The sequence below is a fragment of the Bradyrhizobium sp. A11 genome (genome assembly GCF_042077125.1).
GTDB lineage: Bacteria > Pseudomonadota > Alphaproteobacteria > Rhizobiales > Xanthobacteraceae > Bradyrhizobium > Bradyrhizobium japonicum_B.
The window spans coordinates 3,528,627-3,584,448 of the sequence record NZ_CP149509.1 but is presented as its reverse complement, the minus strand read 5'-3'; the positions used below and the strand labels follow the sequence as shown (position 1 = coordinate 3,584,448).

At 64.9% G+C, this 55,822-nt stretch carries 53 protein-coding genes and 1 pseudogene (2 of these 54 only partly in view); 32 read left to right on the top strand and 22 right to left on the bottom strand.

The window, feature by feature from the left end; translation table 11 throughout:
• Positions 1–1,312, bottom strand: partial view of a hypothetical protein gene (locus WI560_RS16620; RefSeq protein ID WP_375304063.1) — the 5' portion only. Its footprint begins 290 nt before the window's first position; the window shows 1,312 of its 1,602 coding nt (coding positions 1–1,312); the start codon lies at positions 1,310–1,312; the stop codon falls past the left edge of the window.
• A 595-nt stretch (positions 1,313–1,907) separates the two neighbouring features.
• Between WI560_RS16620 and WI560_RS16615 the strand changes: the two genes are divergently transcribed.
• Entirely contained in the window at positions 1,908–2,720 is an 813-nt protein-coding gene (locus WI560_RS16615) for a nickel-binding protein (protein ID WP_126260615.1), read from the top strand.
• A 101-nt stretch (positions 2,721–2,821) separates the two neighbouring features.
• Here the strand turns inward: WI560_RS16615 and fabA are convergent, their stop codons facing one another.
• From fabA to WI560_RS16600, 3 genes and pseudogenes are all read right to left on the bottom strand, one after another.
• On the bottom strand, positions 2,822–3,352 hold the full coding sequence (gene fabA, locus WI560_RS16610) for a bifunctional 3-hydroxydecanoyl-ACP dehydratase/trans-2-decenoyl-ACP isomerase (protein ID WP_375304062.1): 531 nt from the start codon (positions 3,350–3,352) through the stop codon (positions 2,822–2,824).
• A 194-nt stretch (positions 3,353–3,546) separates the two neighbouring features.
• Positions 3,547–4,613: pseudogene (locus WI560_RS16605) on the bottom strand (GGDEF domain-containing protein).
• A 167-nt stretch (positions 4,614–4,780) separates the two neighbouring features.
• Positions 4,781–6,313: a DEAD/DEAH box helicase gene (locus tag WI560_RS16600; protein ID WP_375304061.1), complete on the bottom strand. Its 1,533-nt coding sequence runs from the start codon at positions 6,311–6,313 to the stop codon at positions 4,781–4,783.
• A gap of 461 nt (positions 6,314–6,774) precedes the next feature.
• Here WI560_RS16600 and WI560_RS16595 point away from each other — a divergent pair, with 461 nt between their 5' ends.
• From WI560_RS16595 to WI560_RS16580, 4 genes are all read left to right on the top strand, one after another.
• Positions 6,775–8,289 carry a caspase domain-containing protein gene (locus tag WI560_RS16595; RefSeq protein WP_375304060.1) on the top strand — a complete coding sequence of 505 codons (1,515 nt, stop codon included), beginning with the start codon at positions 6,775–6,777 and terminating at the stop codon, positions 8,287–8,289.
• A gap of 278 nt (positions 8,290–8,567) precedes the next feature.
• Complete coding sequence (locus WI560_RS16590) at positions 8,568–8,819, top strand: hypothetical protein (protein WP_257179546.1); 252 nt, start codon at positions 8,568–8,570, stop codon at positions 8,817–8,819.
• A 435-nt stretch (positions 8,820–9,254) separates the two neighbouring features.
• Positions 9,255–10,496: an FAD-dependent oxidoreductase gene (locus WI560_RS16585; protein WP_375304059.1), complete on the top strand. Its 1,242-nt coding sequence runs from the start codon at positions 9,255–9,257 to the stop codon at positions 10,494–10,496.
• A 179-nt stretch (positions 10,497–10,675) separates the two neighbouring features.
• Entirely contained in the window at positions 10,676–11,443 is a 768-nt protein-coding gene (locus tag WI560_RS16580) for an outer membrane protein (RefSeq protein ID WP_375304058.1), read from the top strand.
• A gap of 284 nt (positions 11,444–11,727) precedes the next feature.
• Here WI560_RS16580 and WI560_RS16575 read toward each other — a convergent pair whose 3' ends face one another.
• The 4 genes from WI560_RS16575 to parE form a co-directional block, all read right to left on the bottom strand.
• Complete coding sequence (locus tag WI560_RS16575; protein ID WP_257179550.1) at positions 11,728–12,498, bottom strand: SDR family NAD(P)-dependent oxidoreductase; 771 nt, start codon at positions 12,496–12,498, stop codon at positions 11,728–11,730.
• 21 nt (positions 12,499–12,519) lie between these two features.
• Positions 12,520–12,705, bottom strand: a complete 186-nt coding sequence (locus WI560_RS16570) for a hypothetical protein (protein WP_257179551.1) — start codon at positions 12,703–12,705, stop codon at positions 12,520–12,522.
• A 300-nt stretch (positions 12,706–13,005) separates the two neighbouring features.
• Positions 13,006–13,788, bottom strand: coding sequence for an outer membrane protein (locus WI560_RS16565; RefSeq protein ID WP_375304057.1), 783 nt, complete (start codon positions 13,786–13,788; stop codon positions 13,006–13,008).
• Between the two features lie 442 nt (positions 13,789–14,230).
• Entirely contained in the window at positions 14,231–16,273 is a 2,043-nt protein-coding gene (parE, locus tag WI560_RS16560) for a DNA topoisomerase IV subunit B (RefSeq protein WP_028136630.1), read from the bottom strand.
• A 273-nt stretch (positions 16,274–16,546) separates the two neighbouring features.
• Between parE and WI560_RS16555 the strand changes: the two genes are divergently transcribed.
• From WI560_RS16555 to WI560_RS16535, 5 genes are all read left to right on the top strand, one after another.
• Positions 16,547–17,077 carry a DedA family protein gene (locus WI560_RS16555; protein ID WP_257194521.1) on the top strand — a complete coding sequence of 177 codons (531 nt, stop codon included), beginning with the start codon at positions 16,547–16,549 and terminating at the stop codon, positions 17,075–17,077.
• 311 nt (positions 17,078–17,388) lie between these two features.
• Positions 17,389–18,054 carry an FMN-binding negative transcriptional regulator gene (locus WI560_RS16550; protein WP_375304056.1) on the top strand — a complete coding sequence of 222 codons (666 nt, stop codon included), beginning with the start codon at positions 17,389–17,391 and terminating at the stop codon, positions 18,052–18,054.
• Positions 18,051–19,034, top strand: a complete 984-nt coding sequence (gene argC, locus WI560_RS16545) for an N-acetyl-gamma-glutamyl-phosphate reductase (RefSeq protein ID WP_375304055.1) — start codon at positions 18,051–18,053, stop codon at positions 19,032–19,034. Before WI560_RS16550 ends, argC (WI560_RS16545) begins: the two co-directional genes overlap by 4 nt.
• A gap of 26 nt (positions 19,035–19,060) precedes the next feature.
• Positions 19,061–20,107, top strand: a complete 1,047-nt coding sequence (argC, locus tag WI560_RS16540) for an N-acetyl-gamma-glutamyl-phosphate reductase (protein WP_375304054.1) — start codon at positions 19,061–19,063, stop codon at positions 20,105–20,107.
• A 13-nt stretch (positions 20,108–20,120) separates the two neighbouring features.
• Entirely contained in the window at positions 20,121–20,714 is a 594-nt protein-coding gene (locus WI560_RS16535; protein WP_375304053.1) for a class I SAM-dependent methyltransferase, read from the top strand.
• A 13-nt stretch (positions 20,715–20,727) separates the two neighbouring features.
• Here the strand turns inward: WI560_RS16535 and WI560_RS16530 are convergent, their stop codons facing one another.
• Both WI560_RS16530 and WI560_RS16525 read right to left on the bottom strand, forming a co-directional pair.
• Positions 20,728–21,126 (bottom strand): MAPEG family protein, encoded by a 399-nt coding sequence (locus WI560_RS16530; RefSeq protein ID WP_257179559.1) that lies wholly within the window; start codon positions 21,124–21,126, stop codon positions 20,728–20,730.
• Positions 21,127–21,269: 143 nt separating this feature from the next.
• Positions 21,270–23,078 carry a PHA/PHB synthase family protein gene (locus tag WI560_RS16525; RefSeq protein WP_375304052.1) on the bottom strand — a complete coding sequence of 603 codons (1,809 nt, stop codon included), beginning with the start codon at positions 23,076–23,078 and terminating at the stop codon, positions 21,270–21,272.
• Positions 23,079–23,331: 253 nt separating this feature from the next.
• On the opposite strand from WI560_RS16525, the gene WI560_RS16520 reads away from it, so the two are divergent.
• From WI560_RS16520 to WI560_RS16500, 5 genes are all read left to right on the top strand, one after another.
• On the top strand, positions 23,332–23,607 hold the full coding sequence (locus WI560_RS16520) for a hypothetical protein (protein ID WP_375304051.1): 276 nt from the start codon (positions 23,332–23,334) through the stop codon (positions 23,605–23,607).
• 215 nt (positions 23,608–23,822) lie between these two features.
• Entirely contained in the window at positions 23,823–25,043 is a 1,221-nt protein-coding gene (locus WI560_RS16515) for an LL-diaminopimelate aminotransferase (RefSeq protein WP_028136621.1), read from the top strand.
• A gap of 28 nt (positions 25,044–25,071) precedes the next feature.
• A complete protein-coding gene (locus WI560_RS16510) occupies positions 25,072–26,388 on the top strand; it encodes a homoserine dehydrogenase (RefSeq protein WP_375304050.1) in 1,317 nt (438 codons plus the stop codon).
• A gap of 85 nt (positions 26,389–26,473) precedes the next feature.
• The gene (gene glpX, locus WI560_RS16505; RefSeq protein ID WP_375304049.1) at positions 26,474–27,475 is read left to right on the top strand and encodes a class II fructose-bisphosphatase; all 1,002 of its coding nucleotides are present in this window, start codon (positions 26,474–26,476) and stop codon (positions 27,473–27,475) included.
• Positions 27,476–27,615: 140 nt separating this feature from the next.
• Positions 27,616–28,335: a haloacid dehalogenase type II gene (locus WI560_RS16500; RefSeq protein ID WP_375304048.1), complete on the top strand. Its 720-nt coding sequence runs from the start codon at positions 27,616–27,618 to the stop codon at positions 28,333–28,335.
• A 72-nt stretch (positions 28,336–28,407) separates the two neighbouring features.
• On the opposite strand, the gene WI560_RS16495 is transcribed toward WI560_RS16500, so the two are convergent.
• Positions 28,408–29,391 carry an MBL fold metallo-hydrolase gene (locus WI560_RS16495; RefSeq protein ID WP_375304047.1) on the bottom strand — a complete coding sequence of 328 codons (984 nt, stop codon included), beginning with the start codon at positions 29,389–29,391 and terminating at the stop codon, positions 28,408–28,410.
• Positions 29,392–29,554: 163 nt separating this feature from the next.
• Positions 29,555–30,220: a GntR family transcriptional regulator gene (locus tag WI560_RS16490; RefSeq protein WP_257179567.1), complete on the bottom strand. Its 666-nt coding sequence runs from the start codon at positions 30,218–30,220 to the stop codon at positions 29,555–29,557.
• 119 nt (positions 30,221–30,339) lie between these two features.
• On the opposite strand from WI560_RS16490, the gene WI560_RS16485 reads away from it, so the two are divergent.
• The 6 genes from WI560_RS16485 to WI560_RS16460 all read left to right on the top strand — a co-directional run bounded on the left by WI560_RS16485 (position 30,340) and on the right by WI560_RS16460 (position 36,601).
• The gene (locus WI560_RS16485; RefSeq protein WP_375304046.1) at positions 30,340–31,134 is read left to right on the top strand and encodes an enoyl-CoA hydratase/isomerase family protein; all 795 of its coding nucleotides are present in this window, start codon (positions 30,340–30,342) and stop codon (positions 31,132–31,134) included.
• Positions 31,135–31,143: 9 nt separating this feature from the next.
• Complete coding sequence (locus tag WI560_RS16480) at positions 31,144–32,397, top strand: CaiB/BaiF CoA transferase family protein (protein ID WP_375304045.1); 1,254 nt, start codon at positions 31,144–31,146, stop codon at positions 32,395–32,397.
• Between the two features lie 53 nt (positions 32,398–32,450).
• Positions 32,451–33,443, top strand: coding sequence for a Bug family tripartite tricarboxylate transporter substrate binding protein (locus tag WI560_RS16475; protein WP_375304044.1), 993 nt, complete (start codon positions 32,451–32,453; stop codon positions 33,441–33,443).
• A gap of 118 nt (positions 33,444–33,561) precedes the next feature.
• A complete protein-coding gene (locus WI560_RS16470; RefSeq protein ID WP_257179571.1) occupies positions 33,562–34,044 on the top strand; it encodes a tripartite tricarboxylate transporter TctB family protein in 483 nt (160 codons plus the stop codon).
• A gap of 11 nt (positions 34,045–34,055) precedes the next feature.
• A complete protein-coding gene (locus WI560_RS16465) occupies positions 34,056–35,594 on the top strand; it encodes a tripartite tricarboxylate transporter permease (RefSeq protein WP_375304043.1) in 1,539 nt (512 codons plus the stop codon).
• Positions 35,591–36,601 (top strand): 4-hydroxythreonine-4-phosphate dehydrogenase PdxA, encoded by a 1,011-nt coding sequence (locus WI560_RS16460; RefSeq protein ID WP_375304042.1) that lies wholly within the window; start codon positions 35,591–35,593, stop codon positions 36,599–36,601. The genes WI560_RS16465 and WI560_RS16460 overlap by 4 nt, the downstream gene beginning before the upstream one ends.
• Positions 36,602–36,863: 262 nt before the next feature.
• On the opposite strand, the gene WI560_RS16455 is transcribed toward WI560_RS16460, so the two are convergent.
• Positions 36,864–37,940, bottom strand: coding sequence for a methyl-accepting chemotaxis protein (locus tag WI560_RS16455; protein ID WP_375304041.1), 1,077 nt, complete (start codon positions 37,938–37,940; stop codon positions 36,864–36,866).
• 279 nt (positions 37,941–38,219) lie between these two features.
• Between WI560_RS16455 and recJ the strand changes: the two genes are divergently transcribed.
• From recJ to WI560_RS16440, 3 genes are all read left to right on the top strand, one after another.
• Positions 38,220–40,061, top strand: a complete 1,842-nt coding sequence (gene recJ, locus WI560_RS16450) for a single-stranded-DNA-specific exonuclease RecJ (protein WP_375304040.1) — start codon at positions 38,220–38,222, stop codon at positions 40,059–40,061.
• Between the two features lie 106 nt (positions 40,062–40,167).
• The gene (locus WI560_RS16445) at positions 40,168–40,977 is read left to right on the top strand and encodes an SDR family NAD(P)-dependent oxidoreductase (RefSeq protein WP_375304039.1); all 810 of its coding nucleotides are present in this window, start codon (positions 40,168–40,170) and stop codon (positions 40,975–40,977) included.
• A 97-nt stretch (positions 40,978–41,074) separates the two neighbouring features.
• Positions 41,075–41,872 carry an aldolase gene (locus tag WI560_RS16440; protein ID WP_375304038.1) on the top strand — a complete coding sequence of 266 codons (798 nt, stop codon included), beginning with the start codon at positions 41,075–41,077 and terminating at the stop codon, positions 41,870–41,872.
• Positions 41,873–41,914: 42 nt separating this feature from the next.
• On the opposite strand, the gene WI560_RS16435 is transcribed toward WI560_RS16440, so the two are convergent.
• Positions 41,915–42,799 carry a LysR substrate-binding domain-containing protein gene (locus tag WI560_RS16435; protein ID WP_375304037.1) on the bottom strand — a complete coding sequence of 295 codons (885 nt, stop codon included), beginning with the start codon at positions 42,797–42,799 and terminating at the stop codon, positions 41,915–41,917.
• A gap of 108 nt (positions 42,800–42,907) precedes the next feature.
• On the opposite strand from WI560_RS16435, the gene WI560_RS16430 reads away from it, so the two are divergent.
• Positions 42,908–43,597 carry an FMN-dependent NADH-azoreductase gene (locus tag WI560_RS16430; RefSeq protein ID WP_375304036.1) on the top strand — a complete coding sequence of 230 codons (690 nt, stop codon included), beginning with the start codon at positions 42,908–42,910 and terminating at the stop codon, positions 43,595–43,597.
• 51 nt (positions 43,598–43,648) lie between these two features.
• Here the strand turns inward: WI560_RS16430 and WI560_RS16425 are convergent, their stop codons facing one another.
• Positions 43,649–44,878: a lytic murein transglycosylase gene (locus tag WI560_RS16425; protein WP_375304035.1), complete on the bottom strand. Its 1,230-nt coding sequence runs from the start codon at positions 44,876–44,878 to the stop codon at positions 43,649–43,651.
• A gap of 148 nt (positions 44,879–45,026) precedes the next feature.
• Here WI560_RS16425 and WI560_RS16420 point away from each other — a divergent pair, with 148 nt between their 5' ends.
• Together WI560_RS16420 and WI560_RS16415 are read left to right on the top strand one after the other, a co-directional pair.
• Positions 45,027–45,287 (top strand): hypothetical protein, encoded by a 261-nt coding sequence (locus tag WI560_RS16420; RefSeq protein ID WP_028136602.1) that lies wholly within the window; start codon positions 45,027–45,029, stop codon positions 45,285–45,287.
• Between the two features lie 62 nt (positions 45,288–45,349).
• Positions 45,350–45,601, top strand: coding sequence for a hypothetical protein (locus WI560_RS16415; protein WP_375304034.1), 252 nt, complete (start codon positions 45,350–45,352; stop codon positions 45,599–45,601).
• A 50-nt stretch (positions 45,602–45,651) separates the two neighbouring features.
• On the opposite strand, the gene WI560_RS16410 is transcribed toward WI560_RS16415, so the two are convergent.
• A complete protein-coding gene (locus tag WI560_RS16410; protein ID WP_375304033.1) occupies positions 45,652–46,182 on the bottom strand; it encodes a MarR family winged helix-turn-helix transcriptional regulator in 531 nt (176 codons plus the stop codon).
• A 54-nt stretch (positions 46,183–46,236) separates the two neighbouring features.
• On the opposite strand from WI560_RS16410, the gene WI560_RS16405 reads away from it, so the two are divergent.
• Together WI560_RS16405 and WI560_RS16400 are read left to right on the top strand one after the other, a co-directional pair.
• Entirely contained in the window at positions 46,237–46,713 is a 477-nt protein-coding gene (locus WI560_RS16405) for a carboxymuconolactone decarboxylase family protein (RefSeq protein ID WP_375304032.1), read from the top strand.
• A gap of 21 nt (positions 46,714–46,734) precedes the next feature.
• Entirely contained in the window at positions 46,735–47,238 is a 504-nt protein-coding gene (locus WI560_RS16400) for a cupin domain-containing protein (RefSeq protein ID WP_028136598.1), read from the top strand.
• A gap of 24 nt (positions 47,239–47,262) precedes the next feature.
• Here the strand turns inward: WI560_RS16400 and WI560_RS16395 are convergent, their stop codons facing one another.
• From WI560_RS16395 to efp, 3 genes are read right to left on the bottom strand one after another with little or no spacing between them, the layout of a single operon-like run.
• Positions 47,263–48,255: a DUF808 domain-containing protein gene (locus WI560_RS16395; RefSeq protein ID WP_375304031.1), complete on the bottom strand. Its 993-nt coding sequence runs from the start codon at positions 48,253–48,255 to the stop codon at positions 47,263–47,265.
• Between the two features lie 57 nt (positions 48,256–48,312).
• The gene (locus WI560_RS16390; RefSeq protein WP_375304030.1) at positions 48,313–49,935 is read right to left on the bottom strand and encodes a M23 family peptidase; all 1,623 of its coding nucleotides are present in this window, start codon (positions 49,933–49,935) and stop codon (positions 48,313–48,315) included.
• Between the two features lie 24 nt (positions 49,936–49,959).
• Positions 49,960–50,526, bottom strand: a complete 567-nt coding sequence (gene efp, locus WI560_RS16385) for an elongation factor P (protein ID WP_028136595.1) — start codon at positions 50,524–50,526, stop codon at positions 49,960–49,962.
• Between the two features lie 162 nt (positions 50,527–50,688).
• Here efp and epmA point away from each other — a divergent pair, with 162 nt between their 5' ends.
• From epmA to WI560_RS16370, 3 genes are read left to right on the top strand one after another with little or no spacing between them, the layout of a single operon-like run.
• On the top strand, positions 50,689–51,753 hold the full coding sequence (epmA, locus tag WI560_RS16380) for an EF-P lysine aminoacylase EpmA (RefSeq protein ID WP_375308853.1): 1,065 nt from the start codon (positions 50,689–50,691) through the stop codon (positions 51,751–51,753).
• Complete coding sequence (locus tag WI560_RS16375) at positions 51,750–52,844, top strand: lysine-2,3-aminomutase-like protein (protein WP_375304029.1); 1,095 nt, start codon at positions 51,750–51,752, stop codon at positions 52,842–52,844. The genes epmA and WI560_RS16375 overlap by 4 nt, the downstream gene beginning before the upstream one ends.
• Positions 52,845–52,882: 38 nt before the next feature.
• A complete protein-coding gene (locus tag WI560_RS16370) occupies positions 52,883–53,131 on the top strand; it encodes a hypothetical protein (protein ID WP_375304028.1) in 249 nt (82 codons plus the stop codon).
• A 56-nt stretch (positions 53,132–53,187) separates the two neighbouring features.
• Here the strand turns inward: WI560_RS16370 and WI560_RS16365 are convergent, their stop codons facing one another.
• The 3 genes from WI560_RS16365 to WI560_RS16355 form a co-directional block, all read right to left on the bottom strand.
• Complete coding sequence (locus WI560_RS16365) at positions 53,188–54,273, bottom strand: 3-deoxy-7-phosphoheptulonate synthase (RefSeq protein WP_375304027.1); 1,086 nt, start codon at positions 54,271–54,273, stop codon at positions 53,188–53,190.
• Between the two features lie 234 nt (positions 54,274–54,507).
• The gene (locus WI560_RS16360) at positions 54,508–55,086 is read right to left on the bottom strand and encodes an HdeD family acid-resistance protein (protein ID WP_375304026.1); all 579 of its coding nucleotides are present in this window, start codon (positions 55,084–55,086) and stop codon (positions 54,508–54,510) included.
• A 69-nt stretch (positions 55,087–55,155) separates the two neighbouring features.
• A protein-coding gene (locus tag WI560_RS16355) for a PrsW family glutamic-type intramembrane protease (RefSeq protein WP_375160220.1) crosses the window boundary here: on the bottom strand, positions 55,156–55,822 show its 3' portion. Its footprint extends 374 nt past the window's final position; only the last 667 of its 1,041 coding nucleotides appear in the window; its start codon lies beyond the right edge, outside the window; its stop codon occupies positions 55,156–55,158.

Below are 55,822 nucleotides of genomic sequence, written 5' to 3'. Positions count from 1 at the left end.
TCTTGTCTTCGGCTTCCGCAGCAAGCCGCATCACCTCCAACGCTTCGGAATGTTTTCCCTGGGCGTTGAGCTGCCAGGCCGTGGCGACCTGCCGCTGAATGTCGACGATCTCAGTCCAATAGTTGTCCTTGTCTTGCTGCAGCTTGTCCCGCAACTCTGCGAGCTTGGCGATGTCCGCCGTTGCGGCGTCTGCATTGCCGGAGCGCGCCGCGCCAAGAGCGCGGGCGAAATAAGTGATCGCATCGACATAGGCAAACCGGCTCGGCTCAACCTTCAGCGCGGCAGCGCCCTGCCAATCGCCACGCTCGACCATGTAGCGCGCTTGGCTTGCCGCGATAGCGTAGGGCCCCGCGCGAACGGAAGGGGCATAGCCCGTGGTCGTGACCATGTCCGCGATAATGTCTCGGGCCCGGCTGTCCTGCGCAAGCTGGAGCAGAGCGTATACCATATAGTCGTCCGCATGCAGCTGCTCGCTTGGGTCCTTGCCCTCCTTGGCAGCTTTGGCGGAACGGCTATTGGCCTCTATGGATTCCTTCCAGTAGCCAACGCGGGTAAAGATGTGCGACGGCATGTGCAAGGCGTGCGGCGCCGCCGGCGCGATTTCGGAATAACGCTTGGCGGCGTCCAGGCCTTGCTCCGCGATCGCCGGATAGTCGTAGAGGTGGATCAGGTAGTGCGCGACACCCGGATGTCGCGGCTGACGCTTGAAGATTGGCTCCAGGATGGCAGCGCCCTTGAGCTGGTTGGCATAGGTCTTGTCGTTTGGTGATGCCGTGACATTAAGCGTGATAGCATAGGCGATCTGCGCCTCGTCATCATCGGGATAGCGCGCGGCGACCGCTTCGGTTGCCTTGAGATAGGCCTGTGCGCGCTGGCCAAACGTCGTCTTTTCGTCGCCCGAATAGAAGGCCAGGAGCGCATCGATATAGTCGCGCTCGCGTTCACTCTTGGCGCCGAGTGCCTTTGCCTTTTGCAGTGCTGCAAGGCCCGCGGCGAGATTTTCTTTCGGCGCGGGAAAATGCGGATTGTACAGCAGGCTGAGGGCAATGCCCCAGTAAGCGATCGCGCATTCCGGATCAGCCAGCAACGTCTCCTCGAAAATCTCTTTGGATGGCCGATACCAGAACGAGTGCTGGTAGCGCATCCCGCGATCGAAACGCCGCTGCGCCACCTCGTTGCATGTGGTCTGGAAGTGAACCTTGCCAAACTGCTCGTCGGTCGCGTCCTGCGCTCGCACTACAGGCGTGACCGAGATCGAAATTAAAGTAGCAAGGGCGAGAAGAGAGACGGTTCTCAAGGCGAGTGCACGCATCGGCCCCTCCGGTCTACTCAGATGATTTGGCGGGCGGCGCCAGAAGCGGGGGCGCCGAGGCCTAAAGTAATAAAATCGGCAACGGCAATTCGGGCTACTGGAAGGATTTGCCCATTCGCGGCGCGAGTCAACAAAAAGCGATGGGGTCTCGTTAGGTAAGCAGGCTTGTCTGACCTTCATACGCTGCGGGTGAAATCGCCGGATTCGCACTTCGCTCATCGCGGCCACTGATCTGTCACCAGAGGAAGCCGCTTCATCTTGCCACGCACCGCGACGATGCCCAGCCAGTCCGGACCAAAGGAGCGGCGGCCTAGCGCAAATCCTCTGCGCTACCCTTGGGTGGGCTGCCTGTTTGGCCTCCGAATACGATACAGCGGCAGCTGGTCGAAATAGCGGCTTGTGGCCCATCGCCTCCGATGGCGAAGTGCCGCTGCATGTCGGTTCACAGGAGCAGACCGGAAGTTTGCAGCCGGGCGCTAGTGCGGTGGCTTCTGACCCGGAGCTGACATCAGGACGCAGGGATTGGCCTTTCGGGAACTTCAAGCTTAGTGCAGACTTCAGGCCATATTTCGAAGAATTGGATAGGGTGCTGCCGATGCCAATTTTCCTTGATCGACACGATCTCTCGGGGCTGACCGCCGCCGATATCGCCGAGGCGCATCGCAAAGATTTGGAAGTGCAAGATCGATACGGCGTTCGTTTTCTAACGTACTGGTTTGATGAATCGCGCGGTACGGGCTTCTGTCTCATTGACGCACCGGATATCCGAACGGCGATGAGGGTTCATGACGAAGCTCACGGCGACGTAGCGAAAGATGTCATCGAAGTGGACCTCTCGGCGGTCCAGGCGTTTCTGGGGAGGGTGTCCGACCCGGCCCCTAGCGGCGCGGCAGACGATGTCAAATTCGATTCGGCGCTGCGAGCTATCATGTTCACCGACATCGTTGGCTCTACCAGCATGACGGAGCGTCTTGGCGATGCCCGTTCAGTGGAGATGGTTCGGGCTCATGACGCGCTGGTGCGCCGGGCCTTGAAGGACGAGGGCGGGCATGTGGTGAAGCACACCGGCGATGGTATCATGGCATCCTTTGCCGACGCCTCTGCCTCCGTGCAATGCGCCCGCGCCATCCAGCGCGCATTTGAAGCCTTCAATCTGGCGAGCAAGGAGAAGCTTCAGGTGCGAATTGGCATCGATGTCGGCGAGCCGATTGCTGACAGCAACGACCTGTTCGGTGCGACCGTTCAATTGGCCGCTCGTTTGTGTCAGTTGGCCGACCCCGATGCCATTCTCGTGTCAAAGGCTGTACAGGATTGCATCCGAGATCGTGTGCAAGTGTCAAGCTTGGGTGCCCACCATCTCAAAGGCTTTCAGCAGCCCATTGATGCATACGGAATCGAATGGCGTTAATTGTCGCGACGACTGGCGACGTCTGCGTTTGGCCCGTCGCGACCTCTGCTATTGGGGCGTGAGCAGACATCAGCGGCCAGCGGCTTGATGGGTACCGGGGGCTAGTCCGCGGCCTTGGTCAGGCCGACGCGCATATCCTTCGCCACGAAGACAGACGCGCCGTCGGCCAGCACGCGCCCGTCGGCGATTCCGAGCACCAGCTTGCCGCGCCGGACCATGCGCATCGCGACCTCGTAGCGAACGCGTTTCGTGTCGGGTGTCACCGTGCCGGTGCACTCCACCTCGCCGACGCCGATGGCGCGGCCTTTGCCCGGTGAGCCCGACCAGCCGAGCCAATAGCCGATCATCTGCCACATGGCGTCGAGCCCCAGGGTGGGCGGCATCATCGCGTCGCCGCGATAGTGGCAATCGAAGAACCAATGGCTTGGCGTGATGTCGAGCTCGCCGACGATATGGCCCTTGCCGAACGCGCCGCCGTCCATGCTGATCTCCGTGATGCGATCCATCATCAGCATCGGCGGTGCCGGCAATTGCGCATTGCCCGGGCCGAAATAGCCGCCTTCGCTCGATCTCAGCAGATCGTCCCGGCTGTAGGAGGGTTGCGGTGTGTGGAAGTCATGGGGATTGAACATGACGACAAGTCCCTTTGCGAGCTCGGGTGCAGGCGGCCAAGGCACAGTCATGTCAGATGTTTGTTCTAGCTGGAACAAAGTCAAGCGGCGGTGCCGTAGGGCGGGCAAAGCGGAGCGTGCCCACGGACTATACGTGGGCACGGCGCTTTGCGCCTTTGCCAACCCTACGGCACCCTGCGGCAGTTGATGGAGATCTACGCCACGCGGCTGTGCGACTCGACCGCGTATTCCGGATCCGCCTCGCAGATCACGCGGTTGCGGCCGTTGCGCTTGGCGGCGTAGAGGCAGGCATCGGCGCGCTCGATCAGCGCGTCGGTGTCGTCGCTCGGCTTGAGCATGGAGACGCCGACGGAGATGGTGACGCGGCCGAGGATCTCGCCGGTGGACTTCTTCTTCAATTCCTTCGCCATCACCGCGCGGCGGATGTGGTCGGCCACCGTGAGGGCCTGCCGCAGCGCGGTGTTGGGCAGCACGACCGCGAACTCCTCGCCGCCATAGCGCGCGGTGATGTCCTGGCCCTTGATGGTCTGCTTCAGTGACAGGCCGACGAGCCGCAGCACCTGGTCGCCGGTGAGATGGCCGTAGGAATCATTGAACGACTTGAAGTGGTCGATGTCGAACAGCAGCAGCGACAGCGGCTCGCCCGAGGCGAGCGCGCTCTGCACCGCCATGTCGATCATGCGGTCGAAATATTTGCGGTTGCCAAGCCCGGTGAGAGGATCGGTCAGGCTTTCGGCGCGGATCGCCTCCAGGCTCTGCTGGAGATTGCTGATCTCGTTCTTCGACAGCGCCAGGCGGTCTTCCAGCGCCTTGTTGGTCTCGCGCATCTCGCTGGTCGAGCGCAGCAGCGTTTCGACGATCGTCTTGATCTGGTCGCGGCTCTCGGCGACGACAGCTTCGCGGCCGCGCCGGACAGGGTGGTATCGTAGGACCCGGTCATGCCGAGGGCGTCGCTCAAGACCTTCATCACGTCGTCGATCTCGCCGATGACGCGCGCCCCGACCTTGTCGATGCGGTCGGTGGTCTTGATGTGGGAGAGATAGGTCTCGTAGATCTGCTCGAGGTCGGCCTCGGTCAGCTTGCCGCTGCGCGCCAGCGTCTCGTTGACGATCTTGTTGAGCGGAGCGTTGTAGCCGGTCGCGTAAACGTACCAGATCTCGTAATTGCGGGGAATCGCCGTCTGCCGAAGCGATCGGATCTGACCGAGCGCAACTTCGGCGAACGCCATCGTGCGTTCGTGTTCGTCGAGCACCTTGACCACAGAACATACCCCACAGCGGTCGGAGCGCCGGCGACCGCAGCAATGCTTAAATTATGTTCGTAGGCTAACGGACGATCGTGAACGCCCCGTAAATATACGTTCACGAAGCATCTAAAAACGTGTGCTTCCTGTTTCCGCAACTGAAACCTGGAGCGCGCTCCCGCGCTTCAGGCGCCGGCGGGAGACGAACGCACGGGCCGGAGCAAGAACGCCGGCAGGTGCGAATGATCGCCGGGCTCGGTATCGGCCTCGCGCTGGCGGCGCGGTTCGGGACGGCCGATCGACGGCACATGCGCATTGTTGGCCTGCTGGCGCGCGCCGCGACGCGGCTCGCCGGCGGGCTTCTCGTCGGCCCGATGCCTTGCTTCGGCGGGCTGCCTCGTCTCGGACGAATGCCTCGCTTCAGAATGCCTTGCTTCAGAGGAATGCCTTGCCTCGCTACGCGCCTCGCGCGGCTCGTGGCTGCGCTCACGGTCGCGGCCGCGCTGCGGCTTGCCGCGTCCGCCGCGTGAACGTTCGCGGCTACGCGCCTCGCGCGGACGCTCGGACCCGTCGGAGGATTCGGCCTGGACTTCGTAGTCGCCTTCGGCGCGCGGAATGCTCTGGCCGATCAGTTTCTCGATGGCCACCATCGACTTCTGGTCGAGCGGCGTCACGATCGAGATCGCGGTGCCGGTGCGGCCGGCGCGGCCGGTACGGCCGATGCGGTGGACGTAATCGTCGGCGTGATGGGGGACGTCGAAATTGAAGACGTGGCTGACCTCGGGAATGTCGAGGCCGCGGGCGGCGACGTCGGAGGCGACCAGCAACGGCAGCTCGCCCTTGCGGAATTGCTCGAGTGCGGCCGTGCGGGCCGACTGATCCATATCGCCGTGCAGCGCGCCGACGCTGAAACCGTGCTTCTGCAGCGATTTGTGAACGACCGCGACCTCGCGCTTGCGATTGCAGAAGATGATCGCGTTCTTGAGGTCCTTGGCCTCGCGCAGCAGGCGGCGCAGCAGCTCGCGCTTCTCGTGCGCCTCGCGGCCGGCAGGCACCTGGACCTGCGTGACGGTGACGGCGGTGGTGGCGGGCTTGGAGACCTCGACCTTCTGCGGATTGTGCAGGAAGGTTTCGGTGATGCGCCGGATCTCCGGCGGCATGGTCGCGGTGAAGAAGAGGGTCTGGCGTGTGAACGGGACCAGCTTGCAGACGCGCTCGATGTCGGGGATGAAGCCCATGTCCAACATGCGGTCGGCTTCGTCGATGACGAGCAGCTCGACGCCGGTGAGCAGGAGGCCGCCGCGCTCGGTGTGGTCGAGCAGGCGGCCGGGGGTTGCGATCAGCACGTCGACGCCGCGCGTCAGCTTGGCATCCTGGTCGCCGAAGGAAACGCCGCCGATCAGCAGGGCGACGTTCAGTTTCTGCCCGGCGCCGTAGCGGTCGAAGTTCTCCTTGACCTGGGCCGCGAGCTCGCGGGTCGGCTCGAGGATCAGGGTGCGGGGCATACGTGCCCGGGCGCGCCCTTTTTCGAGGATGGTGAGCATCGGCAGCACGAAGGCCGCGGTCTTGCCGGTGCCGGTCTGGGCGATGCCGAGCACGTCCTTGCGTGCGAGGACGTGGGGGATCGCCTGTTCCTGGATGGGGGTCGGGGTGGTGTAACCGGTGGCCGCCACTGCGGCGAGGACTTTTTCGGACAGTCCGAGATTTGAAAAGGACATTGAGCCTCTGGTCGAAACCGCCGTTCGGAATCGAGGGTGATAAGGCTGTCGCGTTCCACCCCGAAACGGCGCGCTCTCAAAGAAGCTGGGGGTGCTGACTCACGCGAACGAAGCGCAACGCTCAGGAATCGCTCTTCGATCTGAGCCGCGTTGCCACGGAACATAGGCGGGAATCGGCCAAAGTCAATGGAGCAGGCGCGGGAAGGCCCTAAAAAACCTGAGGTTTTTGCCCAAATCTCGGGCGCGGCTAGGGTTTTTCGGCCGACGCATTGACCGAGCGGGCCCCGGCGCGGCGGCTAACGCCGATCCGTGCCCCCAGCGCCCGGAAGTCGCCGGGGGCCATGCCATGGGCCCTTGAACCGTCGTTACGCCTGTGCCGACTATCCCTCAGCGGCAGGGGGTCCAATGAACTGCCGTTCGAAGGAAGCGGCCTCTCCGCCGTTCTGCAACGGGAAATTGCGATGACGCGTCGGCTTTTCAGAATTCTGGCGACCCTTGGCCTCGCGGCGGGCCTGAGCGGCTTTGCGCTTCCGGCTTTTGCCGAGAAGCGGGTCGCGCTGGTCGTCGGCAACAACGATTACAGGAACGTGCCGAAGCTGCTCAAGGCGGTCAACGACGCCCGCACCATGGGCGACACGCTGAAGCAGCTCGGCTTCTCGGTGATGGTCGCGGAGAACCAGAGCCGGCAGCAATTCTCCGAGACGCTGCTCGCCTTCGACAAGGCGATCGAGCCCGGCGATACCGCGTTCTTCTTCTACGCCGGCCACGGCTTCGAGATCGCGGGCCAGAACTACCTGCTGCCGACCGACGTGCCGGCGGCGACGGAAGGGCAGGAGGAGCTGGTGCGTGACTCCGCGATCCTTGCCGATCGCATCGTCGAGCGCCTGCAGAACAAGAAGGCGCGGACCTCGATCCTGGTGTTCGACGCCTGCCGCAACAACCCGTTCGAGCGCAAGGGCACCCGCGCGGTTGCCGGCGCCGGCGGGCTCGCGCCGATGACGCAATTGCCCGAAGGCGTGTTCTCGGTGTTCTCGGCCGGTCCCCGCCAGACTGCGCTCGATCGTCTGTCCAATGACGACACCAATCCCAATTCGGTGTTCACGCGCACCTTCGCCAAGGAGCTGCTCCAGCCCGGCGAGAACCTCGTGCAGGTGGCGCAGCGCACCCGCCGCGCCGTCAGCGAGTTGGCCGATACCGTGAAGCACAGGCAGGTGCCGGTCTATTTCGATCAGATGGTCGACGATGTCTTCCTGAGCGGCATGGCGAAGGACGCCGCCGCGCGGCCGGCCGATCCGGCGCCGCAGAAGCTCGCTGCGCTGCCGCCGGTGTCGGTGCCGCAGCTGCCGAAGGAGGAGACCCTCAACGCGCCGATCGCGAGCTTCTCGCGGCACAATGGCGGCTGGAGCGTGGTGTTCTCGTTCGCCGACCCGACGCTCGGCATTTCCTGGCGCATGGCCGGCAAGGGCGATTTCCGCGAGACCGGATTCATCGACACGCTCGATCCGCGCACCCGCAAGCGGATGCCGAATCCCTCGATCGAATTGCCTGGGGATGCGCAAGCCGGCACCATCGAGGTCCGCTATGTCGACCAGTCCGGCGACATGCAGGGGCCGTTCCCGATCCGGTTCGATCCCGAGGCTGCCCTGATCCGCGACCAGCGCAAGATCCTCGACATGACGTCGACGAGCTGGCTCTCGTTCCGCGATTTCAACGGTCTCCTGGTCTACTACACGCACCTCGTGTCCTACCGCTGCGCCATCCGCGAGGTGCGCATCGGCATCGACACCGCCGTGCCCAACCAGGTGCTGAAGATGCCGCCCTGCGACATGCGCGATCCCAGCGCCATCACCGCCGGCATGCCGCTCTACATGAAGCTCGCCCCGAGCACGCAGTCAGTCTCCGTTGAGCTGACTTATCGCGACGGCAGCGTGTCCGAGATCAAGAGTTTTCGCAGCGCCAACCGCAGCAACAATTGAGGGCGATTGTCGGCGGATAGGTTGTGATGCTCGGAAGTGGAACAACTTCCGGGCGACCTGGATTGTCCCGCAAACCAGGGAGACGATCCATGATCCGCAAGTCCATCCTCGTGACCATTGCTTGTGCGGCACTTTCGACCGCGACCTTCGCTCAGGGAGGTGGCGGCGGCGGAGGAGGAGGGGGAGCAGGCGGCGGTGCGAGTGGCGGTGCCAGTGCCGGTGCTGCTGCGGGAACGGGGACTGGCGGGGCCGGATCCGCGGCGAGTTCGGGCGCCGGAATGGGCACATCCTCCAGCAGCGCCAATTCGGGGCCGTCGGCGCCTTCCGGCATGGGAACGCAGGGCACCACGACCGGGGCAAACGTCAACACCAACAGGAGCCAGAACAATCCGAACGTGCAGCCGCCGACCGCAAACGGCACCTCGCCATCGGCCGCGCAAGCCGAACGGAACGCGGGTGTCGGTCATGCGCCGAACGGCTTGCCGATCGGCAGCCCGGGCACCGGGACCAGCAATGAAGATCAGAAATAGGCTGGCTGCTGTCCAGGATAGGCCCGCGTGGTGCGGGCCTGTCTGGTGCCGCGCACGTGGCGCCCGAAGTGGCGCCCGGCGGCCCTGACGCGAACGGCTGCCGCAGGCAAAGCTAGATCCGCGGCTCGTTCTCTTCCGCACCGCGGGCTCGGCGCGTGCGCAGATAGACCAGCGCGATGTTGATGGTCAGCCAGGCTGCCACCCCTGCAAGCAACCATGCCACGTTGAACGTTTCCCTCGGATGCCCGTGTCGGGTCGTATCTCCTGATAACAACAGGGGGCGCGGCTTATTCCCGGGATCGGACGGGCCGGCACGATCCGAGCTGCCGGCCCGTGCTGGCATCGCGCATCCAGATTTCAAGCTCCGCTCGATCGGAATCGGCGTTACATTGCCGGCCATATCTGATCGATCTCACATCGCGAATCCTGGCTGCAATGACATCCGGCCAATCATCGAACCGGACGAAACAAGTCCGCTGCTGCATCGTCGGCGGCGGACCTGCGGGCATGATGCTCGGCTATCTCCTGGGGCGGGCCGGCATCGCGGTCGTGGTGCTGGAGAAGCATGCGGATTTCTTCCGCGATTTTCGCGGCGACACCGTGCACCCCTCGACGCTTCAAGTGATGGACGAGCTCGGCCTCATCGACGGCTTCCTGAAGCTGCCGCATCAGCGCCTGCAAAAGATGGACGGCCTGTTCGGCGGCACGCCGGTGCGCATCGCCGATCTTTCGCGGCTGCGCACCAAATACCCCTTCATCGCTTTCATGCCGCAATGGGACTTCCTGAACTTCCTGCGCGAGGCCGGCCGCCGCTTTGCCTCGCTCGAGGTGATGATGAGCACCGAGGCGGTCGATCTGATCCGCCGCGGCGAGACCATCGCCGGCGTGCGTGCGAAGACGCCAGACGGCCTCATCGACATCGAAGCCGATCTCACCATCGCCTGCGACGGCCGGCATTCGACCGTGCGCGAGCGCGCGGGCCTCGCGGTCGAGGAGATCGGCGCGCCGATGGACGTGCTGTGGTTCCGCGCCGGCCGCAACGCCGAGGAGACGGAAAACGTGTTCGCGCGCGTCGAGCCCGGCAAGATGATGATCACCTTCGATCGCGGCGATTATTGGCAATGCGCCTACGTCATCGCCAAGGGACAGCACCAGGCGGTGAAGGCGAGGGGGCTGCAAGCGCTGCTCGACGACGTCGTGCGCATGGCCCCGGTCCTCAAGGCAGGCATTGCCGACGTGAAGAGCTTCGACGACGTCAAGCTGCTGACTGTCGCGATCAACCGGCTGCCGCGCTGGACGCAGCCGGGCCTGCTTTGCATCGGCGATGCCGCGCATGCGATGTCGCCGGTCGGCGGCGTCGGCGTCAATCTTGCCGTGCAGGACGCGGTCGCGACCGCCAACCTGCTGGCGGACCAGCTGCAGCGCGGCTGCCCGTCCGAGGACAAGCTCGATGCCGTCAGGCGCCGCCGCGAGTTCCCGGTGAAGATGACGCAGCGCATGCAGGTGCTCGTGCAGAACAACATCATCAGCGGCGCCCTGCGGAGCGGCGACCGGCCGCTGAAGGTGCCGCTGATCGTGCGCCTCATCACCGCGCTGCCATGGCTCCAGGGCATTCCGGCGCGCCTGCTGGCGCTCGGCGTGCGGCCCGAGCACGTGCATTCGAAGGCCGCGCCCTAGCGCAACACATCGGTAGGGATAACATCGCGTTAAATCGCACCTCGGGCGTTGCAGGTCTGCAACAGCGCGGGCGGAATTGCGGACCTGCGCGGCCCCGCGCGCCACGTTAACTCTGTTGATTCCAATTTTAGTAACGCCCGTCTGTGACCGTGCGCCCATCAAAGGACACGGGGTGTACCATGCGTAACAAGTTGATTGCCGCCTTCGCCTGCACGACCGCTCTGGTTTCGACCGGCGCTGCTTCCGCCGCCGATCTCGGCGCGCGCTACAACAAGGCGCCCGCCTATGTGGAGCCGCTGTTCAACTGGACCGGCTTCTATGTCGGCGGCCACATCGGCGGTGCATGGACCAACGAGCAGTTCATCAACAACGGGATCGGCGCGCCGTTCGGCGACCTCGTCCCGGGCCAGGGCTATCGTCAGCGCAGCGCGGGGGTCATGGGCGGCGCCCAGATCGGCTACAACTGGCAGGCCAACAATTACGTGTTCGGCATGGAAGGCACGATCTCCGGCCTCGACAACCACGGTTCGTTCACGAACACCGCGTTCGGTGCCGGGGACGACGTGTTCTCCTGGCGCGCCAACGTGCTCGCGACCATCGTCGGCCGCGCTGGCTTCGCCGTGCAGAACAACCTGTTCTACATTAGAGGCGGCTATGCCGGCGTGAACAACCGTCTCTCTGTCACCGACACCACCGGTGTGGCGACGGGCTCGGGCGGACAGACCCATTGGCACAACGGCTGGACCATCGGCGCCGGCTGGGAATACGGCGTCACCCGCAACTGGATCGTGGGTCTCGAATACAACTACGCCGCCTTCGGCAGCCAGACCTATCAGCTCGGCGGGACGGCGGGGAACTACACCTTCGACACCAAGCCGCGCGACATCCAGTGGGCCGTCGTGCGCGCAAGCTACAAGTTCGACGCCCCGACCATCGCCCGTTACTGAGCACGTCGACGACGCAACGCGACCAACGATCAAGAAAAGCACTGCCAAATTCAAAAGCCCCGGCTTGGTCCGGGGCTTTCTTTTTTGCGTGGTGAAAGACATTCCTTGCGTGGAGAGAAACGTCAATCTCACAGACCCTTGCGTGATCCGAATGCCGTCACGGTCGGCGTCAGTTACAAGTTCGGCGGCCCCGTGATGGCGAAGTACTGATCGCGGCAGGCATTAGATTCAAGAGCCCCGGCAGGGATGCCGGGGCTTTTTTCATGCGTCGCGTCGCGCGCGCCTCAGGCCATCACCGAGAAGCCGCCATCGACGGGGATCGCGGTGCCCGTGACGAAGTTCGATGCGGGCGATGCCAGGAACACGGCGATGCCTGAGAAGTCGTCGATGTCGCCCCAGCGTCCCGCCGGCGTGCGCGCCAGGACCCGCTCGTGCAATCCCGACACCTGCTGTCGCGCGCCGCGGGTGAGGTCGGTATCGATCCAGCCCGGCAGGATCGCATTGACCTGGATGTTGTCGGGCGCCCAGGCATTGGCGCAGGCGCGCGTGTACTGCACGATGCCGCCCTTGCTCGCCGCATAGGCGGTGGCGAAGCTCGCGCCGAAGATCGACATCATCGAGCCGATGTTGATCACCTTGCCGTTGCCGGACGCCTTTAGGTGCGGATAGGCGAGCTTCGAGCACAGGAAGGCGCTGGTGAGGTTGGTTTCGATCACCTTGTTCCACTCGTCGAGCTCGAGCTCGTGCGGCGGCTTGCGAATGCTCATGCCGGCGTTGTTGACGAGGATGTCGATGCGGCCGAGATCCTTCAGCACGCGGGCAATCATGGCTTCGATCGCGGCCCTGTCGGTGACGTCGGTCGCAACCGCGATCGCCTTGATGCCGCGCCGGCCGAGATCCTCGACGGCTGCCTTGGATTTCGCCTCGTTGCGCCCGACCACGGCGATGTCGGCGCCTGCATCGGCAAGACCGCGCGCCATGCCGAGGCCGATGCCGCCATTGCCTCCTGTGACGATCGCGACCTTGCCGCGGAGATCGAACCGGCTGGATGTCATGCTTTCATGTCCTGATTTGTTCTATTGGTTGCTCTGCCAGATCAGCACCAGCCCGAAGCCGGCCATGGCGGCGCCATAGCCGGCCCATTGCAGCTGGCTGACCATGAAGCTCGATTTCGGCCAGGGGACGGTGCCGGTGCCCTGGCCGATCCAGAGCAGCCCGATGGCGGTTGCAAACAGGCCTGCGACAAGCAGAAATCTGCGCATGCGTTCCTCCATCGATCCGCTTCTGTCGCGACTCGCGGCGTGAAGGATCTGCTGCGGCCTCGAAAGCTTGGGCGCACAGTAACCGCAGCTCTGGTTTGGACACAATGGCGTGCCGGCCCGAGCCGTCGCGGACCGCATGTCGTAGTGCGCGGGGCAGTGCGATCACCGACGCCGCATGGGCGGCGATGGTGGCCCAGTTCCCTTTGTGTGGTCGCCGAGGGCGAGCAGCGCCTGCCGACACTCCATAACGAAAAAGCCCCGGACGATGCCGGGGCTTTGACGTCTGAACTTGCGTTCGGATCAGTACTTGGCGACGACCGGACCGGTCCAGTTGAAGCGGTAGACCAGCGAGGTCGAGATCGTCTGGTTCCAGTGGGTGGCGCGAATGTCGCGGCCGACCAGCGTGTTGGTCACATCGAACAGCTCGTTCTGAGTCTTGCCGTTGTAGAAGGCCGAACGATACTCGGTCTTCATGAACCAGCCGGGCGAGGTGATGCCGAAGAAGTTCAGGCTGTTCTCGACGCCGCCACCGATGAACCAGCCGTGACGGTCGTAACCGTCGAGATGGATACCGGCCGGAGTGCCGGCGAGGTTGGTGAAGTTGGTACGGCCGAAATGCGCGCCCGAGTAACCGCCGTTGACGTAGGAGAGAACGTTCGGCGCGACCAGCCAACCGAGGCGCACACCAGCAGCCCACGAGGTTTCCAGCTTCTGAGAGCCGGTGAGGCCAGCGATCGGGTCCTGGATGGTGCCCTTGATGCTGCCGAACTGACCGTCAGCGAACACACCGGCAACCCAGGTGCCGCTGAACTGCCAGTCATAACCGGCACCGACGGTGCCGAACCAGCCCGAGCCGCCCTGGCGCTGATCGATCGTCAGCGGAACGGCGCCGACCGTGGTCTGAACATGCTGATCGGTGTTCGAGAGACCGCCGCCGCCGCCGCCGAAGACGTAGAAACCGGTCCAGTTGGCGACGGGCGCCGGCATCGGGGCTTTTGCGTAGGGACGGGCGCCGAGGTCGGCAGCCGAGGCCGAACCGGTCATCGCGGCAACCGCGGTCAGTGCGAGCAAAATCTTCTTCATGTCAAAATCCCCAACCTTGGTCTGTCGTAACAGGCGCGAGCGCACTGAAGTTCGTTTCATCTGATGACCTGGACTATAGACGTTTCCCGCCGAAATGCTGTTGCCGGGCAGGCACAGTCGCCCGAAAACGCCGGGAGCGCCCATTTGGGGCCTGAAGTGCCAAAATCAGCAATAAGTATGGAAATTCAATAGCTTGCGAAAATTATCGTGCGACCAATTCGGGTAGGGTTTCGTTAGGAAATTCGGCCTTCTCCGAGATCGATGCCGTGCCGCCACGGTCCGACCACCGCGAGTCGGTGGCCGAATCGCAGCCACCGCGCCGGGAATCGCCCGACGCGAGGCGACGGTAGGCCGGTATACCCTGCAAAGAACGAGGCCGCCCCAAACGAAGAGCCCCGGCGTCTGGCCGGGGCTCTTGAGCGGAGTACGACGTTGCAGGCGCTCAGACGTCCAGCAGCTCTTCGCTGGCAAATTCAGCCTTGTCCGAGATGAAGGCAAAGCGCGCCTCAGCCTTGGTGCCCATCAGGCGCTCCACCGAATCGGCGGTGGTATCACGGTCGTCGGGCAGCAGGACCACCTTGAGCAGGGTCCGCTTGGCCGGATCCATGGTGGTTTCCTTGAGCTGCGCCGGCATCATCTCGCCGAGGCCTTTGAAGCGGTTCACCTCGACCTTGGCGTTGGCGTTGAAGACGGTCTTGATCAGCTCGTCCTTGTGCTTGTCGTCGCGCGCGTAGACCGACTTCGTGCCGTGGGTCAGCTTGTAGAGCGGCGGCACCGCGAGGAAGAGATGTCCTTCGTCGATCAGCTTCGGCATCTGCCGGTAGAAGAAGGTGATCAAGAGCGAAGCGATGTGCGCGCCGTCGACGTCGGCGTCGGTCATGATGATGATGCGCTGGTAGCGCAGATCCTCTTCGCGATATTGCAGCAGCTGGCCGCAGCCGATGGCCTGCACGAGATCGGAGAGCTGTGCGTTGGCCGTCAGCTTGTCCTTGCCGGCGGACGCGACGTTGAGGATTTTTCCGCGCAATGGCAGCACCGCTTGCGTCTTGCGGTCGCGCGCCTGCTTGGCGCTGCCACCGGCCGAGTCGCCTTCGACGATAAAGAGCTCGGAGCCTTCGGTGCCGGCGTCGGTGCAGTCGGCGAGCTTGCCGGGCAGGCGCAGCTTCTTGCCGGCGGTCTTGCGCGCGGTTTCCTTTTCCTGGCGGCGCCGCAGCCGCTCCTCGGCACGGTCGATCACGAAGTCGAGCAGCCGGTTGGCCATGTTCGGATTGCCCGACAGCCAATGGTCGAACGGATCCTTCATGGCCTGTTCGACGATGCGCTGTGCTTCGGCGGTGGCGAGACGGTCCTTGGTCTGGCCTTGGAATTCGGGCTCGCGGACGAACACGGACAGCATCACGGCCGCGCCCACCATCACGTCTTCAGACGTGATGGACGAGGCGCGCTTGCCCTGGCCGACGCGCTCGGCGTGATCCTTCAGGCCGCGGAGCAGCGCGCTGCGCAGGCCGGATTCGTGCGTGCCGCCATCGGGCGTCGGGACGGTGTTGGTGTACGATGAGAGGAAGCCGTCCGCATCCGCGGTCCACGCCACCGCCCATTCGCAGGCGCCATGCGCGCCGTTGCGGCCCGACTTGCCAGAGAAGATGTCGGGATGCACCAGCGTGTCGGCGTGGATCGCCGCCGCCAGATAATCCTTGAGGCCGCCAGGGAAATGGAACGTGGCTTCCGCCGGCACGTCCTCGACGCCCTTGAGCAGCTCGGGCGCGCAGTTCCAGCGGATCTCGACGCCGCCGAACAGATAGGCCTTGGAGCGCGTCATCTTGAACAGGCGCTGCGGCTTGAATGCGGCCTTGGGCCCGAAGATGTCGGTGTCGGGCTTGAAGCGCACGCGCGTGCCGCGGCGGTTGTTGACCTTGCCGAGGTCCTCGAGCTTACCCTTGGGATGGCCGCGCTCGAAAATCATGCGGTGCAGTTTCTGGCCGCGCGCGACCTCGACCTCGAGCCGCGAGGAGAGGGCGTTCACCACGGAGATGCCGACGCCGTGCAGACCGCCAGAGGTCTCATAGACCTTGCTGTCGAACTTGCCGCCCGAATGCAGCGTGCACATGATCACTTCGAGCGCCGACTTCTTCGGGAACTTCGGATGCGGATCGATCGGGATGCCGCGGCCGTTGTCGGTGACGGTCAGGAACCCATCCGCACTCAGCTCGACTCCGATGAAGGTCGCATGTCCGGCCAGTGCCTCGTCCATCGAGTTGTCGATGACCTCGGCGAACAGATGATGCAATGCTTTCTCATCGGTGCCGCCGATATACATGCCCGGCCGGCGCCGCACCGGTTCCAGGCCTTCGAGCACCTCGATGTCGGCGGCGGTGTAGTCGGCTTCGCCGCCGCTTCCGCGCGGCGCCGGCCTGGCGGCGCGGGGCTTCGGCTCGTCGCCGCCGAAAAAGTCGTCGTTTGCTTTGGGTTTCAACTGCTTGGACATATATCTTGATGCGTCTTGAGGGCCGCATAAGCGGCGAATCGATTTGGCCGACTATGCCACTTCTGACCGGGAAAGGTTATCGCAGGGGCGGGCCGGGCAGTGTGTTGAGAGCCAATCCCGACGATTTTACGCCGCAGGCCATCCATTCCCGGCAATTTGACGGTTCGCCAGGCGTCTTGTGGGGCTTTGTGACTTGATGTCACACAAGTGCTTGGCTTACCAGTCTTTTTGATCGAGCAGCACCTTGAGACGGGGCGGGAAGGCTAATTTTTGATGGAGCAGTTTGCGCACGCCCTGGTCGATTTTGTGCGCGTTCACCAGGCTTGGGCAGCCCCGATCGTGTTCCTGCTCGCCTTCGGGGAGTCGCTCGCCTTCATCTCGCTGCTGGTTCCGGCCTGGGGCGCGCTGGTCGCGATCGGTGCGCTGATCGGCGTGAGTGGCATCAGCTTCTATCCGGTCTGGATCGCCGGCGGCCTCGGCGCGGCGCTGGGCGACTGGGTCTCCTACTGGTTCGGCTATCGCTACAAGGAAAAGGTCGCCGAGATGTGGCCGCTCTCTCGCTATCCGGGACTGCTGCCCAGAGGCGAGGCCTTCGTGCGCAGCTGGGGCATCCCCAGCATCTTCATCGGCCGCTTCTTCGGCCCCTTGCGCGCCTCGGTGCCGCTCGCGGCCGGCATTTTCGAGATGCCCTATTGGACCTTCCAGGTCGCCAATTTCGTCTCGGCCCTGCTCTGGTCCGCCGTGCTCCTGCTGTTCGGCGACGTGCTCGCCAAGATCATGGAATGGATCTGGCGGGTGATCTAGGTCCCGTCATTCCGGGGCGCTCGCCTAGCGAGCGAACCCGGAATCTCGAGATTCCGGGTTCGATGCTCTGCATCGTCCCGGAATGACGATCGTCACCTTGACGGGAACCGGATCTCGCTTTATAGCCGCGCGCCATGATCAACGCCGCGACCATCCTGTTCGCCCGTCGCCGCCGCCGCTCTTTAGCGGTTTGGGCGGTCGATCGCGTTTGAGATCATCGTCTTTGCCGCTGGATCCGATCCGCGGCATTCTCTCTCCTGTCAGCGCGATCTGATCCGGCGGCCCCCAAGGAGGCCCAGCAGGAGACCACGATGTACACGCCACCCTTTTTCAAGCAGGACCGCGCCGCAAGCCTGAAATTCGCCGAAGCGCGCGGCTTCGGCACCATGTGCGCCTTCGACGGCAGCAAGCCGATCGCTTCGCCGCTGCCGTTCTATCTGACTTACGCCGCCGACGGCACGCCGCAGGCCGCCTTTCATGTCGCGCGTCACAATCCGCTGTTAAAGCTGGCGGGCAGTGATGCGTCCTGGCTGCTCGCGGTCAACGGCCCCGATGCCTATGTATCGCCGGACTGGTACGTCTCGCCGGATCAGGTTCCGACCTGGCTCTACCAGTCGGTGCATCTGAGCGGGCCGGTGCGCCTTCTGACGGACGACGAATTGTCGGTGCAGATCGACACGCTCAGCGACAAGTTCGAGAGCTGGCTGCTGCCGAAGAAGCCGTGGACGTCGGGCAAGATGACGGCGGGCCGCCTGGAGACGATGAAGAAGGCGATCGTGGGTCTGGTGATGAACGTTGAAGAGGTCGAAGGCAGCTTCAAGCTCAACCAGCACAAATCGGACGCCGACTATGCGGCGATCGCCAATGCGCTTAGTGCCGGCGATGCCGACGCCAGGCAGATCTCGGATTTGATGCGGCAGGCAAGGCCGCAGGTTTTCGCAAACGACACGAACATGCTCGAAGGGAGCGCGTCATGAGCCTCGCCGACACCACCAAAGCTCCGACCACCGGTGCGGCCAAGAAGCCCGCCACCGTTTTCGTCGACGGCGGCTCCGGCACGACCGGCCTCGGCATCAACGAGCGGCTGAAGCTCCAGAACGACGTCGTCGTGAAGGCGCTTTCCGACGACAAGCGCAAGGACCCCGCGGCCAAGAAGGCGCTGATGGAGGAGGTGGATCTCGTCATCCTCTGCCTGCCCGACGACGCCGCCAAGGAGACGGTCGCCCTGGTCGACAGCATGGGAGCTCGGGCGCCGAAGGTGCTGGACGCCTCGACCGCGTACCGGGTCGCGCCTGACTGGGCCTACGGCTTTCCCGAGCTGACGCCGGACCAGGCCGGCAAGATCAAGGCCGCCAGCAAGGTCTCCAATCCCGGCTGCTATCCGACCGGCGCGATTGCCCTGCTGCGGCCGATCGTCGATGCCGGGCTGCTGCCATCAGATTATCCCGTCACCGTCAACGCGGTGAGCGGTTATTCCGGCGGCGGCAAGTCGATGATCGCGAGCTTCGAGGACGGCAGCGCGCCGTCGTTCGAGCTCTACGGCCTCGGCTTCGAGCACAAGCATCTGCCCGAGATGCAGCTCTATTCCAACCTGACGCGGCGGCCGATCTTCATCCCGTCCGTCGGCAACTACCGGCAGGGCATGCTGGTCTCGGTGCCGCTGCAGCTCGACACGCTGCCGGGCAAGCCTGGGGGAGCCGATCTGCAAGCCGCGCTCGCCAAGCGTTACGCCGGCTCGAAATACGTCAAGGTGATGCCGCTGCAGAACGAAGCGTCAAAGGGCGGCCGGCTCGAGCCGGAGGCGCTCAACGACACCAACATGCTCGAGCTCTACGTCTTCGCCAGCGACAAATATCGTCAGGCGGTCCTGGTCGCCCGGCTCGACAACCTCGGCAAGGGCGCATCCGGCGCAGCCGTGCAGAACATGCGGCTGATGCTCGGGCTGGCAGAGACGTAACCGATCCAGCGCCAGAGGAACGTCTGATGAGCACCAAGAAGATCGGCATTCTCGGCGCCTCCGGCTACACCGGCGCCGACGCGGTGCGCCTGTTGGCGCGGCATCCGAATGCCGAGATTGCCGCACTCACTGCCAATACCCATGCCGGCAAAGCCATGAGCGAGGTGTTTCCGCATTTCTTCATGCTGGACCTGCCTAAACTTGTGGAATGGGAAAAGGTCGACTGGAGCAGGCTCGATGCGGTATTCTGCGGACTGCCCCACGGGACCACGCAGGAAATCATCGCCGCGGTCCTTAAGGTAAATCCTGAGATCAAGGTCCTCGACATGTCCGCCGATTTCAGGCTGCGGGACAAGAACACCTATGCGCAATGGTACGGCCACGAGCATCGGGCGCTCGAATTGCAGGGCGAGGCGGTCTATGGTCTGACCGAATTCTATCGCGAGAAAATCACGTCGGCGCGGCTGGTGGCCTGTCCCGGCTGCTACCCCACGGCGGCGCTGCTTGCGCTCGTACCGCTCACGAAGGCCAAACTGATCGACGTCGACGACATCGTCATCGACGCGAAATCGGGCGTCACAGGCGCCGGACGCGGGCTGAAACAGAACACGTTGTTCAGCGAGGCGGGTGAGGGGCTTTCGCCCTATTCGGTCGGGACCCACCGGCACGCGCCCGAGATCGAGCAGGAGATCGGCGTCGCCGCCGGCTCTGCCGTGACGGTGAACTTTACGCCGCATCTGATCCCGATGGCGCGTGGCGAACTCTGCACGTGCTATGTAAAACTCAACGGCGCGACGCCCGACGATTTGCGGGCCGCTCTCGAGAAGGCCTACGTCAACGAGCCCTTCGTGCATGTCGCCAAGAAGGGCGTGCTGCCGCAGACGCAGAATGTGCGCGGTTCCAACTATGTGCAGATCGGTGTCGTTGCCGACCGCATCAAGAACCGGGCGATCGTCATTTCCACGCTCGATAATCTGGTGAAGGGCTCGGCGGGGCAGGCGATCCAGAATATGAACCTGATGTTCGGACTGCCCGAGACGGAGGGGCTGGAGCAGATCGCGCTGTTCCCGTGATGTGAGTGCGACAGTGGACGAAGAGACGCTGCAATTCTACTGCGGCAACGCAGAGGCCTATGCTGGGCGCGAGATCACCTCGCGCCAAGCGCGGCTGACGGCGTTTCTCGCCCGGCTCGCGCCAGGTGCTTCCATTCTCGAACTCGGATGCGGCGCCGGCGGCGATACCGCGGAAATGCTGGCGCGCGGCTTTGCGGTTCGCCCGACCGACGGATCGCCGGAAAGGGCGAAGGTCGCCTCCCGCCGTCTCGGGCGTCCCGTCCAGACCCTGCTGTTCGAGCAGCTCCACGAGACCGAGGCCTATGACGCCGTCTGGGCCAATGCGTGCCTGCTGCACGTGCCGAGACCCGAACTCGCCGAGGTTCTCGCGCGAATCTGGCGCGCGCTGAAACCGGCCGGCTTCTTCTACGCTAGCTACAAGGCCGGCGAGGCCGAAGGGCGCGACACGTTGAACCGCTATTACAATTATCCCTCGCCGGACTGGCTGCGGGCGACCTACGTCGAGGCGGGCAGCTGGAGCGGGGTGACGATCGATACCGGCGAGGTCAAGGGCTTCGACGACAAGGCCGCATCGATGCTGTTCGTCGTCGCGCAGAAGAGGGGCTGAGCGCGGCGCCCCCTCAGAACACCCTGAAGATCGCCAGCGCCAGCACGGCCTGGGCGAGGAAGCCGACGGTGAAGGCGAGGGTGCGGAACACCGGAATTCCGAGCGTATAGACGATGGTGTGCGCGACACGAGCCCAGAAATAGACCGCGCAGGCGAGCACCGTCCATTTCGTGGAATAGTCGATCGCGTTGAGGATCAGCACCAGCGGTGCGAAGACGATGAGGTTCTCGACCGCGTTGTCGTGCGCGAACATCAGCCGGTTCGCCCAGTCGGACTGCGGCTTGTCGTTGCGAGAGGGGTTGGCCATCGCGCCGCTGAGACCGCGGACCTGACACCGGTTGATCGTGTAGGGAATCCAGAGGATCCCGGTCAGGATCACCGTCAGTGTCAGCCAGAACAATTCGCGCGTCATAGTCCGGTCCCCTCTGTCGTCGCTGTGGTGAGCGCGAGTCTATACGAAAGCGCGAGAGATTTCGCCATGCGCAAGGAAAGCTTCGTTGCTTGTTTGTGCATGATCCGATCGGAAAACCGCGCCGTACTTGTCCGGATCATGCCCTATGCGCGCACCCTGACATAGCTGCCGGGCGCATCCTCGATCGGCGGGAATGCTTCGCTCCCCGGCAGGCGCGCCGGAACCTGCTCCGGATCGAGCTCGCCCAGCCATTGCCGCCAGTCCGGCCACCACGAGCCCTTGTGCTCGACCGCGCCCTTCATCCACTCGGCGACGCTGACGTCCTTGATGTTGTCGTTGGTCCAGTACTGGTACTTGTTGGAGGCCGGCGGATTGACCACGCCTGCGATATGGCCCGAGCCCGACAGCACATATTTCACCGGACCGCCGAAGAATTGCGAGCCGTACAACACCGATTCCGCCGGCGCGATATGGTCCTCGCGGGTGGCGAGGTTGTAGACGGGCACCTTGACCTTGGAGAGATCGAGCAGCGTGTTGTCGAGCACCATCGTGCCGGTGGAGAGCCGGTTCTCGAGATAGCAATTGCGCAGATAATAGGAATGGTTCGACGCGGTCATCCGCGTCGCGTCGGAATTCCAGTGCAAGAGGTCGAATGCGCTCGGCTGCTGGCCCTTGAGATAGTTGCTGACCACGTAGGACCAGATCAGATCGTTGGAGCGCAGCATGTTGAAGGCCATCGCCATCTTCGAGCCTTCGAGCACGCCGGCCGCCTTCATGTCCTGCTCGAGCGATGCGATCTGCTCCTCGTCGACGAACACCAGGAGGTCGCCGGCATGGGTGAAGTCGACCTGGGCTGCGAAGAACGTCGCCGACGAGACCCGCTGGCGGCGCTTCTCGGCGAGCCAGGCCAGCGTGGTCGCGAGCATGGTGCCGCCGACGCAATAGCCGGCGGTGTGCACCTTCATCTCGCCGGTGACCTTCTCGATCACGTCCATCGCCGTGAGCGGGCCTTCCTTCATGTAGTCTTCCCAGCTCTTGTTGCCGAGCCGCTTGTCGGGATTGACCCATGAGATCACGAACACGGTGATGCCCTGGTCGACGCACCATTTGATGTAGGATTTCTCTGGCTTGAGATCGAGGATGTAGAACTTGTTGATCCATGGCGGCACGATCAGGAGCGGGGTGCGCAGCACCGTCTCCGTGGTCGGCGAATACTGGATCAGCTGCATCATCTCGTTCTGATAGATCACCTTGCCCGGCGTCGTCGCCATGTTGACGCCGACGACGAGGTTGTCCGGGTTGGACTGGCGGATCTTCAGCATGCCCTTGCCGGCCGCGATGTCCTCGGCCAGCATCGAAAGGCCGCGCGCGAGGTTCTCGCCGCTGCTCGCCAGGGTCTCGCGCAGCACCTCCGGATTGGTCAGCACGAAATTGGACGGCGACAGCGCGTTGGTGACCTGCTGAACGTAGAACTCGGCCTTGCGGCGGGTATGCGGATCGAGCCCTTCGGCATCGCGCACCAGATCCTGCGCCCATTTGGTCGTGAGCAGATAGAGCTGCATGACGAAATCGAAGAACTGGTTCGACTTCCATTCCGGATCGGCAAAGCGCTTGTCGCGCGGCGAGGGCGCGATCGCAGGGGGAGCGTCCTGGCCGGCCATGCGGCGCACCGCCGAGCCCCAGAGGTCGAGATAATCCTTGGCGAGCTTGGTCTGCAGATCGGACGAGCGGGACGTATCCGACAACCAATATTCGGCAACCGAGGTGAAGGTCTTGACGACCTCGGCAAGCTCGGCCGGCGGCCGATCCTGCACCTCGCCGCTCTCGCGCGGCTTGAGGTAGGCCGCAAGCGCCTTGCCGCCGCTCTCCATCGCCCGCGCGACATTCATCGCGAAGGCTTCCGCATCGAACTTCGTCTCGGGTTTAGGCGTATCGGTCGTTGCCATACTCATGGGCAGAACAGTAACGAGTCATTCCTTATTCGTCACCGCGAAGCTCGCATGTTTGACGTTAAACACGCTCGAAGATGTGCTGCACTGCGACAAAGCTTCTTGGTTTTGTCACAATCGCGGTGCAACCCTCCGGTCGTGGGCCTTTGGTGTTTTCTCGCTCGTTCCATTTGTGGGCAGCAATGGTTTGAGCTTGGGCAGGTTGTCGGGTTAGTGTGCGGCAGCTTGCATTGGGACGAGCAGGGGATTTCCCAAAGTGTTGGCGTTGAGGGTCCTACAGAGGTCGCTGCTGATCGGTGGCGCGCTGCTGAGCGTGGCATTTGTGCTGGGCGGCTGTTCGAGTCAGTTCGCGGATATGACGCCGATGGACGCGCAGGCACCTGCGAGGGAGCCCGGGAGCTATCTGCCGGTGCACGACCTGCCGCCGGATCGCGATCAAGCCGTCATCCCGCCGGAGCAGCGCGCCAAGATCGAGGCCGAGCTCGCCGCCGCGCGCGATCGCCAGGCGGCCGCCGCCAAGGACGCGAAATGAGGCGGTGCAACGTAATCTCTGGCGCCCCCGCCTTGCCGTGCTAAAAGACCTGGGTTCAGCCGAGAGTCAGGGCGAACGACCTCAGCCTTCGCTGTCGATGATTGCTCTAAGTATTTGATTTTGAGCGATTTTCGCAACGGGACCGAGCCCCTTTCCGTAAAGCCGTCCTGTCTTTCGATTCTGTCCTGACCGGTTGCCCGGGAGCCCAGAGAGCCATGGAAGAATTTTACCGCATCCGCCGCCTTCCGCCTTACGTGTTCGAGCAGGTCAACCGGGCCAAGGCGGCCGCGCGGAATGCCGGCGCCGACATCATCGACCTCGGCATGGGCAACCCGGATCTGCCGGCCCCGGCGCATGTCCTGGAGAAGCTGAAGGAGACGCTGGGCAAGCCGCGCACCGACCGCTACTCGGCGTCCCGCGGCATCCCCGGACTGCGCCGGGCCCAGGCCGGCTACTACGCCCGCCGCTTCGGGGTGAAGCTCAACCCTGACACCCAGATCGTGGCGACGCTCGGCTCGAAGGAGGGCTTTGCCAACGTGGCGCAGGCGATCACCGCGCCCGGCGACGTCATCCTCTGTCCGAACCCTAGCTATCCGATTCACGCCTTCGGCTTCTTGATGGCGGGCGGCGTGATCCGCTCGGTGCCCTCCGAGCCGACGCCGCAATTCTTCGAGGCGGCCGAACGGGCGATCATCCATTCGATCCCGAAGCCGCTCGCGCTCGTGGTCTGCTATCCCTCGAACCCGACCGCCTATGTCGCGAGCCTCGATTTCTACAAGGACCTCGTCGCCTTCGCCAAGAAGCACGAGATCCTGATCCTGTCCGATCTCGCTTATGCCGAGGTCTATTTCGACGAGAGCAACCCGCCGCCCTCAGTGCTCCAGGTGCCCGGCGCGATGGACTGCACGGTCGAGTTCACCTCGATGTCGAAGACCTATTCGATGGCCGGCTGGCGCATGGGCTTTGCGGTCGGCAACGAGCGCGTGATCGCGGCGCTCGCCCGCGTCAAATCTTACCTCGATTACGGCGCGTTCACGCCGGTCCAGGTGGCCGCGACCGCGGCGTTGAACGGCCCGGATGATTGCATCAAGGAGATGCGCGACACCTATCGCAAGCGCCGCGATGCGCTGGTTGAATCGTTCGGCCGTGCGGGGTGGGAGATTCCGCCGCCGGAGGCCTCGATGTTCGCCTGGGTGCCTCTGCCGGAGGCCTTCCGCAGCGTCGGCAGCATGCAGTTCGCCACCCTGATGGTGGAGAAATCCGGCGTTGCGGTCTCGCCCGGCGTCGGCTTCGGCGAGCATGGTGAAGGATATGTCCGCATCGCCATGGTGGAAAACGAGCAACGGATCAGGCAGGCCGCGCGCGGCGTGCGACGCTTCCTTGAAAGCGGCATCGAAACGTTGCACAACGTGGTTCCGCTCGCCAATCGGCGCTAATTCTCTTCTGCAGGTTTTCTGAAGTATCATGGTCGCACCCCTGAAAGTGGGCATAGCGGGGCTCGGCACCGTGGGTGCCGAAGTCATCCGTTTGATCGAAACGCAGGCGCGCGTGCTCGCGGGGCGCAGCGGCCGCGGCATCCGCGTGGTTGCGGTCACTGCGCGCTCGAAAACGAAGAAGCGCGGCATCGATCTGCGTGGCTTCGAATGGGCGAAGGACCCGATCGCGCTTGCCACCCATCCCGGCATCGATTGCTTCGTCGAGCTGATGGGCGGCGCCGGCGATCCCGCCCTGTCGGCGGTGGAGGCCGCGCTCAACGCCGGCAAGTCGGTCGTGACCGCGAACAAGGCGCTGCTGGCCAAGCACGGAATCAAGCTCGCCAAGGCGGCTGAAAAGCACGGCGGAGCGCTGAATTTCGAGGCAGCCGTCGGCGCCGCGATCCCCGTCATCAAGACGTTGCGCGAGGGGCTTGCCGGCACCGGCATCAACCGCGTCTACGGCATCCTCAATGGCACCTGCAATTACATCCTGACCCGGATGGAGCAGGAGGGTCTGTCTTTCGCCGAATGCCTCAAGGACGCGCAGCGGCTCGGTTATGCCGAGGCCAACCCGTCTTTTGACGTCGACGGCCACGATACCGCGCAAAAGCTCGCGATCCTCGCCAGCCTCGCCTTCGGCACGAAAGTTGCTCAAAGCGCGGTGTATGTCGAAGGCATCTCATCCATCGCACCGGAGGATCTGCGCGCGGCGTCCGAGCTCGGTTATCGCGTCAAGCTGCTCGGCGTGGCGGTGCGCACCGCCAAGGGCATCGAGCAGCGCGTGCACCCGACCATGGTGCCGAAATCCTCCTCGATCGCGCAGGTGATGGGTGTCACCAATGCGGTCACGATCGACGGCGAGGGCATTCCGCCGATCACGCTGGTGGGACCCGGCGCCGGCGGCGCCGCCACCGCGTCAGCCGTGGTCGCCGACATCGCCGACGTCGCGCGCGGCATCCGCGCCAATCCGTTCGGCCGCCCCATTGCGCAATTGCGCGACACCAAGAAGGCGCCGATGGAGCGCCACGAGGGCGGCTATTACATCCGCCTTCTGGCGCGGGATTTCCCCGGCACCGCGGCTGCGATCGCGACCCGGCTTGCCGAGCAGAAGATTTCGATCGAGTCGATCGTGCAGCGTCATCCCAATGGCGGCGCTGCGCCTGATGACGGCAAGGCGGTCCCCGTGCCCGTCATCCTGATTACCTACGCCACGCACGAGGATGCCGTGCGCCGGGCCCTTGCGGCCGTGCAGAAGGACAAGGTGATCAGCGGACGGCCGCAGGTGATCCGGATCGAGAAGAACTGAGGCGGTTCGTTCGAACGAATCGTGGGCGTTGCGAATTGATGCGGGCAGAGAATTCTGTCCCAAACCGGTTTGAAGGAGTTAGCCGATGTCGACCCATATTTCAGTCCCGCCGCAAGCGTTGCTCGAGCGCATCCTGACGCTGGAGATCGTGCGGGTGACGGAGCGGGCGGCAGTGTCGTCGGCGCGCCTGCGCGGCCACGGCAACGAGAAGGCGGCCGACCAGGCCGCGGTCGACGCCATGCGGCGCGAGCTCAACAAGCTGCCGATCCAGGGCACCATCGTGATCGGCGAGGGCGAGCGCGACGAGGCGCCGATGCTCTATATCGGCGAGCAGGTCGGCCTCAAGGCCGGTCCCGAGGTCGACATCGCGGTCGATCCGCTCGAAGGCACCACGCTGTGCGCCAAGAACATGCCGGGCTCGATCGCCACCATGGCGATGGCCGACGGCGGCACGCTGCTGCACGCTCCCGACGTCTATATGCAGAAGCTCGCGATCGGTCCCGGCTACGACAAGGGCGTGGTCGAGCTCGATGCGAGCCCGGCCGACAACGTCCGCCGCCTCGCCAAGGCCAAGGGCGTCAAGCCGGAGGGGATCACCGTTCTCGTGCTCGACCGTCCGCGTCACGCCAGCATCATCGAGAGCGTGCGCTCCACGGGCGCCGCGGTGCGCCTGATCACCGACGGCGACGTCGCCGGCGTGATCCACTGCGCCGATCCTGACAATACCGGCGTCGACATGTATCTCGGCACGGGCGGCGCGCCGGAAGGCGTGCTCGCCGCCGTGGCGCTGCGTTGCATCGGCGGCCAGATGCAGTGCCGCCTGATCCTCGATTCCGACGAGAAGCGCGAGCGTGCCGCCAAGATGGGCGTCAACGATCCCAAGATGATCTACGGCATCGAGGACATGGCGCGCGGCGACTGCCTGTTCGCCGCCACCGGCGTCACCACGGGCTCGCTGCTGTCAGGCGTCAAATTCCGCAAGGACGGCGTGATCGAGACCGAGACGGTGGTGATGCGCTCCGTCACCGGCACCGTGCGCTACATCAAGGCCGAGCACCGCGAGCTCGCCAAGTTCCATCTGGACTGAGAAGTCCGTCATTCCGGGGCGACGGGACCGCGCGAAACGCGCGGCCCGGAGAACCCGGAATCTCGCGCCACAACTTCTGGATTCCGGGCTCGATGCTGCGCATCGCCCCGGAATGACGACAAGAATAACAGGGAAGCGCCATGTCCGATCTCTCCGCCGTCAAAGCCCTGGTCTTCGACGTGTTCGGCACCGTCGTGGATTGGCGCACCAGCCTGATCACCGACTTCATGTGGTGGGCGAAGGGCCGCGGCATCAGCGCCGACTGGACCGCCTTGGTCGACGGCTGGCGCGGCATGTACATGGCCTCGATGGACGACGTGCGCCAGCATCCCGAGCGCGGCTACGTCATGCTCGATGATCTGCACCGCCGCTCGCTGGAGAAGCTGGTCGCGCAGTTCGCGATCAAAGGCCTCACCGACGCCGACCTCGACTACCTCACCAAGGGCTGGCACCGCCTCCATCCCTGGCCGGACAGCGTTGCCGGCCTGACGCGGCTGAAATCGAAGTTCGTGATCGCGCCGCTCTCGAACGGCAACGTCGCGTTGCTCACCAACATGGCGAAGTTCGCCGGCCTGCCGTGGGATCTGATCATGTCGGCCGAGCTGTTCGAGCATTACAAGCCCGATCCCGAGACCTATCTCGGCGCAGCCAAGCTGCTGTGCCTCAAGCCCGAGGAGGTCATGATGGTCGCCGCCCACAATGGCGATCTCGCGGCCGCGCAGAAGAACGGGCTGAAGACGGCGTTCGTGGCACGGCCGACGGAATACGGTCCGCTGCAGAAGGTCGACTTCGAGGCGACCGGCGATTGGGACATCGTCGCCAAGGATTTTGGCGGCATCGCCGACAGGCTGGGGTGTTAGCCGGCGTCCTCGATCGAGGTGCGCGGCAACAGCGGTCCGGGCAGCGCGAGCGCCGCCCGGAGGTGATCTGCGCTACAGCGTCATCTTCATCGGTTCCGGATAGTAGTGGAATCCGTCGCCCGCCTTGGCGACATGACCGTAGCCCGGCCAGGCGAAGTGATAGGACATCACCGGCGTCTTGTTCGCCGCGAGCATCGTCAGCAGCTTGACCCGCGTGTCCGCCGCCTGCTTCGGATCGGTGTCGTAGGAGAACTCCATCCGTGGCCGCTCCAGCAGCAGCACGGAATGGTGCGAGAGGTCGCCGAGGAAGGCAAAGGATTTGCCCGCCGACGACACCATGAAGATGGTGTGGCCGACGGTGTGGCCGGGCGCCGCGATCGCCTGCACGCCGGGCAGGAATTCCTGGCCGTCCTTGAAGAACACGATGCGGTCGCGCACCGGCAGCAGGTTCTTGCGGGCGTGGACGACGAAGTCCTTGGCCGGGCTGCCGAGCTTGGCCTCGTCCGTCCAGAAGTCGAAATCGGTCTGCGAGATGTAGACCTGTGCGTTCGGAAACAGCGGCTTGCCGGCTTCATCGACGATGCCGCCGATATGGTCGATATGGGCATGCGAACAGACCACGGCGTCGATGTCGCCGGGCTTGATGCCGGCCTCCATCATGCTCTTCTGCTGCCGGCCGGTGCTGGCGCCGAACATCTTCGATGAACCCATGCCGGTGTCGAACAGAATCAGCTTGTCGCCGGTGTTCACGATCGGCGAGTTCTGTTCGAGCACGACGTTGTCCGGCGACAGGAAATTGTCCGCCAGCATCTTCTTGACCTCTTCCTTGGGAACGCCGGTGAAGGTCCCGGAGGGATCGCCGAGCGGCAGCGGTCCGTCGGACACGACGGTCACCTCGGCATCGCCGAGAACGAAGCGGTGCCAGTACGGCGTCTGGGTGCCGAGCTTGGGAGCTCGCGCCAACGCGCTGCTGCCGAGCATCGCGCTGGCACCAAGGCCTGCTCCAAGGCTGGCTCCAAGTGCAAGTAGGGACCGACGTGAGACATCGATTGTCATGCGTTTCCTCCGCCTTTGTCTTTTGCTTTGCGCGATTGTTCGCGCGTTGCGACCGGCCCCAGCGGCCACGCGGCCAGAGGTCGGCAGAAGCCATGCTGCGCCGCTTACGACAAGCTAGCAAGTAGAATTGGTTCGCGGGTGCATCCGACCGCGGAATTGCGCGTCACGCAATTCTCAGCGCTAGATCGTTGCCTTCCGTTTCGGCAAAGCCGGCCTGCAGCACCTCTTCGCGCTTGTGGCGCAGATGCGCGCGCAGAATATGCGAGAGGCCGGCCCCGTCGCGCCTCTGCAGCGCGTTCAGGATCGCCTCGTGCTCCTTCACCGCGAGGGCCCAGCGCTGCGGTGTCATCGGCGTGACGTAACGCGCGCGGCGGATGCGTGCCGTCACCGACGTGTAAAGTCCCGCGAGCACGGGATTTCCGGCCGCGGTCACGATGGCTTCGTGAATGGCGCGGTTGCCGCGGTAGTACTGGATCAGGTCGCCGTCGCGATAATGCTGCACCATGGCTGCATGCGCGGCGGCAATTGCGTCGATCTCGGCGTCCGTGATGCGCTCGCAAGCGAGCTCGCCGGCGAGGGCCTCCAGGCCCTGGCAGACTTCGAACAGGTCGCGCATGTCCTTGTCGGTCAGTTTTGCCGCGCGCGAGCCGCGATGCGGCAAGAGCTGCACGAGCCCTTCGGCGGCGAGCACCTTGAGCGCCTCGCGCAGCGGCGTGCGCGAGATGCCGAGCCGCTCGCACAGCTCGCGCTCGGGAATCCGGGCGCCCGGCGGAATTTCGCCGTCGAGCAGGATCGCACGGATACGGCTGACGACATCCTCGTGAAGCATGGGACGGGGCGCTCCAATTTGAATGCAAAACGTGAAGTTCGGATCGAAATATCGAAGTTCCAGCTTGCTAATCGCAGATTTTGCATTCAAAAATGTAAAAAACAAGAGGATATGAGGAAATGGACCTGGCGGCGGAGGCGGACGACCTCGTTTTTGAATGCAACGACGGCATCGGGCGGATTACCTTCAACCGGCCGCAGGCGCGCAACGCCTTCACTTTCGCGATGTACGAGCGGCTCGCCGCAATCTGCGAGCAGGCCAACCGCGACCAGACCATCAAGGTGCTGGTGTTGCGCGGAGCCGGCGACAAGGCCTTCGCTTCGGGCACCGACATCAACCAGTTCCGCGAGTTCAAGACGCCGCAGGACGCGATCGACTACGAGAACCGCATCGACCGGGTTCTGACCACGCTGGAGCAGTGCCGGGTGCCGACCATTGCGGCGATCAACGGGTTCTGCACCGGGGGCGGGGCGGGCATTGCCGCGGCCTGCGACCTGCGTATCGGCACGGCAAGCGCGAAGATCGGCTTCCCGATCGCCCGGACGCTCGGCAATTGCCTGTCGATGTCCAATGTCAGCCGTCTCACCGCGCTGATTGGCGCGGCGCGCGTCAAGGATATGATCTTCACCGCGCGCCTGGTCGATGCCGCGGAAGCCGCCAGCGTCGGGCTGCTCGGCGAGGTCGTCGAGGATCTTGCCGCGCTGGAGAAACGGGCCGACGAGGTCGCCCGGCTGCTCGCGAGCCATGCGCCGCTGACGCTGAACGCGACCAAGCAGGCGGTCGCCCGCCTGCAGCGGCGGCTGTCGCGGGACGAGGGCGAGGACCTCATCCTGATGTGCTACACGAGCCAGGATTTTCGCGAAGGGCTCGATGCTTTCCTCAACAAGCGCGCGCCGAAATGGCGCGGCCAATAGGACGCCCCGATGCAAAGCTCGCCATCCACCTCGCGCCGTTCGGGACCGCTCGCCGGCCTCAAGGTCGTCGATCTCACCCATGTCATGGCGGGGCCGACCTGCACCCTGATGCTCGCCGACATGGGCGCCGACGTCATCAAAATCGAGAAATCGCCGAACGGCGACGACACCCGTCATTCGGTGCCGCCGAAGATCGGGGATGAGGCGGCCTCCTTCCTGATGATGAACCGCAACAAGCGCGGCATCGTGCTGGACCTCAAGACCGAGGGCGGCAAGCAGGTGCTGCGCCGCCTGATCGCGGATGCCGACGTGCTGGTGGAGAACTTTGCGCCCGGCGCGATGGAGCGTCTCGGCTTCGGTTACGAGGAGCTGCACGAGCAATATCCATCGCTGATCTATTGCTCGCTGTCGGGCTTTGGCCGCACCGGTCCCTACAAGCACCGCCGTGGTTTCGATCTCGTCGCGCAGGCCATGAGCGGCATCATGAGCTTTACCGGCGAACGTCCCGACGGTCCGCCGGTGAAGTGCGGCCCGCCGCTGTCCGACATCACTGCCGGCCTGCTCGCGAGCATGGGCATCCTTGCGGCCTACACGCACCGTCTCAAGACCGGCGAGGGGCAGTGGGTCGAGACCTCGCTGTACGAGGCCGCGCTGGTGCAGACCTATTGGCAGTCGACCATCGCGCTCGCCGCAGGCACCGCGCCGCGCGCGATGGGCTCGGCCCATCCGCTCAACGCGCCGTACCAGGCGTTCGAAGCCTCGGACGGCTGGCTCGTGGTCGGTGGTGCCAACAAGAAGCACTGGCTGTTGATGCTGGAGGCGCTCGGCGCGAGTGAGCTCGCCGCCGATCCGCGCTTCGTCAACGGCGCCGACCGCATGGCGAATCTCAAGGCGCTCGAAGCGGTCTTGAGCGAGCGCTTCCGCACCCGATCGCGGGCGCACTGGCTCGCCGCGCTGGACGAGAAGGGCGTGCCGTGCGGCCCCGTGCACGACATGCTGGAGGCGCTCAGCGACCCGCAGACGCTGGCGCGCGAGATGGTCGTCGAGGTCGAGCATTCCACGCTCGGTCCCGTGAAGACGATCGGGCTTCCCGTGAAATTTTCGGAGACCCCAGGCAAAGTGCTGTCAGGCGCACCGGTCTACGGTGAGCACACGAGAGAGGTGCTGGCCGAGCACGGGTTCGACCAGATGCAGATCGAAGCGCTCGCCAAAGAAGGCGCCATCGTCCTGGGCTCGGCAAGACGCGAGGGACGCGTCGCCTGACCGGACGTCGATACGACAAGACCAAAGACAAAAAATACCAGCTGGAGGAAATCATGGGTCGGACGTCAACATTTCTGCTCTCCGCGGCCGCGACCGTGCTCGCCGGCACGATGCCGGCGCTCGGCGCCTGGCAACCGCAAAAGCCGATCGAGTTCGTGGCGACCGCCGGGCCGGGCGGCGGCACCGACAATCTCGCCCGCGCGGTGCAGAACATCATCACCAAGCACAAGCTGACGGAGCAGCCGATCGTCGTCGTCAACAAGGGCGGCGGCAGCGGCGCCGAGGGCTACGTCTACGGCAAGGCGTCGGCCGGCGATCCCTACAAGGTGATCTTCGGCACCTCGAACGCCTGGCAGCAGCCGCTCGTCTCCAAGGTCGCCTTCAACTACACCGATCTCACCCCGATCGCGGCGATGGCGCAGGACGAGTTCCTGCTCTGGGTCAAGCAGGATTCGCCTTACAAGAATGCGGGCGATTATCTGAAGGCGGCGGCAACTGGCGAATTCAAGATGGGCGGCGCGCAGTCCAAGGACACCGACGAAGTCCTGACGCGCATGATCGAGAAGGTTGGCAAGGTCAAGCTGACCTACATCCCTTTCAAGAGCGGCGCCGAGACCGCCGTGCAGCTTGCCGGCGGACATCTCGACTCCCACGTCAACAATCCCAGCGAGAGCCTCGGGCAATGGCGCGGCGGCACGCAGCGTCCGCTCTGCGTGTTCAGCCCGAAGCGGTTGCCGCAGGGGCCGAAGGTCACCGCGACCGAAGGCTGGAGCGACGTTCCGACCTGCGTCGAGCAGGGCCTCGACATCAAGCAATATGAGCAGCCACGCACGGTGTGGCTGCCCGGCAAGGTCACGCCGGACCAGGCCGCGTTCTATGTCGACCTCATGAAGAAGGTGCAGGCAACGCCGGAATGGAAGGACTACATCGAGAAGACGTCCCAGGTCGACACCTTCCTGACCGGCGCCGAGTTCGACAAGTTCATCAAGGCGGACCTCGAACACGTCAAGCAGGTCGCCGGCGAGCAGGGCTGGCTGGTGAAGTGAGGCGACGATCGTGCCTCAATCTCCGCTGTCGTCCCTGCGTTCGCAGGGATGACACCGAGCGCTGGGAAAGCGCTTGCGTCATGACTGGCCACGGCCCCTAGCCTGAGCGGAGCCTCCCATGATCTCCCGCCGCGCGCTTGAACTCGCCACTGCCGTCCTCACCGGCGGTTTCGGCGTGACCGTCGTCATCTCCAGCCTCGACAACGGTATTGGCTGGTCGAGCGCGGGCGTTGAGGCCGGCACCTTTCCGTTCCTGACCGGCATCATCATCGTGCTCGGCAGCCTCTACAATCTCGTGCGCGGCGTGCTGCCGGTGGCGTCGCTGGCCAATGTCCCGGTCGCGATCACACAGGTGGAGTTGCGCCGGCTTGCCGGCCTGTTCGTGCCGGCCGCGATCTTCGTGGCCGCGATTCCACTCGCTGGGATGTACGTCGCCTCGGCGCTCTATGTCTTCGCAGTGCTGGCGATCCCGCGGCACCAATCCGTGCCCCGCGCGCTCGCCATGGCGGGGGCGACCGCGCTGGCACTCTATGTCGTGTTCGAGCGCATGTTCCAGGTCAGCCTGCCGCACGGTGCGCTCGCCGCCGCGTTCGGGTTCTGACGGAGAAGCCGATGGACAATCTCGCGGAGCTGCTGCACGGCTTCACCATCGCGGTCACCGTGCCGCATCTGGCCCTGATGGTCGTCGGCGTGCTGCTCGGCATTCTCGTCGGCGTGCTGCCGGGGCTGGGCGCGCCGAACGGCGTGTCGCTGCTGTTGCCGCTGACCTTCGGCATGCAGCCGGTGTCGGCGATCATCCTGCTCTCCAGCATGTATTGGGGCGCGCTGTTCGGTGGCTCAGTGACCTCGATCCTGTTCAATATTCCGGGCGAGCCCTCGTCGGTCGCGACCACTTTCGACGGCTATCCCATGGCGCGGGACGGCCGGCCGACCACGGCGCTCGCGACCGCCTTCGGTTCGGCGGCGTTCGGCGCGCTAGTCGGTGTCGTCCTGATCACGTTCCTGGCGTCCTGGGTCGCGCAGGTCGCACTCGCCTTTGGCCCGGCGGAATATTTTGCGGTCTATTTCCTGGCCTTTGCCAGCTTCGTCGGCATGGGCGGAGCGGCGCCGATCAAGACGGTCGTGGCGCTCGCGATCGGCTTTGCCATCGCAGCGATCGGTATCGACACCGTCTCCGGCAGCGTGCGCCTCAACATGGGCATCGACGAGCTCGTCAAGGGCGTCAGCTTCGTCGTCGCGGTGATGGGCCTGTTTGGTATCGGCGAGCTGCTGGTCGCGGTCGAGGAGGAGTTTCATGCCCGCGCTGTGTCCTCCAAGATCGACTGGCGCGAAGTGTTTCGTGCGGTCGGCAGTCTGCCGCGGCATGGCGTGGCGCTGCTGCGCAGCGCTGCGATCGGCTGCTGGATGGGGATTACGCCGGGCGGCCCGACCGCGGCCTCGTTCATGAGCTACGGCATCGCGCGCCGGTTCTCGCGCCGCGGCCGGTATTTCGGCACGGGCGAGGTCGAAGGCATCGTCTCGCCGGAGACCGCCGATCATGCCGCCGGCACCAGCGCGCTGCTGCCGATGCTCGCACTCGGCATTCCCGGCTCGGCCACCGCGGCCGTCATGATGGGCGGGCTGATGATCTGGGGCCTCAATCCCGGGCCGATGCTATTCGTCGACCAGAAGGACTTTGTCTGGGGCCTGATCGCCTCGATGTATGTCGGCAACATCGTCGCCGTCGTGCTGGTGCTGCTTACCGTTCCGGTCTTCGCCGCCTTGATGCGGATTCCCTTCGTGGTGATCGCGCCGCTGATCGTGATCATCTGCGTCGTCGGCGCCTATTCCGTCTCGAACTCCTATCTCGACGTCGTCATGATGCTCGGCTTCGGCGTCGTCGGCTATCTCTTCAAGAAGCTGTTCTACCCGCTGGCGCCCCTCGTGCTCGCCATCGTCATTGGCGACAAGGCCGAGGACGCGTTCCGGCAGTCGATGCTGATGTCGAAGGGATCCCTCGGCATCTTCTTTGCCAACAAGCTGGTGACATGCCTGATCGTGGCCGGGATCGCGCTGCTGCTGCTGCCGCTCGTGCTGCAGCTCGCGCGCCTTTGGCGCAAACCCGCATCCCCCGCCGCCGACGCGACAAGCCAGGAGAAAGCGATCATATGACCGCAAAGCCGCTGATTGCGCTCGCCATGGGAGACCCCGCCGGCATCAGCCCCGAGCTGACGGCCAAGGTGGTGGCGCAGGACGACATCCGCGCGCGCTGCCGGCTCGTCGTCATCGGCGATCGCCGCATCTTCGACGAAGGCGCGCGCGTTGCCGGCGTCAAGCCGGCGTTGACGACGGTGGAGCAGGGCGCTGACTTTCGCGCGGCAGCGGGCGAGGCGCTGTTCGTCGACCTCGGCCATCTCGACCCGCGGGAGGTCGAGCCGAAGACCGCGACGCTTGCCGGCGGAAAGTTCGCGCTGACCAATTACCGGCATGCCCTCGCGCTTGGCCGCGACGGCCGCGTCGACGCGGTCTGCTTTACTCCCTTCAACAAGCAGGCGATGCGGCTTGCGCGTGCCGAGTACGACGACGAGATCGCATTCTCCGCGGAGGTGGTCGGCCTCAAGACGCCGGCCAGCGAGTTCAACGTCCTGGACCGGCTCTGGAACGCGCGGGTCACCTCCCATATCCCGCTGAGGGACGTCGCTGCAAGGCTGTCCAGCGAACGCATCCATCGTGCGCTCGCGCTGACCGATGCCTGCATGCGCAAGGCGGGCTTTGCGCGTCCGCGCATCGCGGTCGCCGGTCTCAATCCGCATGCCGGCGACGGCGGCAATTTCGGCCGCGAGGAGATCGACGTGATCGCGCCCGTGGTCGCAGCCGGCCGGCGCGAGGGCATCGCGGCGGAAGGACCGTTCCCGGCCGATACGGTTTTCCTGCGCGCCAAGGCCGGCGCCTTCGATGCGGTGCTGACGATGTATCACGACCAGGGCCAGATCGCGATGAAGCTGATGGGCTTCGATCGCGGCGTCACCTTGCTCGGCGGCTTCCCGTTCCCGATCTGCACGCCCGCGCACGGCACCGCCTGCGATATCGCAGGCCAGGGCATTGCCTCGATCGGCGCCAGTCGCGCTGCGGTGCTGCTTGCCGCGGAGATGGCGGCCGTCGGCAAGCGCCTGGGATGAACGACCAGCACGCCGCTCATGCGCCTGCCGGGGATGTTGGCCAGGGTCGGCCGAACTTCACTGCGACTCTCGCCGATGGCTCTCAGTGGCGCGCGAGCCTCGCCTCTACACGCGGACCCGGCGTTGCGTCTTGCCGGTGTTTTGCCCGACGTGTCAAAGCGCTTTGGTAAGGTGATATAGCGAAGGCAAAACGCCAATGAAAACAACCCCGAGTCTACTGTGCATGGGGTTGTTTTCGCGTTTTTTGTATCGGCCTGCCAGCTCACGCCCCGCAGACGATGACACCGTACCAGCCGAGCCCGCGATAGGTCTCGTAGCCCGGCGTCGCATGGAAGGCGATCAGCGACCCGTTGCGGTCGTGATAGAAGCCGGAGCGCTGGCCGTTCAGCGAAATCGAGATGCGCTCGCTGAGGATGCCCTGGCCGTCGGACGCCGCGATCACGCGCAAGTTCGAATCGACCAGCAGCACGCGGGCCTTGTCGCTGTCGCCGACGCGCACGCCCTGGACGATGGCGCGGGCCTGTGGCTCCCAGTCGAAATGGATGGCGAGCACGCCGATCGGCGCGCCGCTCGCCTGGCCGCCGGCGCGGACGCTGGCGCAATAGGTCGCCACCTGCGCGTTGCCGAGCAGCGGCTGGTTCTCGACGTCGCCGGCGACGTAATCGTCGCCGGAGCGCAGGCCCTTCGCCTCGCGAAACCATTTGGTGTGGGCGACGTTCTGGCCGACGACGCGGAAGCGGTCGGCCCGGCCGTTGGCGATGACGTTGCCGTCGAGGTCGCAGAGCCAGAGGTCGAGATAGACGGTGTAGGCCCCGAGGATCACGCCCAGGCGCTGCGAGGCGTGGGAGACGGCTGCGGCACTCGGCGATGCCGCACAATCGACCACGGCGGAATCGGTCGCCCACCAGCGCACGTCGCAGGTACGTTCGTAGAGGTTGCGGTCGATCAGCTCGATCGCGTTCAGCGACAGGTCCATCATGCGCTCGCCGCGCGAACGCTGGCTCATGCGTTCGATCGAGGAGACGAGGTCGCCGGTGCGCTTCGTCAATTGGGTTTCGAGCTCGCGTGCGATGGTCTCGACCTGCTGGCCGACGCCGCGCACCTCCTGCGCCACAACGGCAAAACCCGCGCCTTGCGCGCCGGCGCGCGAGCTCTCGATCAGCGCGTTCAACGCCAGCATCTTCATCTGGTTGGTGATCTGCTGGATCGACTTGGTCTTGTCGACCGCGATCTGGTTGACCTCCGCGGTGAGGCGGTTGATCAGCGCGGAAATGTCGGAATCATCCTCAGCGGGTTCGGTGGCGATCGGCTTGGCCTTCAGACCCAGCGCAGCAGACATCGGGGGCATCCCTTGGCAATGAGGTCTGATCTGCAACGAACCCGGAAACTACAAATTACAGATCGAATACGATTCTTTTTCGAAGATTCCGCCTAACGCCTGCTTAATTTGCTGTTCGGCGGATTGCCCAAATGATAGTCACTCAGCGCAGCAAATCGGCAATCCACCGCTTTGTGCACCGCGGAGATTGCAAATGCCCGGAGATTCCGGGTCAATCACTCCGCAAGCCGGACCGGCGCGACCTCGTCGGCTGCGGCTTCCTCAAACCAACTGCGATACATGACGCCGCCTGCCACCGCCTTGCCCGTCGAAGCGCCCCAGGCGTTTCTCGGCGTCGCGCGCTCGCTGACCGACAAGCTCTGGCGCGACCGGCTGGATGCCCGGGGGGCGGCCCAGGCGCTCGCGATCGTGCAGCGGCACCAGCTTCCGGAATTGCTGGCCCGGGTGCTGGCCGGCCGCGGCGTCGACATCGACGCGGTGCCCGACTTCCTCGATCCGACCATCCGCAAGCTCATGCCTGACCCGTTCACGGTGACCGAGATGGAGGCCGCGGCGAAGCGGATCGCGGATGCCGCAGTGAAGGGCGAGAAGGTCGCGATCTTCGGCGACTACGATGTCGACGGCGCGACCTCGGCGGCGTTGCTGTCCTGGCACCTGCGCCATTGCGGCCTGGATCCGCTGATCCACATTCCCGACCGCATTTTCGAGGGCTACGGACCGAACACCGAAGCGGTGCGTGCGCTCGCCGCGAAGGGCGCCACGCTGCTCGTCACCGTCGATTGCGGCACCACCAGCATCGAGCCGCTCGCCGAGGCCAGGCGCCTTGGCATGTCCGTGGTCGTGATCGATCATCACCAGGCCGGCACCGAGCTGCCGGAGGTCGACGCGCTGGTCAATCCGAACCGGCTCGACGATCTCTCGGGCCTCGGCCATCTCGCCGCGGTCGGTCTCGTGCTGGTGACGCTGGTGGCGGTCAATCGCGAGCTGCGTCAGCGCGGTTTCTGGAGCGCGGAGATGCCCGAGCCGGATCTGCTCGGCATGCTGCATCACGTCGCGCTCGGGACGGTTGCCGACGTCGCCCCCCTAATCGGTCTCAACCGCGCCTTCGTCGCCAAGGGCCTGATCGCGATGCGCCGGCGCGACCATGTCGGCCATACCGCGCTGATGGACGTGGCGCGGCTCAACGGGCCCCCGGAGGCCTGGCATCTCGGCTTCATGCTGGGGCCGCGCATCAACGCCGGCGGCCGGATCGGCCGCGCCGATCTCGGCGTGCGGCTGCTGCTGGAGGCCGACAGCGTCGAGGCGGCGCGGATCGCGGCCGAGCTCGATCGCCTCAACAGCGAGCGGCGCGTGATCGAGCAGGCCGCGGAGGCGCAGGCCGAGGCCGAGGCGCTGGCCTCGATCGGGCTGGAGGACAAGCTCGGCGTCATCGTCACGGCCTCCGAAGGCTGGCATCCCGGCGTGGTCGGCCTCGTGGCCTCCCGCCTCAAGGAGAAGTTCTCGCGGCCCGCCTTCGCCATCGCTCTGGAGCCCGGCGGCATCGGCACCGGCTCGGGCCGCTCGATCGCCGGCGTCGATCTCGGCAAGGCGGTGCGGCAGGCGGTGGCCGACGGCATTCTGCTCAAAGGCGGCGGGCACGCGATGGCCGCGGGCGTGACGCTGCGCAAAGAGAAGCTCGCCGAATTCCGCGCGTATCTCGAGAACGCATTGGCGCAGGACGTGGCCGAGGCCCGCCACGTCAACGAGCTCTATATCGACGGCGCGGTTTCCGCGCGGGCAGTGACGACGGAGCTTGCGGCGACGCTCAACCGCGCCGGTCCTTTCGGCAGCGGCAATCCGGAGCCCGTGCTGGCGCTGCCAGCGCACCAGCTCGTGTTTGCCGACGAGGTCGGCCAGGCTCACTTGAGGCTGCGCTTCAAGTCGGGCGACGGCGCCATCGTCAACGGCATCGCGTTCCGCTCGGTCGGCCAGAAGCTCGGCAACGCGCTGCTCGCCAATCGCGGCCAGCAATTGCATGTCGCCGGCTCGCTCTCGGTCGACCGCTATCAGGGCGCCGAGCGGGTGCAATTCCGCGTCGTCGACGTCGCGCTACCGGACCAGGGGCCGTCCGTGATTAGATGACGCATGATCCGGACCCGAAGGGCCGCGCAAGCGCAAAGTGTAAGCGTTTTCCGAAAAGATCATGCGTGAAACATAACGTCTCGAACAACAAGAAAAGGGAGAGAACATGGCAGGGCAGGTCGAGGGCAAGGTCGCGCTGGTGACGGGCGGGGCCTCCGGTATCGGCGAGGCCATCGTCGAGCTGTTCGCGCGCGAGGGCGCCACCGTCGTCATCACCGACATCGACGAGCTGCGCGGCCCGGAGCTCGCCAAGCGCGTGACGAGTGCCGGCGGCAAGGCGCTCTTTCTCGAACAGGACGTCACCAGCGAAGAGCGCTGGATCGACGTGGTCGCCGAGATCGCCAAGCGCTACGGGCGGCTCGATATTCTGGTCTCCAATGCCGGCATCGGCATTGCGGTGCCCTCGATCGTCGACATGACGCTCGCTGACTGGCGCAAGCAGAACGCGATCAACCTCGACGGTGTCTTTCTCTCGGTCAAGCATTGCCTTCCCCTGATGCGAAAGCATGGCGGCGGCTCGATCGTCATGATGTCCTCGCTGGCGGGCCTGCGCGGCGCGCCCGGTCTGTCGGCCTATTCAGCGACGAAAGGTGGCGTGCGGCTGTTCGCCAAGTCGATCGCCATGGAATGCGCGGCGGCCGGCGACGGCATCCGCGTCAACTCGGTTCATCCCGGCATCATCGACACGCCGATCTGGAGCAAGATCCCGACCGGGGCGACCGGCGCCGGCCAGAACGCGCCGATCGATCCGGAGGAACGGGCCAAGGTTGCAACTCCGCTCGGCCGCGCCGGGCAGGCCGCGGAGATCGCCTCCGGCGTGCTGTACCTGGCCTCCGACGCCTCGCGCTACGTCACCGGCAGCGAGCTCGTGATCGACGGCGGCATGAACGCAGGCGGCGTGCCGCGGCGGGCCTGAAGCCGCGCAGGGCAGGGTGGCACCGCGCAGGGGCTGACGCGCATGCGCGGCCGCTGTACAACGCGAATAGCTCCCGACTGACAGAGGTATCCTCGCCATGGCGCACAGCCTTCACGCTTCCTCATCCGCGCCCGCGCCATTCCGCTCGAACCGGCCGGACCTTGCGACCGACGCGATCCGCACCGCGCGCGAGGACCTGGCCGCCTGCTTCCGCATGGCGGCGCGCAACGGTTTTGAGGAAGGCATCTGCAACCACTTCTCGGCCGTCGTGCCTGGTCATGACGATCTGTTCCTGGTGAACCCTTATGGCTATGCCTTTCGCGAGTTGACCGCGTCGAAGCTCCTGATCTGCGACTTCCACGGCAACGTGCTTGACGGCGAGGGCGTGCCCGAGGCGACCGCGTTCTACATCCACGCCGAGATGCACAGGCTGCTGCCGCGCGCCAAGGTCGCGTTCCACACCCACATGCCCTACGCCACGGCGCTGTCGATGACCGAGGGCGATCCCTTGATCTGGGCCGGCCAGACCGCGCTGAAATTCTATGGCCGGACGGTTGTGGACCGCGACTATAACGGCCTCGCGCTCGACAGCCGCGAAGGCGCGCGGATCGCCTCGGCCGTGGGCGACGCCGATATCGTCTTCATGAAGCATCACGGCGTGATGGTGCTGGCCCCGACCATCGCAGAGGCGTGGGACGACCTCTATTACCTCGAGCGTGCTGCCGAAGTGCAGGTTCTGGCGATGTCGACGGGACGGAAGGTGCAGCCGGTCGATCCCGCCGTTGCGGCGGAGACCTACCGGCAGATGCGCGAGGGAGATTCCGAATCCGCCCGGCTGCATCTCGCCGCGATCCGCAGGCAGCTCGATGCGGAGGAGCCGCAGTATCGGCATTGACCACGGTGTCATTCCGGGGCGCGCTTGAGTTGCGCGTGCGTATCAGCGGGCCGCCTCGAACTCTGACTTCAGCCAGTGTCGTACAGCCTCGACCGGCTCGGTGAGCGGCCGGTCGCGGCTGCGGACCAAGTGCAGCGAAAATCCTTCCAGTTCCGGCCCGAATGGTGCGACCAGCGTTCCCTGCGAAAGTTCGTCGGCGACGAGGACAAGACTGTGCAGAGCGACACCAGCGCCGGCGACGGTTGCCTGGATGGCATGGGTTTCATCGCTGAAATGCACGCCTGCGCGCGCATCAACGTCGTCAATGCTGGCCATCCTGAGCCAGCGCCGCCAGGTCGGATTTCCGGCATCACGACGGCGCCAGTCGAAATGGAGCAGCGTTGCTGAGCGCAGGTCGCTCGGTCTTCGGATGCCCAAGCGCGGACTGGCGACCGGCGCGAAACGATCGACCGTGAGCGGCTCGGCAATCAGATCGGGATAAGGACCGGAACCGTAGCGAAGTGCGAGGTCCGCGGTCGAATTGAGGTCGACCACCTCCAAGGTCGCAAGCAATGTGAGATCAATGTCGGCTCTGCTCTTTCGGAGCCCAGGAAGACGCGGCACCAGCCATTTGGCTGTGAAAGCCGGCGTCGCCGAGAGTGTGACCACCGCCCGGCGCCGCTTCCGGCTCAATCCCTCCAGAACACGCGCAAAGGCATCGAAGCCCTCGCGCAGGACCGGAAGCAGGACCTGACCTTCGGCGGTGAGCAGGACCTGCCGCGTCCGGCGCTCGAACAGTCTGACCCCGACCGTCTGCTCCAGCTGTCGCACCTGATGGCTGATCGCGGTCGGCGTGACGTGAAGCTCATCGGCGGCGCGCTTGAAGCTGAGGTGACGTGCCGCCGCTTCAAATGCACGCAATCCCGCCAGCGGAGGAAGCCTTCTCATCGCGAACTCGAGGATGAATGCAGTTCATCCATAAGCTGAGCAACTTTCGTTTGTCAACGACGGGGCCTGAACCGATCTATTGGTCAAACAGATGAGAGGAGTTCTGCAATGCAACTGCTACAGATCGATTCAAGTGCGCGGTTAGAGCCTTCAGATGCAAATCCGCGTGGTTCGCATACGAGGCGTCTGACTCAGCGTTTCGTCCAACGATGGCTACAGTCGCGGCCCGGGGATCGCATCGTCAGCCGCGACCTCGGTCGCTTCGCACCGCGGCCGGTGACCGACGACTGGGTCAAGGCGGCCTTTGCGAAGCCCGATCGACGCGAGCCATGGATGAGAGAGGCTTTGGCGGAAAGCGATGCGCTGGTCGACGAGCTGACCTCAGCTGATCTGATCGTCGCGGGCGTGCCAATGTACAACTTCGGTGTGCCAGCGCAGTTCAAGGCATACATAGACAACGTTGTTCGGGTCGGACGCACCTTCGGCTTTGACCGATCATGTCCGGACAATCCATATTCCTCGCTGCTTGCGGGCATGGACAAGCATCTTGTCCTGCTCGGTTCGCGCGGAGACTACGGGTACGATCCGGGCGGGCGTATGGCCGCCGTCAATCATGTCGAAGGAGCCGTCCGGGACGTGTTTGCTTTCATCGGGATCACGGCGTTCCACGGCATCGCAGTCGAGTACGACGAATTCGCCGACGATCGGTTGCAGGCGTCGGTTGCCGCGGCCGAGCGTGCCGTGGATGACCTGGTCGACGAGCTGCTGAAGCTGACAGAACAGCGACACGCGGCTTAAGGGTCGGCTGCAAGCGCGGGGGAGGCGCCAGCGCCGGCGCTTCCGGCCGTGCTAGTTGGTTTGCCGCAGCTTCGCCAGCACCTTCAGCCCGCCATAACCGTCCGCCGGCGTGATGCCTGCGCGCTGCTGGAAATCCTTGACCGCCTTCATGGTGTCGTTGCCGACGCGGCCGTCGGTGCCGCCGGTGTCGAAGCCGGCCTTGGTCAGGCGCGTCTGCATCTCCTGCACCTCGGCGAGGGTCAGTGCGCGCTCGGAGCCGGGGAAGGGCTGGATGAACGGCGGCGCGCCGAGGCAACGGTCGCCGAGATGGCAGATCGCCAGCGCATAATTCATCGAAGGGTTGTAGCTCTTCACCGAGTAGAAATTCGGCCCCAGCAGGAACGTCGGCCCGCCCGCCACCGGCGTCCACATCTGCGCGGACGCATTCGGTTGCGGGAAGGGCTGGCCGTCGGCGCGGGTGACGCCGGCTGCCTGCCAGGCCGCATAGGTGCGGCTGCCGCTCATATTGCCGGCGGCGCGCACCTCATAGCCCCAATGCTCGCCGCGATGCCATTTGCCGCGATTGACCAGATACTTTGCGGTCGAGCCCAGCGCGTCGTCGGGCTTGCCGAACGGCGACACCTTGCCGTCGCCGTCATAGTCGATGCCGACATTGAGCCAGACCTCCGGCATCCATTGCGAATGCCCCATCGCGCCGGCCCAGGAGCCCTTCATCTCCTCCGGCGTGCTCCAGCCCTTGTCGACGATGCGCAGCGCGTTGATGAGTTCGGTCTCCCAATAGGTCTTGCGGCGCGGCTCGTTCCAGGCGAGCGCGGCGAGCGAGGGAAACACCGGCCTCATGTGATTCTGCTGCACCAGGGGATCGCCATAGGCGGACTCGACGCCCCACAGCGCCAGCAGCGTGCCGCGTTCGACGCCGAAATCGCGCTCGATGCGGGCGAACAACGACTCGTTGTTCTTCAGCGCGATCTTGCCGTTGATGATGCGCCAGTCGGAGACGCGGCGATTGATGTACTGCCAGACCTGCTCGTGGAATTCGGGCTGATTGCGCATCTGCTTGAACACGCTCATGTCGGGTTCAACCCGCCCCATCACGCGTTGCCAGGTCGCAGCGGAAATGCCCTTCGCCATCGCGCGTGCACGAAAGCTCTCGCGCCATTCCTCGAAGCCCGGAGGCGCAGCGTGACCGCTCGCGGGCAATGCAAGCAGCGCGGCCGCCCCCAGCGTGGATTTCAGGAGCGCGCGGCGGGTTTGATGGGGCGAGGAATCAGCGTGTTTCATCGGCGCATCCTAGCCGGAAACATGGCTCGTGTGAGTCGGTTCCTGGAACAGCCGCTGCATGATTTTTGGTGCCGGCCGATGATCCTGTTCCCGCCGGAACAAACTGTCGCAGTCCCGCATTCCTTCCGCACGAGATGAGGAGGAGAATATGAGGACATATCTGTTGGCCGCCGCAATGGTCACGGCGATCGCGGCGCCCGCGTTCGCGGACGAGGTCGGCGTTCACGTCGGTCCGTCCGGCGCTGGCGTGACGGTCGGTCAATCCCACGAGTACCGCGAGCGGCATCGGGATCGTGACCGCACCACCGTGATCAGGGAGCGCGAGCCCTCCGATCGCACCACGGTGATCAAGAAGGAAGATGAATACGGAAATCGCGAAAAGACCGTGATTCATCACGACAACGACTGACGGAACAGGCCCCGGCCAGAGTGCCGGGGCCAAGTTCTGTTCATCAGGAGAATCGGGCTGGAATGAAGATACGCACGCATGCGGAGAGCCATGTCGTCGAACTCGATGACGGCTCGCAATGGCAGATCTTTCCCGGCGATCTCGCGACCACGCTGAGCTGGAAGCCCGAAACCGATCTGCACCTGGAGCCGAGCGGCGACCGGGTGAGTTCGCATGTGCTGGTCAACGCTGACGATGAGACCCGCGTGCGGGTGATCGCTGCGGGCGAAGCCTGGCCCGACGGCGAGGTCAAGGATGCGCTGAAGGGCGGGTAAAGGCCCTGCGGGTCGCTACTTGCGGGTCGCAAGCGGCGGGACGGGGCCGTCTAATCCTCTTGCAGCTCGGTCGCGATGCCGGTGAGCCAGCGCCGGATTGCAGTCTCGGTCTTCGTATCCAGGCTCCGAGCAAGGCGCTTCTCCAATTCGATCACACGCTCCCGGCAGGCTTTCAGGAGCGCCGTACCGCGCGTCGTCAGTGTCCATTGCTGGATGCGGCCGTGAACGGGATGGGGCGTCATCACGATCGCGCCGTCACGTTCGAGATTGCGGATGATGACCCCGACGGTCTGCGGCGTCAGGAAGGTGAGGCGGGCGACGTCGGCGCCTGACAGACCCGGATAGGCATTCAGCATCGTCAGCACAGCGAATTGCGGCGAGGTCACGCCGAGATCGGCGAGGGCCCGCTCCATCGTCAGGCGGACCGCGGCATGCGCCTGGCGCAGCAGATAGCCGAGATAGCCTTGCTCGCCGCGCTTGCCTTCGCCGGGAGCAGGGACGCGCACTGTGCCGTCGCCGGCAGCTCCTTGCACTTGGCGGGCGGATTTTGATCTTGTGACGACAGCGGTCTTGCGCGACATATCAGAGCTCTTATAATATATAAGGACACTTACAATAAGACGAGGTGAACCGCAATGTCACATGCCCGCAGCGAATACGAGGATTTCAAGAAGATCGCGCCCGACGTATTTGATGTGGTGCTGGCGCTGGGGCAGCTTGCGGGCAAGGCCGGCCTGGACAAGCAGCTCGTCGAGCTCGTCAAGCTGCGTGCCTCGCAGATCAACGGCTGTGCCTTCTGCGTGCAGCACCACGTCCTGCTGTCGGAACGGATCGGCGTTCCCGTCGACAAGCTTCATCTGGTCGCAGTCTGGCGCGAGGCGCCGATCTTTGCGCCGCGCGAGCGGGCCGCACTGGCCTGGGCCGAGGCCTTGACCTTGCTGCCCGATGGCGTCAGCGAGGAGGTCTACGCCGAAGCCGCCCGGGAATTCTCCGAGAGCGAGCTGATGTACCTGACCTCGGCCGTGGCCTCGATCAACGTCTGGAACCGGTTTGGTGCTGCGTTTCGTTGGACGCCGGCGTTGCGGCCGGCGGCCGCGCATGCGGCATCCTGATCGGCGCGCGGGGAGGTCGCCATGACAGCCATGAGTTTCTCTGCCGTGCAACGCCCGGCACCGTCACGTTCCACGGCGTTCGCCGCCGTCGCCGGGCTCGCCTGCGCGCTGGCAATCGGCAAAGCGCTTCCTGTGACGATGGACACGGTCTCGGGCGCACTGGCGCCGCTCTGCGCCAGTGCTGCGGATGGCTCGTCGCTGGACAAGGTCGAGCCGATCGGCTCCTACGCGCTGCCCAACGTCCCGGGCAAGCGCGTCACCATCGTGCGCGTCTCCTACGGTCCCGGCGGGTTTTCGCGGCCACATCGTCACGCAGGTTCGGTGACGGCTCATGTCACCAAGGGCGAGATCCGCTCCCAGCTCGGCGGTGGCCCGGTCGAGACGTTCGGCGTCGGCCAATCGTTCTTCGAGCCGCCGGGCTCGACGCATCTGGTCTCGGCCAATGCCAGCGCGACCGAGCCGGCGGAGTTGATCGCGGTGTTCGTGGCGGACGAGGGCGCGCAGCTCACGACGTTCCTGGATTAGCTCGGGCTCGTCGGTCGGACGCGGCTAAGAGGCTTGATCTCGCGATCGCCTCAACCGTTTCCAGGCCGGTGCAAGTCCGTATTCGACGGCCGGAATCGCAAGCGCACCAATGATCAGCCCAAGCACGCCCGAGATGGCGGCTTCGACCGACCATTCGACGATACCGGCAATCGATGGAAGGAGATGCGCGGCAGCCTCGGTCGCGGCATGGACCGTGTGGCCGACCGCGGGCGGGCCGTATTTTTCAATGCCGTGCAGGATGATGCCGCCGCCGACCCAGATCATGGCGGCGGTGCCGATGGTGCTCAGCACTACCAGGAAGGCGGGCATGCCGCGGACGAGCGCGCGCCCGAGCAAGCGGATCGCGCCGCCAATGAAGGAGGCGCTGTCGTAACGCGCAAGGGCCAGGCCGGCATCGTCCGCCTTCACGATCAGGGCGACCACACCGTAGACCCCGACCGTGATGGCGAAACCGACCAGCGCCAGCACCAGCGCCTGTGTCCAGATGCTGCCCACGGGGAGGGCTGCCAACGTGATCGCCATGATCTCCGCCGACAGGATGAAATCCGTCTTGATGGCGCTCGCGACCTTCTCGTCCTCGACCGACCTTGCATTCGGCGCGATCGGTTCGAGCTGGGCTTCGTGATGGTGCGCGTGATGCGGCATCACGGCTTCGAGCACCTTCTCGGCACCCTCGTAGCAGAGAAAGACGCCGCCGAGCATAAGCAGCGGCGTGACCGCGGCGGGAAGGAAATAGCCAAGCAGCAGGGCGATCGGCAGCAGGATCAGCAGTTTGTTGCGCAGCGATCCGATCGCGATCTTGCCGACGATCGGCAGTTCGCGTTTCGAGGCGAAACCGATGACGTAATTCGGCGTGACGGCCGCATCGTCGATGACCACGCCGGCGGCCTTTGTGCCCGCTTTGGCCGCCTGGCCCGCGATATCGTCGAGCGAGGCCGCCGCCACCTTCGCGATCCCCGCGATGTCGTCGAGAAGACCGATCAGTCCGACACTCATCAACCCTGTCCTTTGCTCGTTGGAGCCGGTGTGTTCGACAACAGCTCTTGCAAGCCGTCAGTTGTCCTCGCCGCTCGATCCTTCGCGCAGGTCCGGCTTGAGCACGTCGTCCGGCAAGGCGTGGGCGACCGGCTGCGCCGTGACCGCGATCTCCGGGCCGATCTCGCGGCCGCGGGCGCGGATCAGGCGTTCATAGGCGGAGACCAGGGTGACGTAGGGGCTGACCCAGATCCAGCCGTCGCGTGTGAACACCTGCACGTCGAAATGCAGATGCAGCGACGTTCCCGCGGGACGGTCGAGATAATTGGAGATCACGCCGATTTTCTCGCCCTCGGTGACGCTACGGCCATTGAGCACGCCGTCGGCGTTCATCGCGTTCGGGTTCATGTGCATGTAGCGGAAGCGGATGTGCTCGGTCCGGCTGTTGACCTGGAGCGTCACGGCCTGGTCCTTGGCTGCGCGGATCACGATCGCGTCACGCACGGCCACGACTGCGTGCTGCTTGGGATCGCAGGGCTCGCGGCGCTCGCCGGCGGGCGGGCAATCGGCCGCGCGGATGTCCTCGCCCTGGTGGCCGTAGCCTCCGCTGCATTGCCACACCTCGAAACTGCGCGACTCGCAGAAATTGTCGCGCCAGGGATAGGCGGTCGGTCCCTCGCTCTTCTCGCGCTTGCCGTAGGATTGCGAGCGCACGAAGGCAGGGGCCTTTTCGAGCGGAAAGCGGATCTGGGCATAGGCCATCACGTCGGGATGGCCGCCCTGCTTGCGGTAACCGGTGTTCGGGATGATGTCGCCGCTTGGCCTGTAGCTGAAGTCCGGGGAACGCGCAGCCGGGCGATCGACCACAATGGAGGCGATGTCCGTCAATGGCCGCGCACGCTGGCCGCCGGCCACGCGTAAGGCCTTCAGGAAGCGCTCCGCGACGGGATAGGCTTCCTTGCAGGCGAGCCGCCGCGGCTTGGCGACGCTGTCGAGGCACTGGATCGACACCACATAGGCGACGCCGAAACGGGTGAAGGCGTAGCGGACATAACCTTCGCGGATGAAGCGTCGCAGATCCGGATAGAGCGCCGCGAGCGGCTTGACCTGCTCGCCCTTGCCTCCTGAGGGATCTGCGATGTCGTAGACGAGCGCCGAGCCCGTGATCTGCACTTCGACCGGCCGTGCGAACACGCGGGCCGGCATGCCGTCGCCAGCGCCGGGCTCGAGCGAGAAGGTCGCGCTATAGCCGGCGGGGCCGGCGTCGAACATGTCGACGGGATTGAAGTCGGCCTGGTAGCGCGAAAGTGCGAGCGTCGCGGGCGCGCCGCTGCGTTGGCCCTCGAGGTAGGCTGCAGCGTCGAACGGCAGCAGCACGGGCACCGGGCTGCGGGTTATGCCGGTGAAGAAGCGCGAGGAGACCGCGTTGAGCTGGACCAATGCGGGCGTCGCGCGCGGATCGTAGCGCGGCACGGAACGGCGAGGCGCGAAGACGAAATCCTCCGCGACCCGGGGGCGGCTGTTGATTTCGGTACGGAACTGGTCGAGCGCTGCGCGCCAGTCGACGCGCAGGGCCGTGAGCGAGGGGCTGCGGAATTCATCCGCAGCGAGAGCAGAGGCGCTGAAGAGCGAAAGCGACGCCAGGAGTTGCGAGACGAAGCGGAAACCTTTCCCAACCACTGTCCCGCCCCCCGGCGCCATCTGTTGCGACCGCTCTGGTCCCCGTCAGTCCTTGGCGCGCTCGGAATAGGAGCCGTCTTCGGTCATCACCACGATGCGGGTGCCGACCGAGATGTGTGGCGGCACGGTGGTGCGCACGCCATTGGAGAGCACCGCGGGCTTGTAGGACGACGATGCGGTCTGGCCCTTGGTCACCGGCTCGGTCTCGACCACTTCCAGCGTCACGCGCTGCGGCAGCGCGATCGAGACCGGGTTGGTGTCGTGCATGGACAGCTTGACGGTCATGTCCGGCTGAAGATACGCGGCCGCGTCGCCGACGACGTCCTTGGAAACCTGGACCTGGTCGTAGGTTTCCGGGTTCATGAAGTGGTAGCCGTCGCCATCTTCATACAGGAAGGTGTAATTGCGCTCTTCGATGGTGGCCTTTTCGACCTGGTCGGTGGTCTTGTAGCGCTCGGAGATCTTTACCCCGTCCGAGATTCGGCGCATTTCGATCTGGCTGACCGGGGTGCCCTTGCCGGGATGGATGTTCTCGGCGCTGACGACGACATAAAGCTTGCCGTCTTGCTCGATCACGTTGCCCTTGCGAATAGAACTGGCGATGACTCTCAAAGTGATATTTCCTGCTTGCTTGGCCCGGCACCGGCCAGGACGTGGTCAAATCGATGGGGGACTTGGGGCCTCAAATCGGACCTCGGCGCCCGTTTCGGGCCGCAACATACTGATTTTGCCGTTAGATGCCAGCGTTTTGCTCGCGCCTGGGGCGGTCGGTTAATGACTGGGGACAAGCCGATCTCACCGTTCTGGTCGCCTGATCGCCACCTCGACCGGCGGCCCTTCCTCAGGGCAAGGGGGGCAATTACCAGCGCAATACGGGACTTTTTCGCCGAGCAGGGCTTCGTCGAGGTCGAAACCTCCGTTCTCCAGGTCTCCCCGGGCAATGAGACCCATCTGCACGCCCCCCGGACCGAGCTGATGCGGCCGGACGGCAGCCGCGCCAGGCGTTACTTGCGGACATCGCCCGAATTCGCCTGCAAGAAGCTGCTGGCAGCGGGCGAGACGCGGATCTTCGAGCTCGCCCGGGTGTTCCGCGACCGCGAGCGCGGCGACCTGCATCTGCCCGAATTCACCATGCTGGAATGGTATCGGGCAGGCGCCTCCTATGACGCAATCATGGCCGACACCGTGGTCGTCATCGCCCGGGCCGCGCAGGCGACCGGGATCGGGACCTTCTCCTTCCGCGGCCGGACCGCCGATCCCTTCGCCGAGCCGGAGCTTCTGACGGTCGCGGGCGCTTTCGAGCGGTTTGCCGGCATCGACCTCTTGTCGACAATCTCGGGCAGCGAGGGTAACCGTGCCACGCTCGCCTCAGCGGCCGACGGAAAGGTTCGGATAGCTGAGGACGACACCTGGTCCGACATCTTCAGCAAGGTCCTGGTCGAGCATGTCGAGCCGCATCTGGGGCAGGGGCGTTTGACCATCTTGTTCGAATACCCATCTCCAGAGGCGGCGCTGGCGCGCGTCAAGGCGGACGATCCCAGGGTGGCCGAGCGCTTCGAGGTCTATGCGTGCGGCGTCGAGCTCGCCAACGGATTCGGGGAACTGACCGACGCCGAGGAGCAGCGCAAGCGCTTCACGGAATCGATGACGGAGAAGCAGCGCCGCTACGGCGAAGCCTATCCGCTGGATGAGGACTTTCTGGCCGCAGTTGCGGCAATGCCGGAGGCGAGCGGCGTTGCGCTCGGCTTCGACCGGCTGGTGATGCTGGCGAGCGGCGCATCGCGAATTGACCAGGTGGTGTGGACACCGCCAGCAAATGAAACGTCTAGTGAGACATGACGAAGACCAATCTTGCACGTACCTTGCGTGAGCCGGCCGAGCTTGTGGCCGAGCACCTTGCTCCGGCGGCAGCGCTGCCCTCGCTCGAGCGCGTGGCCGCGCGCTATGCGGTCGCGATCACGCCGGCGCTGATCGAGCTGATCGACCCGTCAGATCCCGACGATCCCATCGCCCGTCAGTTCGTGCCGACCGCCGCGGAGCTGGAGATGCAGCCGGGCGAGAACGCCGATCCGATCGGCGATCATCCACACTCGCCAGTACCAGGCATCGTGCATCGCTATCCCGATCGCGTCTTGTTCAAGCTCGTTCACGTCTGCGCGGTCTATTGCCGCTTCTGCTTCCGCCGCGAGATGGTGGGACCAGGCAAGGAGAGCGCGCTGTCGGACGATGCCTATCGCGCGGCGATCGACTACATCCGATCGCATCGCGAGATCTGGGAGGTGATCCTGACCGGCGGCGATCCGCTGATGCTGTCGCCGCGGCGGATGAGCGAGATCATGGCCGACCTCGCGGCGATCGAGCACGTCAAGATCATCCGTCTTCATACCCGCGTTCCGGTGGCCGAACCCGGGCGCATCAGCGAGGAGATGGTTGCGGCGCTCAAGGTCGAGGGCGCGACCACGTGGGTGGCCGTGCATGCCAATCATGCGCGCGAATTGACGGGGACGGCGCGCGCCGCCTGCACGCGGCTCGTCGATGCCGGCATTCCGCTGGTGAGCCAGTCCGTGCTCTTGCGCGGGGTCAATGACAACATTGCCGCCCTGTCGGATTTGATGCGAGCTTTCGTCGAATGCCGGATCAAGCCCTATTATCTGCATCACGGCGATCTCGCGCCGGGCACGGCGCATCTGCGGACGACGCTGGCGGAGGGGCAGGACTTGATGCGGCAGTTGCGCGGTCGGGTGTCAGGACTGTGTCAGCCGGATTATGTCATCGATATTCCCGGCGGCGCCGGCAAATCGCCGGTGGGGCCCAGCTATGTTCTGGCGGAGCAAAATACCGCAACCGATGCACGTGAAGCGGAGACGAAAACGAGCTATCTTATCGTCGACTATTGCGGCGACGTTCATCTCTATCCGCCTGAGACCTGAGCGGTGGGAAGCGCCGGCTTGAGAATGGAGGATCGGACATGAAGAAGATCATGCTGGCAGCATCGCTCGTGGTCTTGCTCGGCGGCGCGGCGATCGCGCAGACCGGCGCCAAGGGCTCGACGTCGAGCGGCGCGAGCTCCGGCTCGGTGCCACCGGCTCCCGTGGGCCATCGCCAGCCGCGCGCCGCGGACGTGCCGAGCAAGACTGTGACCGACCCGAATGATCCACTCAGCAAGGAAAACCAGGCGCTCGACAAGAAGATCAAGAGCATCTGCCGCGGCTGCTGATCGCTTCCACCTCTCCCCGGCGGGGAGAGGTGATAAGCGCCGATCTCGCTCGCGTCCTATGCCGACCGCTCGTGCAATCCGGCGCCACGGGTGTTGCGGCGGACCTCGACCGCATCGGCGAGCTGCTCGAGCACGGTTGCCGTGGTCGGCCAGTCGATGCAGCCGTCGGTGATGCTCTGGCCGTAGACGAGCGGCTTGCCCGGCACCACGTCCTGGCGGCCGGCGACGAGATTGCTCTCGATCATCACGCCCATGATGCGGTGCTCGCCGCCGGCGATCTGGCCGGCGATGTCCGCCATCACCAGCGGCTGGTTCTCCGGCTTCTTGCTCGAATTGGCGTGGCTCGCATCGACCATCACCAGCGGCGCGACACCCGATCTGGTCAACTCGTTGCAAGCCGCCGCAACGCTCGCCGCGTCGTAGTTCGGATTGCTGCCGCCACGCAGGATGATGTGGCAGTCCTCATTGCCGGCGGTCGAGGCGATCGCCGAGCGGCCGAGCTTGGTGACGGCCATGAAATGATGCGGATGCGATGCCGATTTGACCGCATCTGCCGCGATCCGCACATTGCCGTCGGTGCCGTTCTTGAAGCCGACCGGACACGACAACCCGGACGCCAGCTCGCGGTGGATCTGGCTCTCGGTCGTGCGCGCGCCGATCGCGGCCCAGGACACGAGGTCGGCGATGTATTGGGGCGTCGTCATGTCGAGAAATTCGGTGCCGGCGGGCAGGCCGAGATTGTTCACCGCCGACAGTACGTTGCGCGCCAGCCGCAGGCCCTTGTTGATGTCGAAGCTGCCGTCGAGCTCGGGATCGTTGATCAGGCCCTTCCAGCCGACCGTGGTGCGCGGCTTCTCGAAATAGACCCGCATCACGATCTCGAGCTGATCGGCGAGGTCCTCGCGCATCTTGGCGAGACGCTCGGCGTAGTCGAGCGCGGCCCTGGGATCATGCACCGAGCAGGGGCCGACGACGACCAGCAGACGGTCGTCCTGGCCGTTCAGGATGGCATGGATGGCGTTGCGCGCGGCCATGACCACGCGGGTGGCGGTGAGCGTGCGCGGGACCTCGCGCATCACCTCGTCCGGGGTGCTCAGTTCTTTCAGTTCGCGGATGCGAAGATCGTCGGTCGTGCTCAGCACGGCAGGCTCCTGTTTGTTTCGAACCTGCCGGCCAATAAAAAAGCCGCCAGGTCTGGCGGCTTGTTCGGACGTTTGCTGCAATATTTCAGATTGAGCGCGATCCTCCTGCCGCCAGCGAGCTGTCGTAGCTAAAGTACCAAAAATAGCTGGTGGCGACGGTGATCATGGCAGGCCATATAGCGCGCCGTTCGAGGGTTGTCACCCCCCAATCGGCGCAGCAGGCGACGAGGCGCGTCAGGTGTTGCTCTTGCGCGCCGCCAGCGCCATGCCGATCAGGCTGGCGCCGCCGAACAGCAGGTTGATACCGACGAGGATGCCGATGGCCCATTCCGCGGAGCTCGGCAACCCCGTGATCACCATGAACGAGATCGCGATGTCGACGAGGCCCGAGATCAGCAGCCACGACCAGCGGCTGCTCAGCTCGCGGCGGTGCTCCAGCGCGTACATGATGGTCGCAACCCCCTCGGCGAGGAAGTAGGCGCCAAGCACGATGGTCAGCGTCAGCACGGCCTGGACCGGCCGGGCCAGCAACAGGATGCCGGTGAGCACGGCGAGCGCAGCCGAGATCAGCGACCACCAGAAGCCCGGCGTGTTGCGCGCCCAATAGGTCACGATCAGCCCGCCGATGCCGCTGATCAGGAACATCCAGCCGAGGAAGATCGCGATCGCAAGGCTTGCGAGCGGCGGCAGGATCAGCGCCGCGATGCCAAGAACGGCGAGCAGGATGCCTTCGAACAGGAACGCCTTCCAATGCGTCTTGACGGTCTGGTTCATCGCGGATTGAAGCCGTGAATAATCCTCGGGCGATGTCATCGGCAGGCTCCAGATCCAAAGGTCGGCACTCAATCTAGTACGCGCGCGGCGTGCGCGCCATGCGGTGGATCAACCGCTGCCGGACGCCGACGAAAAACCTTCCGCGCTGGTACGGATACGGTTGCGGCCGAGAATGTAGATCGCGGTGGTGACAATCAGAAGCGCAAGGCCGAGCAGGATCGAGACGAACCCGATCGGGATCAGGGCCAGCGTCAGGTTGCGCTCGGGATTGATCAGCCAGTGATGGATCGAGGTCAGCACGAAGGCGAGGCCGAGAAAGCCGACGCCGCCGCCGGCGAGCAGCAGCGCCCACATCCGGCGGAGCTGGCTGAGCCGCTCCCGCGCAATATCGGTTCGGGGGGCGTGGTGGCGGGCGACGCGCCGGACCAGGCGGATTGCGAAGGCGATCGAGCCGAAGCCGACCAGCAGGCTGGCCGCGCCCAACCACATCCGCAGCGTCGGATCGAGATCGGGCATCCTCTGCAGTGTCAGCAGCGGGAAGTCGAACGCCGAATGCAGCGCGAGCGGGCCGGCGAGCATCAGGAGGCGGCTGGACAGGCGCGCCCAGTCGCGATGGTGGCGGTTCGCGCCCAGCGCCGTGCCGGCGCGCGCGATCGTCAGGTAGGCGCCCGCGATGATGCCGAGCGCGCCGTGGAACGGCACGGTCAGCACGCTGCGCAAGGCGGCCAGCGAGCGCCACATGTCGGCGTGCTGGACCAGATAGGCCAAGTTCTCG

Excerpts from the sequence above, each read along its gene's own strand:
- WI560_RS16615 (WP_126260615.1), top strand. The coding sequence starts at position 1,908 with ATGCCAATTTTCCTTGATCGACACGATCTCTCGGGGCTGACCGCCGCC.
- fabA (WP_375304062.1), bottom strand. The coding sequence starts at position 3,352 with ATGTTCAATCCCCATGACTTCCACACACCGCAACCCTCCTACAGCCGG.
- WI560_RS16600 (WP_375304061.1), bottom strand. The coding sequence starts at position 6,313 with ATGTCCTTTTCAAATCTCGGACTGTCCGAAAAAGTCCTCGCCGCAGTG.
- WI560_RS16595 (WP_375304060.1), top strand. The coding sequence starts at position 6,775 with ATGACGCGTCGGCTTTTCAGAATTCTGGCGACCCTTGGCCTCGCGGCG.
- WI560_RS16590 (WP_257179546.1), top strand. The coding sequence starts at position 8,568 with ATGGGCACATCCTCCAGCAGCGCCAATTCGGGGCCGTCGGCGCCTTCC.
- WI560_RS16585 (WP_375304059.1), top strand. The coding sequence starts at position 9,255 with ATGACATCCGGCCAATCATCGAACCGGACGAAACAAGTCCGCTGCTGC.
- WI560_RS16580 (WP_375304058.1), top strand. The coding sequence starts at position 10,676 with ATGCGTAACAAGTTGATTGCCGCCTTCGCCTGCACGACCGCTCTGGTT.
- WI560_RS16575 (WP_257179550.1), bottom strand. The coding sequence starts at position 12,498 with ATGACATCCAGCCGGTTCGATCTCCGCGGCAAGGTCGCGATCGTCACA.
- WI560_RS16570 (WP_257179551.1), bottom strand. The coding sequence starts at position 12,705 with ATGCGCAGATTTCTGCTTGTCGCAGGCCTGTTTGCAACCGCCATCGGG.
- WI560_RS16565 (WP_375304057.1), bottom strand. The coding sequence starts at position 13,788 with ATGAAGAAGATTTTGCTCGCACTGACCGCGGTTGCCGCGATGACCGGT.
- parE (WP_028136630.1), bottom strand. The coding sequence starts at position 16,273 with ATGTCCAAGCAGTTGAAACCCAAAGCAAACGACGACTTTTTCGGCGGC.
- WI560_RS16555 (WP_257194521.1), top strand. The coding sequence starts at position 16,547 with ATGGAGCAGTTTGCGCACGCCCTGGTCGATTTTGTGCGCGTTCACCAG.
- WI560_RS16550 (WP_375304056.1), top strand. The coding sequence starts at position 17,389 with ATGTACACGCCACCCTTTTTCAAGCAGGACCGCGCCGCAAGCCTGAAA.
- argC (WP_375304055.1), top strand. The coding sequence starts at position 18,051 with ATGAGCCTCGCCGACACCACCAAAGCTCCGACCACCGGTGCGGCCAAG.
- argC (WP_375304054.1), top strand. The coding sequence starts at position 19,061 with ATGAGCACCAAGAAGATCGGCATTCTCGGCGCCTCCGGCTACACCGGC.
- WI560_RS16530 (WP_257179559.1), bottom strand. The coding sequence starts at position 21,126 with ATGACGCGCGAATTGTTCTGGCTGACACTGACGGTGATCCTGACCGGG.
- WI560_RS16525 (WP_375304052.1), bottom strand. The coding sequence starts at position 23,078 with ATGAGTATGGCAACGACCGATACGCCTAAACCCGAGACGAAGTTCGAT.
- WI560_RS16515 (WP_028136621.1), top strand. The coding sequence starts at position 23,823 with ATGGAAGAATTTTACCGCATCCGCCGCCTTCCGCCTTACGTGTTCGAG.
- WI560_RS16510 (WP_375304050.1), top strand. The coding sequence starts at position 25,072 with ATGGTCGCACCCCTGAAAGTGGGCATAGCGGGGCTCGGCACCGTGGGT.
- glpX (WP_375304049.1), top strand. The coding sequence starts at position 26,474 with ATGTCGACCCATATTTCAGTCCCGCCGCAAGCGTTGCTCGAGCGCATC.
- WI560_RS16500 (WP_375304048.1), top strand. The coding sequence starts at position 27,616 with ATGTCCGATCTCTCCGCCGTCAAAGCCCTGGTCTTCGACGTGTTCGGC.
- WI560_RS16495 (WP_375304047.1), bottom strand. The coding sequence starts at position 29,391 with ATGACAATCGATGTCTCACGTCGGTCCCTACTTGCACTTGGAGCCAGC.
- WI560_RS16490 (WP_257179567.1), bottom strand. The coding sequence starts at position 30,220 with ATGCTTCACGAGGATGTCGTCAGCCGTATCCGTGCGATCCTGCTCGAC.
- WI560_RS16485 (WP_375304046.1), top strand. The coding sequence starts at position 30,340 with ATGGACCTGGCGGCGGAGGCGGACGACCTCGTTTTTGAATGCAACGAC.
- WI560_RS16480 (WP_375304045.1), top strand. The coding sequence starts at position 31,144 with ATGCAAAGCTCGCCATCCACCTCGCGCCGTTCGGGACCGCTCGCCGGC.
- WI560_RS16475 (WP_375304044.1), top strand. The coding sequence starts at position 32,451 with ATGGGTCGGACGTCAACATTTCTGCTCTCCGCGGCCGCGACCGTGCTC.
- WI560_RS16470 (WP_257179571.1), top strand. The coding sequence starts at position 33,562 with ATGATCTCCCGCCGCGCGCTTGAACTCGCCACTGCCGTCCTCACCGGC.
- WI560_RS16465 (WP_375304043.1), top strand. The coding sequence starts at position 34,056 with ATGGACAATCTCGCGGAGCTGCTGCACGGCTTCACCATCGCGGTCACC.
- WI560_RS16460 (WP_375304042.1), top strand. The coding sequence starts at position 35,591 with ATGACCGCAAAGCCGCTGATTGCGCTCGCCATGGGAGACCCCGCCGGC.
- WI560_RS16455 (WP_375304041.1), bottom strand. The coding sequence starts at position 37,940 with ATGTCTGCTGCGCTGGGTCTGAAGGCCAAGCCGATCGCCACCGAACCC.
- recJ (WP_375304040.1), top strand. The coding sequence starts at position 38,220 with ATGACGCCGCCTGCCACCGCCTTGCCCGTCGAAGCGCCCCAGGCGTTT.
- WI560_RS16445 (WP_375304039.1), top strand. The coding sequence starts at position 40,168 with ATGGCAGGGCAGGTCGAGGGCAAGGTCGCGCTGGTGACGGGCGGGGCC.
- WI560_RS16440 (WP_375304038.1), top strand. The coding sequence starts at position 41,075 with ATGGCGCACAGCCTTCACGCTTCCTCATCCGCGCCCGCGCCATTCCGC.
- WI560_RS16435 (WP_375304037.1), bottom strand. The coding sequence starts at position 42,799 with ATGAGAAGGCTTCCTCCGCTGGCGGGATTGCGTGCATTTGAAGCGGCG.
- WI560_RS16430 (WP_375304036.1), top strand. The coding sequence starts at position 42,908 with ATGCAACTGCTACAGATCGATTCAAGTGCGCGGTTAGAGCCTTCAGAT.
- WI560_RS16425 (WP_375304035.1), bottom strand. The coding sequence starts at position 44,878 with ATGAAACACGCTGATTCCTCGCCCCATCAAACCCGCCGCGCGCTCCTG.
- WI560_RS16420 (WP_028136602.1), top strand. The coding sequence starts at position 45,027 with ATGAGGACATATCTGTTGGCCGCCGCAATGGTCACGGCGATCGCGGCG.
- WI560_RS16415 (WP_375304034.1), top strand. The coding sequence starts at position 45,350 with ATGAAGATACGCACGCATGCGGAGAGCCATGTCGTCGAACTCGATGAC.
- WI560_RS16410 (WP_375304033.1), bottom strand. The coding sequence starts at position 46,182 with ATGTCGCGCAAGACCGCTGTCGTCACAAGATCAAAATCCGCCCGCCAA.
- WI560_RS16405 (WP_375304032.1), top strand. The coding sequence starts at position 46,237 with ATGTCACATGCCCGCAGCGAATACGAGGATTTCAAGAAGATCGCGCCC.
- WI560_RS16400 (WP_028136598.1), top strand. The coding sequence starts at position 46,735 with ATGACAGCCATGAGTTTCTCTGCCGTGCAACGCCCGGCACCGTCACGT.
- WI560_RS16395 (WP_375304031.1), bottom strand. The coding sequence starts at position 48,255 with ATGAGTGTCGGACTGATCGGTCTTCTCGACGACATCGCGGGGATCGCG.
- WI560_RS16390 (WP_375304030.1), bottom strand. The coding sequence starts at position 49,935 with ATGGCGCCGGGGGGCGGGACAGTGGTTGGGAAAGGTTTCCGCTTCGTC.
- epmA (WP_375308853.1), top strand. The coding sequence starts at position 50,689 with ATGACTGGGGACAAGCCGATCTCACCGTTCTGGTCGCCTGATCGCCAC.
- WI560_RS16375 (WP_375304029.1), top strand. The coding sequence starts at position 51,750 with ATGACGAAGACCAATCTTGCACGTACCTTGCGTGAGCCGGCCGAGCTT.
- WI560_RS16370 (WP_375304028.1), top strand. The coding sequence starts at position 52,883 with ATGAAGAAGATCATGCTGGCAGCATCGCTCGTGGTCTTGCTCGGCGGC.
- WI560_RS16360 (WP_375304026.1), bottom strand. The coding sequence starts at position 55,086 with ATGACATCGCCCGAGGATTATTCACGGCTTCAATCCGCGATGAACCAG.